Below are 56,645 nucleotides of genomic sequence, written 5' to 3' on the forward strand. Positions count from 1 at the left end.
GTTTTTCGGCCCGTGAATCACGCAACCAAACGGAAATCAATGGGTCCTGAGCCTAAGCTTGGGATGGGGCGTGTATTTGGAATCACCTGCCTTAGTCATTGGCCATATTGGCAAAACTGATTGCCTGAAGTACCCATTTGATTTGCATCGCATTTTGAAACCAAGGTCGGAGGACCTTGCATGGTGGCTTCGACCCAAATTGCAAAGTAACGGCACGAGGTTGGGACACCTCGATGGATCAATGGCTGATTGAGGGCACTATTAACTATTAGTTGCACACGTGACAGCCGCGACCCGATTGCTGAACGCAGCTCTGTCACTACGCCAACTCGCGATGTTATCGGGGTTGGTCGGCATGCTGCATAGCGCAAGTTATCGAGTGTTACATGCAGGCAGTTCCGAATGAAAACGACACGGTATTGCCTAAACCCAATCGAGCAAAATCGCGGCCTAAAGGCACAAAAACATAATCGCACCGCTAATTGTGGGCGCAAGAACGCGGCAAGGCGTCACGAAAGTGGTTGACTGATTTGGAGGCGAGTACCGGAATCGAACCGGTGTACACGGATTTGCAATCCGCTGCGTCACCACTCCGCCAACTCGCCTTTTCAAGTAAAATCAAATACTTGCCGTGGTGTGCGTGGGGTTTTAGCAGCTTTCCTCAGGGTCGTCCAGTGGATTGCGTGCAAATTTGGCGACAAGATTGAAATTCGCGGTACCTCATGACTGAATTCGACAACGATGAAGTTGGGTTGCGGCAACAGGGCCGTTGCTGGCCGGGTCAGGATGTGGCACAAGCCGGGCATCCTTGGGAATGAGACGAGATATCCAATGAAAGATTTCGCAGCCCGGCGCCGCACAATGGTTGATACACAGGTTCGACCCTCTGACGTCACCAAATTCCCGATCATTGACGCGATGCTGCACGTCCCTCGCGAAAACTTTGTGCCAAATTCTCAGCGTGAAGCGGCCTATGCCGATGCAGTGATCGATATGGGGAACGGGCGCGCGATGATTGAGCCGCGCACCCTGGCCAAGATACTGGATGCGCTGAACATTTCGAACGATGAGATGGTGCTCGATATCGCGCCTGCCATGGGATATTCCACGGCCGTGGCTGCGCGGATGGCGCAGTTGGTCGTAGGAGTGGAAAGCGACGAGGCGCTTGCCGCTGAGGCGCAGAGCCTTCTGGCCGAGGCGGATGTCGACAATGCCATTATCCATGTGGGGCCGCTTGAGCAGGGCGTTGCTGAACATGGACCGTATGACGTGATCATGGTTCAAGGCGGGGTTGAGCAGATCCCCGCAGAATTGCTGGACCAGCTCAAGGAACATGGTCGAATCGCTTGTTTGTTCGTCGAAGGCAACCTCGGCACTGTGCGGATCGGTCGGAAGTCGGGCGGTCAGGTCAGCTGGCGCGATGCGTTTAACGCCAGCGCACCTGTTCTTGAGGGTTTTTCGGCCGAGTGTGCATTTTCGCTATAGTCCGCCGATAGATTCTACTGCCGCCTTGATTAGTTGAAAACAAGGCCGCAAACTGCCTGCAGGGCAGTGTAATTTCGTTTTGAGAGGATTTCGGTATGCGTGGTACGGCGACAGGTAAGCTGGTCAGGGCGCTTGCAGTGACCGCAGGACTTGCCATCAGCGTGATGCCAGGGCGTGTAGCGTGGGCAGACAACATAACAGACGCCTTCATTGGCGCGTATAACACAAGTGGTTTGCTGGAACAGAACAGGGCGCTGTTGCGGGCTGCGGATGAAGATGTAGCTATTGCATTGTCGGCGTTGCGGCCCATCATCAACTGGACCGTGCAGGTCAGCCAGGACTATACCCGTTCACGGACTAACAATGTGGTTACGACCAACGAACCTTCTCGGTTCTTTACGGGTCTGACCCTGGGTCAGCTTTTGTATGATGGCGGCGCGTCGATTCTGGGCAAACAGTCTGCGCAGGAAACGGTGTTGTCGACCCGACAAAGCCTGATCGATATTGAGCAGCAGATTTTGATCCGCGCGGCAAACGCTTACTTGGGCGTGCTGCTGCAGGAAGAAACCGTTCAAATCCGCCAGAACAACGTCGAGGTTTCAGCTGAAGAACTCAGGGCGTCGAATGACCGATTTGAAGTTGGCGAAGTGACCCGGACAGACGTTGCCCTGTCCGAAGCGCAATTGGCGAGCTCGCAGGCGGATCTGGCGGTCGCCCGTGGTGAGTTGAGCATCGCGCAGGCCGAATATGTGAATGCGGTTGGTAAAGCGCCGGGGCGCACAGCGGGTCAGCCGAGCCTGCCCAACCTGCCGCGATCCGAGGCTGAGGCCATCAGCCTGGCCCAACGCAACCATCCGGCGATCCTGTCGGCGCAACATCAGGTTCGCGCTTTTGACCTGATCGTGGAGCAACAACGGGCCAATCTTGGTCCGAATGTCAGCCTGAACGCAGACGCAGGGGTGACAGAAAGCTACGACAACAATGATTACATCAACGATGCGACCATCTCGCTGAATTTCAATCAACCCATCTATGCGGGTGGCCGGTTAGCGGCGAATATTCGTCGGGCAATGGCGACACGGGATGCGTCGCGTGCAAACTTGCTGAATGTGCAGAAAAACATCACTCAAGGTGTCACCGATCGCTACGCGGCGTTTCAGGCCGCCAGTGCCAGCCTTAGAGCGTCAACGGAACGAGTTCGCGCCTCGCAAGTGGCTTTCGACGGCATTCGCGAAGAAGCGACATTGGGTGCTCGGACGACCTTGGATGTTTTGAACGCACAGCAAGACCTGCTGGACGCGCAGCTGGCCGAAGTGGCATCGCGCACCGAGCGGTCCCGCGCGGCCTATCAGTTGTTGCAAGCGCAAGGTTTGTTGACGGCCGAGCGCCTGGGTCTGGCGGTTCAGATCTATGATCCGACCTTGTACTATAACTTGGTGAAAAATGCACCAGCACGGGTCAGCAAACAAAGCAAGGATCTGGATCGTGTCCTCAAAGCGTTGCGTCGGGACTGATCGACTATACTATTTGTTGTGAGTTTGGGATTGTTTAGCTACACTCGATCCAAGGATAGAGCGGTAGAGAACAATGACTGATAATGTCGTAAAAGCAGGGATCGAAGACGTTCTGTCTTCGGTCAAACGTTTGGTAAGCGAAGACACCCGCAATAAATCCGTCTCGGATCAACAGCCTGCAACAAAAAAGCCAGGACGGCTGGTTTTGACGGATGCTTTGCGTGTCAGCTCATCCAATCAGGCCAATGGGGTTTCTGCTCAGGCCGACTCGGATTCTGAGGTTTCCGACTCGGCCAAACCTATGTTGCTTCGGTCCTGTGATATTGTGCAGGCGGGCAAGCAGCCGGCCAATGCTGCACAGGACGAGCCCGACGCGCCAAAGCCTGCGCGATCGGCGGATGCTGCATCCAGCCTGAGCGCCAAGATCGAAGCCCTGGAAGCTGCGATCGCGCAGACAGAAGATCAATGGGAACCGGATGGTGACAGCGAAGACGCCTATTCCGGAACGCGGTCGCAATCTTTGCCTTGGAATGTGGAAGAAGAATTTGCTGCAGCCGAGTCCATAGGTTCGAATGACGTCAACCTAACTGGCGGTATCGAGGAAGAGGGCGACGCACACGTAAAGGCAGAGTTCATCCGCGCGCCGCGGGAAGAATCCGAGGTGGTTGCAGAGGCTGCCGACAAAGATCGAACGATCGATATGGATGAAGAAGATTTGCGCGCTTTGATCGCTGAAGTTGTCCGGCAGGAATTGCAGGGCACGATGGGCGAGCGGATAACGCGAAATGTTCGCAAGATGGTCCGACGCGAGATTGCGCGCGCCTTGGCCGCAAAAGAACTGGATTGAACCTCAACCGCGCTGAGGCGGCTGGGCAAGGCTTAGCAGCAGATCAAGGTCCATGTGGCGTTCAAGATGATCTGCCAGATCGTCCAGCGCCTGTTCCACGCCGTCCTCATAAGTGACGTCAGAGGTCACGCCCAACTTTGAAAGATAACGTGCCCGGAACGCGTCGGACGAAAAGATGCCGTGCAGGTAACTGCCCTTGATCCGTCCATTGGCGCTGGCGGCACCTTCCGGTTTTCCATCGACCTCCAGCCACGCCCGGTCGCAATCAGAGCCGTTGGTGTGACCCATGTGGATTTCATACCCGCTGACCGGTTCCCGGTCAGGCAGGGCATGAGCCGAACGCAGAATGACTTGTTTCTGTCCGCCCATAACGGTGTGAACGTCCAGTAAACCCAACCCGTCGACCTTTCCGGGTCTGCCATCGACGCCATCTGGATCAGAGATGGTCTTGCCCAGCATCTGATACCCACCGCACAGTCCCAGAACATGCCCGCCACGCCGGACATGGCCGTAAAGATCGATATCCCACCCCTGCGCCCTGAAGTAAGTCAGATCCCCTATGGTGGACTTGCTGCCGGGCAGCAGAACCAGATCAGCGTCGCCGGGCAGGGGGCGTCCTGCGGGAATGATCTCAACGCTCACACCAGGCTCAGCTGACAGCGGGTCGAGGTCATCGAAATTGGCCATACGTTCGAGCTGAGGCACGACGACCTTGCACTTACCTCCGGTATGGGACCGAATGTCCATCATATCCTCGGCAGGCAATTTCCATGCGTCGTGAAACCATGGAACCACGCCCAAACACGGCCAGCCTGTGCGGACGGCAATGTCGTCGCGCCCTTCGTCGAACAAGGACACATCCCCTTTGAACCGGTTAACGGCAAAGCCCCGAATCTGGGCCAGATCGCCGTCGTCCAGCACGGCCTGCGTGCCGACGATCTGCGCGATCACGCCGCCGCGATGAATGTCACCGACCAGAACCACCGGAATACCTGCGGTACAGGCAAAGCCCATATTGGCGATATCACCCTTGCGCAGATTGGTTTCGGCTGGACTTCCCGCGCCTTCGATCAGGACCAGATCAGCATCTGCACAAAGCCGGTCGAAGCTTTCCAGCGCGGCCCCCAGCAGCTTGGACTTGTCCTTGCGGTAATCTCCGGCCTTCATAGTTCCCGCGCGCTGCCCTTGAACGATGATCTGCGCGCCGGTATCCGTTTCAGGTTTCAGCAGAATGGGGTTCATGTCGGTATGGGTCGCCCGCCGCGCTGCACGGGCCTGAAGCGCTTGCGCGCGGCCGATCTCGCCCCCGTTCTCGGTGACGGCTGCGTTGTTCGACATGTTTTGTGGTTTAAACGGAGCAACCCGCATGCCACGCCGGGTAAAGGCCCGCGCAAGCCCGGCCACAAGAACCGATTTTCCGACATTGCTGCCAGTGCCTTGAATCATGATGGCGCGAACCATGGTTTGTCTCCTATATGTCGGGGCGCAGATGACCTGATTTGAACCGGAAGGGAAAGCCCCGGATGAACACGCCAGCGCATCTTTTGATCGGTGCCGCCGCTTTTGCCCGGCCGCCGCAGGGGCGTATCCTGTTGGCCGCCTTGCTCGGGGCGGTGCTGCCGGATCTGTCTCTGTATCTCATGGCGGCGGTGTCGCTGTTTGTTCTGGGTATTCCGGAACAGGTGGTCTTTGGGCAACTGTACTATTCGCAGGCCTGGCAGACCGTCTTTGCCATCGACAACTCCTTTATCATCTGGGGGTGTGCACTGTTATTGGCAGTTTGGCGTCGCTGGCACTTTGTCGCTGTCGGGGCTGCGGCAGGTCTTTTGCATCTAGCGACAGACTTCTTCCTGCACGCCGGGGACGGACGACAGCAGTTCTGGCCGCTGAGCGATTGGGTGTTTCACAGCCCAGTCAGCTATTGGGACAGCAGCCATCACGCTTTGTGGGTGGCACCAGTTTCTGCGGCAGTGTGTTTGGCCGCTTATGTTGTGCTTTGGCAGCGTGGCCTGCCTGTTTGGGGCAGGGCCATGTTTGGTATCATGTTGGCGGCTGAAATTTGGGTGGCGCGCCAGTGGCTGTTGTTTTTTTAGGCGCAAAACCGCGAAACAAAGCAAAGAAAAACGCGCTCTGACGGGCAGAGCGCGTTTTTTCTGGTGCGAAATCGCCTGGGATCAGGCGGCTTCAGCCTGCTGAGCGGCATTGCGACGCTCGCTTTCTTCGCGTGACAATGCGACCGAGGTCCGCACGCCACGGCCAACGAACTCCATCAGTCCGCTGACAACCCGTTCGTTAGGGTCAATACCTGCGCAGGACAGCACCTCGCGCCCATCGCGCGAACGTGCCCAGCGGGCGATTTGTTCGGGGCCATTGCCGTATTTCTTGTCGTCGGCGATAGCATCGTCAAGTGCAGCCAACACAACGGCCGCGAAAAGTTTGCGCGCACGATTGCCTTGCTCGTTGTTAAAGGCAGTGCCGTCAACGAAATCTCTCATCTCGTCTTCCTTGTTGTTCTTGCTCTTGCATTTTCGGCGTGAGGGTCCTTATGACCTATTAGGTGCGATTCGGATACAGCTAAAATGCATAGTTGCGTTGCGTCACTTGCATGGCTTGCTGCAAGTGCAGCACTAGGTGTCGTTGTCTTGTCAGGTGTGGTCCCGCCAGATATAGGGACCGCAACTGATGCATCAACCGTTTGTGAAGGATTTATGTAATGCCCAAGATAAATGGGAACGAAATTCGCCCCGGCAATGTGCTTGAGCATAACGACGGCCTGTGGGCAGCGGTCAAGGTAGACCATGTAAAACCCGGCAAAGGCGGGGCATTTGCCCAAGTGGAACTGCGCAACCTGCGCAATGGCTCGAAATTGAACGAACGCTTCCGGTCAGCGGACAAGGTTGAACGCGTCCGCCTGGAACAGAAGGACCAGCAATTCCTGTACGAATCCGACGGGATGCTGGTGTTCATGGATACCGAGACCTACGAACAGATTGAATTGCCAGCAGATTTACTGGGCGAACGTCGTCCGTTCCTGCAAGATGGCATGACCATCGTCGTTGAATTCTACGAAAGCGAAGCGCTGAACGCGACGCTGCCGCAGAAAGTGACTTGCCAGATCGTCGAGACCGAGCCTGTCGTAAAGGGCCAGACGGCGGCAAATTCGTTTAAGCCTGCGGTACTGGACAACGGCGTGAAGGTCATGGTGCCGCCTTTCATCGGACAGGACGAAATGATCGTCGTGAATACCGAAACGATGGAGTATTCCGAACGCGCGTGACGTTTCGTCACTTTTTACAAGAGACCGCGCAGGCATTCGCCGCGCGGTCTTTTTTTATGCGTTAGGGCGATGACGATACCGTGTTGGGTCGGGTCCAAACAGTTCCAGCATCAGTTCATACTTGATGCGATTGGCGCTGACCTGGCGATAGAAAGCGATCAGAAATGCAGTCGGCCCCTGTATACGGCTAAGGCCACTGGCGGCGGCCACAACGGTGCCCACATCCGTTTTCCCCTGTAACACCAGATAACCGCCCAACATCAGAATGCCGACGGTTCCCGCTCCGTTGATCACGCTTAGCAGGAATTTGGCCGACAGTTTCCACAGGAACATACGTCGCCGCGTGTCATAAATGTCGTCAAACATAATGTTGATGTCCCGCTCAACCGCTTCCATATCCTCGGTCGTCAGCCGGTCTGTGGCGCCGCGCAGGATATGGACACGCTCTGCCACGAAAGTGTTCACTTTGCGTTGCGAAACCAGAACGATGATGATCTGCGGCACGATCATCGAGAAGGCGATCAGCCCAAGTCCCGGTTGCGTGGATGAAATATAGCCGATTACGCTTATCAGCGTACCGATCTGAACCACCGGATCCGAGAATGCGCCGCCCGCAAATTTCCCCAGTTCTTCGGCTTCGGCGGAAATGGCCGTGGTCATGGTGCCTTTGCGCAGGTCCGCGCCCGTTTCCTTCAGATCGGTTGAACGCCATAGCAGGCGCTGCCGGATCAGTCGGATCATGTCTTCACCTAAGGTACCCGCGCGGTACCCTAAAACCCATTTCAGCCCCAGGCTCAGCAGGATAACGGCCATCATACCAATACCCAATTGGATCAGCTTTTCAGTGCCGACATCATCCGCCGTCAGATGGTTGACGATATCGCGTTGAAACTCCAGCGGAACGGCGGCAAGCGCCGCAATGGCGATGGACAGTACGATAAGGATGATCTGCCGTCCGGCACTGGCGCGCCAGATCGCGGAATATAGTCGAAACATGGGTGTATCCGGTTTGACCTGTTTCCCTCAGTTTGGCAGGGCTGGGGAACAGGTTCAAACTTGGGGATGTGTGTCGACGAGGAGTTCGTGCTGATTAGGCAACAAGCGGTACTTAGTCGGTAAGTCGCACCGTCGCCTCGCCCGCCTGCATTTCGCCGCCTGCGCGGTCGAAACGCAAATAGGCGATGGCGTGGCCCCCAGATTGAGTGAACAGGGTGCCGGCCGATTTGCCGTTGGCTGTGATCTCGGTCCCCACGGGCGCGGTGCCGTCGACAACAACGCGACGCAGGCCCTTACGCAATTCGGTCTTGTGCTTCATGCGCGCGGTCACTTCCTGACCTACATAGCAGCCCTTTTTGAAATCCACGCCGTTCAGCGCTTCGAACCCAGATTCGAGGATATAGCTGTCCTGGGTCAGCTCAGTACCCGCTTCGGGAATGCAGTGCTGAACGCGCAGGGCATCGAAATCGGTGCCATCATCCTGTTCGGGTGCCGCAGAATACATACGCCAGCCCAAGGCAGGGTGCCGCGGGTCGGGCAACGCGTTCTCTGGCGCGCAACCTGACCCGCGGTGCAGGTTCAGGTCGGTGCTTTCGATCGCCACATCTGCACGCAGCTTGTACATGCTCAGACGTTTGATCAGATCATCGGCAAGGTGCTCGGCCACATCCAGCAGAACGCCATCGCCATCGCGCTTGAGGAAGAAGTCTGCCAGATACTTGCCTTGCGGCGTCAACAGCGCGGCATAAACAAGCCCGTCATTTAAACCCTGAATGTCATTGGTGATCAGGTCCTGCAAAAAGCTTTCGGTGTCCGAGCCGGTCAGGCGCAGGATGCGGCGGGTGGGCATGGCTTGGTCCTCGTCATTTCCCTTGGCCTCGTGATATAGGAAGATCCGCCGCCAAGACCAGAGGGTATCAGACGTGCCAGCCCCGATCTCTGTTGTTATTCCGACCCTGAACGCTGCCGATGCCTTGCCCGAATGCCTTGGGGCATTGATGGAAGGGCTGCACGCCGGGCTAATCCGGGACCTAATCATAAGCGATGGCGGGTCTGCCGACCTAACACTGGAAATCGCGGAAGAGGCCGGAGCCCGGATTGTGACAGGTACGCCTTCGCGCGGCGGGCAGTTGCGACGGGGTTGCGCAGAGGCTGGTGGGGATTGGCTGCTGATCCTGCATGCTGACACCGTATTGGAAAGCGGCTGGAGCGAGGCGGTGAGCGCCCATCTATCCAGCACAGGACCTGCGGCTTTCCGGTTGGCTTTCCGAGCGCGGGGTATTGCGCCGGGATGGGTCTCGGGCTGGGCCAATCTGCGCAGCCGGGTTTTCAGGCTGCCGTATGGGGATCAGGGGCTTTTGGTGCCACGCGAAATCTATCACGCTGCAGGCGGCTATCCCGACCAACCTTTGATGGAGGACGTGGCGCTGGTACGTAGTTTACCCCGGATCACACTTCTGGATGCGCGGGCCTTTACGAGCGCGGAGCGGTATGAGCAGGCGGGCTGGATTCGGCGGGGTAGTCGGAATCTGTGGACTCTGCTGCGTTATTTTCTGGGGACGGATCCGCAGGTGTTGGCGCAGGCGTATCGGCGATAAGTGTCGTACGCAGCTCGACCAGCGATTTCCCCAACCGAAACGGGGCCGCAAAGCTGACAAGGCAAAGGGCCACGATTTGCAGAACCAGTATATGAGCATTGGCCTGCAAATATTCCCATTCGTCTTTCAATTTGCCGACCTGATCGATCAGATCATCATAGCTTTGGGCCAGGATCAGGTAGTCCCCGGCAATGGCTGGTACTTTCCGGCGCATGTTGTCGATAGCGGTCTGCGTTTCGTCGTCCAGCGAGGTGAAGACCAGAAACTGGTCGATATCGAAGGCGTCAGCCTGCGCGGCAGCGCTGCGCATTTCATCCATGTCATCCTTGGCTTGACGTCCGAACAGGAAATGCAGGCCTTGTAATGGGGCGACCTCATTGGTGACGGCAATGAACAACGGCAATTCTGAATTGCTGGCCGTTGAAGCCGACAGGAACTCGACCTTGTCGCACAAAACGGCCGTGTCCGGATCAAAGGCAGGATCACAAAAGCGCAGGCGAAACCGTGCCGCGTCGCGATCAAAAGCCAGAGTGGCCGCATAGGCCACGTCGATCTGACGATCCAACCGAGAGCTGTCCGAGGTGTACAGCCCGGCCAGAACAGCGACCAGCGCCCCAATGCCGCCCAGAACGACCCAAACCAGGTCGGCCAGCTTCCAAGCCCGATGCCCCGCCGGTTTGCGGAACAGAAATGCCGTTCCGATCGATCCCACTACAAAAAACAGAATCAGCAAAGGCAGTTGGTTGTCGGTCACAAAACTCATGAATTCGATCTTAGGACCTGACCTGCGTCCTGCAACAGGGATCACGGGCAGTTGTAACATCTTACCGGATGCTCATACTGACCGAAGAGCCACGGGAGATTTCGATGACAAAAGAAATTGTTCTGATTCATGGGGCATTTGCCGGACCCTGGTGTATGCAAGATTACGCGACCTTCTTTCGGGATCGCGGATGGACTGTACACACCCCCGCCTTGCGCCATCATGGCGGTGATCCGAAAGCAGACCCTGACCCCGGGCTGACTGAAACCAGCGTGTTGGATTATACCAATGACATAACGGAATTTGTACAGGGTCTGGACAGCAAGCCGGTTCTGCTGGGTCACGCCATCGCGGGTGTTGTTGCGCAGCAGGTGGCCTCACGCGGTTTGGCCAGCGCTATTGTTTTGATTAACCCTAATGCGCCCTGGGGCACGTTGCCTGAAACCGACGACGAACGCGCCGTGCCGCGGGCGTTGATGGAAGGCGGGGCCTTCTGGAAACAGCCCATGCGGGTTGAGTTCGACCTGATGGCGCCCTTTGCCCTAAATAAAATGGACGTGGCCCAGCAACACGCCGTGTTCGATCAATTGGGGGCTGAAAGCGGGCGCGTGATGTTCGAAATGTTCTTTTGGATGTTTGATGACGATCACGCGATAAAGGTCGATTTCGAAAAGGTCGACTGCCCGGTTCTAGTCGTTTCCGGTGCAGAAGACCGGGCGGTAAACCCCGACACCTGCCGCGCATTGGCAGAGCGGTACGGGAAACGCGGAACCTTTTTGCTGATTCCGGACCACGCACATTTTCTGTTTTTGGAGCCGGGCTGGCAGGGGCCTGCTGAGCAAATCGAAAGCTGGCTTGGTCAACAGCCCATGTGAAACCGGGTTGACAAAAATCGGCGTTTTGGCCGAGATCGCGCCAAGTGAATAGGGCCAGAGACCCTTTTTGCGCATAGTATCTGCGGGAAAGGTCCGGGCATGACCCTGTTTGTCATCCTTATCATTCTGTCTGCGGCACTGCTGCATGCGGTCTGGAACGCCATCGTCAAGACAGCGGCGGATCGCACGACGATGTTGGGCCTTGTTGCTTTGGGCCACGTGTTGCCGGCAGCCGTGATGGTGATGGTCCTGCCATTGCCCAGTGCTGAAAGCTTTATCTACATCTTGCTCTCAACCGTTGTGCATTTCGGGTATTACTTCATGCTTGGCAAAGCCTATCAGCATGGCGATCTGAGTGTGGTCTACCCAATTGCGCGGGGCATCGTTCCGGCGCTGGTTTCACTGTGGGCGATGGTTCTGGTGGGCGAGGTGCTGCCATTGCAGGCATGGGTTGGCATTGCCCTGATTGCATTTGGCATTCAGCTAAGCAGTTGGAAGGCGCTGCGCTCGGGCGTGGGTCGCAGCGCGTTGGGCTTTGCGCTGGGCACCGGGTTCTGTATTTCGATCTACTCGGTTGTGGATGGGATCGGCGTTCGGCTGTCAGGCAATACGCTCAGCTATTGGGCCTGGGGGGCTTTCCTGCATCTTTTCATTGCAGGCTTTGTCGGGATTAAGAAGCGCGCAACCTTGAGATACCTGCCGACCAAGGTCTGGATAACAGGTATTCTGGGCGGGCTGGTTTCGATGACCGCCTATGGGCTGGTGCTGTATGCCAAGAACTTTGCGCCGCTCGGCGCGGTCTCGGCGCTGCGGGAAACCTCGGTCATCTTTGCTGCGCTGATCGGGTTCATCTTCCTCAAGGAAGGCAATTGGATACGACGGCTGGGCGCTGCCGTACTTATGGCCATGGGAGTCGCACTGATCGGTCTTGCTGTCTGATCAGGAGCGCAGCGCTTAGTTGTTGGTCGAGAACGTGCTCTGCGGTCTCCATTTCAGGGTCCCGTCGCTTTCACGGTGACAACGCAGCAAGCGTTCCTGAACTGTGCTGACCGTAGAGGTCACGGTGTTGTCGCCGACCATAAGAACAAAGGCGTCTTCGGAATAGGCTAAGCCTTCGTAATAGCAAAACCGGGTCTCGGCCCCGTCGGGGATCGGTGAAGCCAGACTCAACGTCTGCTGCGCCACAGCTTGCGAGGCCAAGACTGCAAAAGCCAGTCCAAAGGTCAGTGTTTTCATATCATCCTCCCGTCCTGCAAATCTTTGTCGGCTTAGATATACCGGACGCCCGGACCTCAAGTCAGTGTCGTTATGATAAGGTAAGTTTAACGGGATCAAAGGCTTAGGAAAAGACAAATTGCCAGCGGCACTTTTTGCCGTCGGGCCAAAGCCCATGTGCGGACCTTGGCAACCCGGTTTTATTCGGCAAGCGTAAGTTCGAGTTACTGTGACGCGGCTTCGGACTGCAGCTCTCGGAAATAGCTGATTGTCGCTTCCAACCCTTCTTTCAACTGCACCTTGGGTTCCCAGTTCAGCAAGGTCCGGGCCAGAGTGATGTCGGGCTGGCGTTGCTTGGGGTCATCCTGCGGAAGGTCCTTGAAACTGATCGGTGTGTCGGTGCCCACAAGCGCCTGAACCTCACTGGCCAGCTCGTTCATCGAGAATTCATTGGGATTGCCCAGATTGACCGGGCCGGTGACGTCTTTGTCGGTCTCCATCAACCGGATGAACCCTTCGATCAGATCATCCACATAACAGAAAGACCGGGTTTGTGTACCGTCGCCAAAGATCGTGATCGGCTCACCCGTCAGGGCCTGCATGATGAAGTTCGACACGACGCGCCCATCGGCGGGGTGCATTCTGGGGCCATAGGTGTTGAAGATGCGGGCCACCTTGATCTCTAACCCCATCTGACGGTGATAGTCGAAGAACAACGTCTCGGCGCAGCGTTTGCCCTCGTCATAGCACGAGCGTGGACCAACCGGGTTGACGTTGCCCCAATAGTCTTCGGTCTGCGGATGGATGGTCGGGTCGCCATAAACCTCAGAAGTTGAGGCCTGAAAGATCTTGCATTTCAGACGTTTCGCCAGCCCCAGCATGTTGATCGCGCCATGCACGCTGGTCTTGGTCGTCTGCACCGGGTCGTGCTGGTAATGCACGGGCGAGGCCGGGCAGGCGAGGTTATAGATCTCGTCCACTTCCACAAACAGCGGGAAGGTCACATCGTGGCGCATGAACTCGAACCGCGGGTTGTTGTGCAGATGGTCAATGTTGCGCTTGGTGCCGGTGAACAGGTTGTCGACGCACAAAACCTCATGCCCCTGATCCAGAAGCCGGTCGCACAGATGCGAGCCCAGAAACCCGGCCCCACCGGTTACGAGAACACGTTTTCGACTGTCATAAAGGCGGGCCATTGCAAATCCTTAATCGTTAAATCCAAGCCAGCTTGTCACAGGGAAGCCGGGTCTTGGTTTGATTAGTAAACCGAAGATGTTTGAATTGCAGTAGATTTTGGTTTTTTGAGGGCGCGTGTGGTGTTGGTGTGTCTTCTGTCTAGCAAACATTTAACTTGGGCGTGTTCAGTGCATTTTCCAAGTTTCGAAATACCAGTTTTAATTTGATGCAATTCGGGTAAACAAAAGTTGGTTTTCGTACGCAATCTCAACTTCTTTGAAAATGTCAAATACTGCCTCAGCATTGAGTAAACCAACTCTAAAAGGTGGGCAAACTGTAGCGGGATTTGTGCTTTCAATTCCAAGTTGTTTTTGCCGCTCGCGCGCGTCGTTAGCAAGCCGTAAGTTGTTCTGCGAGAATACTTGATCAAACGCTCCGCTTGCTTTCTCGCGCAAAATGCAAATGCTCTCCAAGCAAGCCTTTGCTAGACTTTCGACGTGTTTTTGAGCTTTTTCAGGTGGTGGCAAGTACCCATCGTGTGCGCATTTGTTACGAGTCTTCCTAACTTTATCTATAAACTTCAAGTCAATCGGCAAATGGCTAGCGTTTTGAGTAGCCCATAATTCGGACGCGAGAAGATAGGCACCAATGTTCCGTTCGGCTGTATTGGTTGATTTGTCTATCCGTTCTAAGCTTTCGAACGTTGTTTCTTTCGTTGCGGCCATAACCTTGGTAGCAAAGTTCAAGAATAGCTCGATTGCTGTAACCGATAAAATTACCGCTTCCGAGTAAGCTTCGTTGTGCAAAGCTAAAAGCGATTTCTCAAAAAAGACTTCGAACTTTTCACCTTGCAAGATGAGAAAGGTTTTTTCAGAACTGGATGGGCAGGTCGTTTCATAAAACCCGGGCGCTGTAACAGAGGCCAACTCCCTGTGCCCACATGGTATTCCTGTTGCTGCTTGGCATGCCATGCAACTAATCAGGATTTTCATCTTAGGCCTCTAAACATCCAACTCCTCCACAAACCGCGCGTTCTCCTGAATATATTGGAACCGCAGTTCGGGCTTCTTACCCATCAGGCGCTCGACCAGATCGCCGGTCTCGCCGGGTTCGTCCTCGTCGATGGTGACCCGGATCAGTTTGCGGGATTTGGGGTCCATCGTGGTCTCTTTCAGGTCCTTGGCATCCATCTCGCCCAGACCTTTGAAACGCGATACGTCGATCTTGCCCTTGCCGCCGAGACCTTTCTCAAGCCACTCGTCGCGCTCGGCCTCATCCAGACAATAAACGCGTTTGGCGCCTTGGGTCAGGCGGTACAGAGGCGGGCAGGCGAGGTACAGGTGGCCCGCGTCGATCATCGGGCGCATCTGGGTAAAGAAGAACGTCATCAGCAGCGAGGCGATATGCGCCCCGTCCACATCCGCGTCGGTCATGATGATGACCTTGTCATAGCGCAGGTCGTCGACGTTGAATTTGGTGCCAAGACCCACACCCAGCGCTTGGGTCAGATCGTTGATCTCGGCGTTGGTGCCCAGTTTCGAACTGGCCGCGCCCAGCACGTTCAGAATCTTACCGCGCAGGGGCAGTAGGGCCTGCGTTTTTCGGTCCCGACCCATTTTTGCCGAACCGCCCGCAGAATCGCCCTCGACGATGAATAATTCCGTGCCGTCCCGTGTTGAACTACTACAGTCCACCAACTTGCCGGGAAGACGAAGTTTCTTAGTGGCGGACTTGCGTTGTGTTTCCTTCTCGGCCCGTCGGCGCAGGCGTTCCTCAGCTCGCAGGATGAGGAAATCCAGGATCGCGCCGGCGGATTTCGTGTCGGCGGCCAACCAGTTGTCGAAATGGTCTCGGACCGAGTTTTCGACCAGCCGCTGGGCCTCGACCGTGGCCAGACGGTCTTTGGTCTGGCCTACGAATTCCGGTTCGCGGATAAAGCAAGATACCAGCGCGCAGCCGCCGGTGATCAAGTCATCGCGAGTGATCTGACCGGCCTTCTTGTTGTTGATCAGTTCTCCGTAAGCCTTGATCCCCTTTAGGATCGCGGCCCAGAACCCCGCCACATGGGTGCCGCCTTCGGGCGTGGGGACGGTGTTACAGTAGGACTGGATGAACCCGTCGCGCGAGGGCGTCCAGTTGATCGCCCACTCGACCTTGCCGGGCGTGCCGAATTTTTCGTTGAAATCCACGGTACCTGCAAAGGGCTGCTCGGCATAGGTGGACGAGCCGTTCATCGTCTCTTTCAGATAATCCGAAAGGCCGCCGGGGAAGTGAAAGGTCGCCTCGGTCGGTGTTTCACCGTCGTCGATGGCGGATTTCCAGCGGATTTCGACGCCCGAGAACAGGTAGGCCTTGGAGCGGATGGATTTGAACAGGCGTGCGGGTTTGAACTTGTGGTGGCCGAAAATGTCAGGATCGGCGTGGAAGGTCACCATGGTGCCGCGCCGGTTGGGGGCCGCGCCGACCTTTTCCACGGGGCCCAGCGGCACACCGCGCGAGAACCGCTGTTCGAACAGCGTCTTGTCGCGCGCCACCTGCACGACCATTGAATCCGACAGCGCGTTCACCACCGAGGCACCCACACCGTGCAGGCCGCCCGAGGTCTGATACGCCTTGCCCGAGAACTTACCACCCGCGTGCAGGGTGCACAGGATGACCTCAAGCGCGGATTTGTCAGGGAACTTGGGGTGCGGATCGATCGGAATGCCGCGCCCGTTGTCGCGCACGGTCAGCGCGTAATCCGCGTGCAGTTCGACCTCGATCCGGTTGGCATGGCCCGCCACAGCCTCGTCCATCGAATTGTCGAGGATTTCAGCCACCATATGATGCAGCGCGCGCTCATCGGTGCCGCCGATATACATGCCGGGGCGTTTGCGGACCGGTTCCAGCCCTTCAAGCACCTCGATCGAGGAGGCGTCATAGGTATTGGTCGCTTCGGGCGTCAACAGATCGTCGGGCATATGGGCTGCTCTTGTTTTTGAGTTTCTCCCATTATGGCAGGTGATGTGGTCCGGGGGAAGAGGGGCGCGAGGTGTTGTGGAAGCATTGGGTTGCGCTGGGCACCAAACGGACTCATTGCTGTGCTTGCGACGCCTGGCTTTGCTTTTGACAGCGCTGCAGGATTTGACGGCCGTTCGTCTAATCGCTCATACTTTTGAGAACGCGTTGATAGAACGCGCCTTGTGCATCCTCACCAATAGGTCCCTCGACCCATTCCCGGTCCAAATTCAGTGCTCTTGCGGGTACGATTTGCCGGGCTATTTCGGGCGGTGTGGTTTCGCCAGACGTTCCACCTTCCCAGTCGTGAAAGGCTGACGAATACCGCACGACGGCTCCACTCGTTGGTAAATCGAGCAAGCCGCCTTCGGCAAAGAACGTCAAACCGTCGCCCATTTCTTCCCCGATGAGTTTGAGTCGATGTCCCAAACGATGTTTCAGGATGGCTACAAACACGATCGCTGCGGAGAACGTGAATTTATCGACAAGCACCACAACCTGCTCAATTTCGCTTTGCGAAATCGCCTCGATCAAGGGCATCGCCATAAGAAAATTGCCGCCGGTGTTTCCGCGAACGTCAATTAAGAGCGTTTTGTTTGAGCAGGCTCTCACGCGGTCCGCTGCACCTGAGATGGCTTTAGGAAGTGCAGTTTCACTAGGATCAAAGAAACTTGGCAACTGAATCGAAAGCCCAAGCCCTTGCCAGTCCTTTATCGCTACGAAGGTTTCGGGTTCCCAGGCGGGATCAGTTTTGCCGTGCTCGTTTCTGGGGTAGAGCGACGAGGCAGGAACAGTATTTCTGTTCGCCATTTTCAGATTGGTTATCTGCCCATTTTTGTCCTGCACACGATACTCGGTCGTCGCGTCTTTTGCAGAAAAACCCAAACGGTCCAATGCGTATGGCCAAGCCAGAAGAAGCGGTCCGACGACCTGTTTTCTTTGGGACGTCCCCGCCAGAAATTTCTCTGCCGCGGCTTCGATTTGGCTCAAAGCCGCACCGTTGACTGCTATCAACTCTCCTCGCGGTGCAGTTACTCCTGGTGCCGTCCCACTGACTTGAACGGAACGCCCGACACAAACGAACCTCAGTGGTAGCACCGAGATCGCATCATTGGGGATCAGCCGTGTGTGACCATTGTTTGGAAGTGCCAACAGGCGCATCGCGGACAACAAAAAAGCGTCAATGGAGCCCGCCAAAGCGCATCGCCGGCAGTCATTGATGCAGCTGTCTATTACAGCCTCATTGACCCGCAGAAAGCTGGGATCGGTTGGCAGGACAGTTTCCAAAATTAGCTTCAAGTCTTGCGTCAGAGGCATGAATGACACTGCGCATGAACGCTCATCTATGTCCAGATTGGGCTCATCGTCGTGATTTGCCGAATTCGTCTCGCCACCAGCTCAAAGCGCTCATAGTCTCTGGCCATCAAACAAACACTTCAACAGGACCCCAAATGAGCTGGATCAAAACCATCCCCTTCGCTGAGGCCACGGGCAGGCTGCGCAAACTCTACGACCGTGTGACAGGCCCAGACAACAATGTGGACAACATCATGATGGCGCACAGCCTGCGGCCGCATTCGATGGAAGGCCATATGGCGATCTACAAAGCAGTGCTGCATCACTCGGGCAACAAGATCCCGAAATGGTTTCTTGAGGTCCTGGGCGTGTGGGTGAGCTCTCTGAACCGTTGCGGTTACTGCGTGGAACATCATTTTGCCGGCTTACAGCGGTTACTTGGCGATGAAGCGAAAGGCGAAGCGATCCGGGCGGCGATTGAGGCGCGCGATCCGGCTGCTGCTCCGCTGGATGCAGCGCAGCTGGCTGCCATGATCTATGCCCGTAAACTGACCGAAACGCCGGGGGATATGGTCGAGGCGGATGTGATCGCCCTGCGCGAGGCCGGATGGGACGACGGAGAGATCCTTGAGGTCAATCAGGTCTGTTCGTACTTCTCTTATGCAAACCGGACAGTTCTGGGGTTGGGATGTTCAACCGATGGCGACGAATTGGGTTTGTCGCCGAACAATTCTGACAACCCCGACGATTGGGGGCATCGTTAAGACACTAGAAAGGTCAGGCCGTTTGGACCCAATCCAGAATGGCCTGTGCAACGTCCTGCGGTTTTTGGTGATGTAGCCAGTGGTCAGTGCCAGGAAACGTGACACGGGTCAGGTCGGGCGCGAAGGTTTCCAAACCTTCGGTTGCCTCGGGTAAAAGGGCTTTGTCATCCGGTCCCCAAAGCAACAAATGCGGACATCGGACGTGCAGTCGATCAAAGGGTAGATCCGGCAGGTCTGTTGCGGGAAGCCCCGGCTGAGCGACAACCAGTGGAGAGGCGCGATACCAGTTCAGCATCGCCTCTAGCCGGTCTGGTCGCGCCCATTCGACTCGGTATTCGGCCATCCGGCTTTCGATCAGCCAATCCAGTCCCATGCCGTGGCGAAAGAACCTTTCAAGCAATGCAAAGTTGTTTTCGGACAATTTTTGCGCTGCATCGGGCGCCCGCAGTTGGTTGATGTATTGCGAGGCCTCTGATTGCGCACCGCCTGCGGCCATGGCGCGTTGAAACGGAACCGGATGCACGCCGTTGGCTATGATAAGTTGCCTCACGAGATCTGGCCGATACATTGCAAGGCCATAGGCCACCGACGCGCCCCAGTCATGACCTAGTATGGTAAACGGTGCACCGTGGCTCTGAATCAAAGCGGCCATGTCGGACACCAGTTGAGATAGGGCATAGCTCTGCACCCCTTCAGGGCACCAGCTTTGGCCATATCCACGTTGGTCCGGTGCAATGCAGTAGAAGCGATCCGCCAGATAAGGGGCGAGATCCGCCCACGCGCCGCCGAATTCCGGGAAACCATGCAGCATCAAAAGCGGTGGCGCTTCCGGTTTGCCCCAAGTTCGGACGTAAAATGGCTGGCCATTGAGGTTGGCAAAAGATGTGTGCATCGGAACCTCTGATCCGCTGAGGAATTTATGGGTTTTTGAGGCATCAATTTGACACCAATCAAAGCGGATATTCGGCGTTTCTGCTAGCCCTCATTCAGGACAGCAGAAAAAGGATAAGTTGTATGGAAGCCATTGCTCCGGTCGAAGCAAAATCCCCTCAGATCAAAGCCGTAGAGGTCGAGGCGGCAAACGCGGCAGAACCCAGCCCCGAAAAGATCCGGCAGGCGTTCGAAAGCGGAAAATACCCCTATGGCCGCAAGATGGCGCGGTCGACCTATGAGGCGCAGAAGGCAAAGCTGCAGGCGGAGCTTTTGAAGGTTCAGCTATGGGCGCAGGACACGGGGCAGCGTTTTGTTTTGTTGTTCGAAGGCCGCGATGCCGCTGGCAAGGGCGGTACGATCAAACGGTTTATGGAACACCTGAATCCGCGTCAGGCGCGTGTGGTCGCTTTGAACAAACCGACCTGGGAAGAAAAGGGGCAGTGGTACTATCAGCGCTACCTTCAGGAACTGCCGACGGTTGGGGAAATTGTGTTCTATGACCGGTCTTGGTACAACCGCGCGGGTGTTGAGCGGGTGATGGGATTCTGCTCGCCTAACGAGTATCTGGAATTCATGCGCCAGACGCCGGAACTGGAACGGATGCTGGTGCGCTCGGGTATTCAGCTGTACAAGTACTGGTTCTCGGTCACGCAGGAAGAGCAGCAGCGCCGTTTCAAAAGCCGCGAGACCGATCCTCTGAAGCAGTGGAAGTTGTCGCCGATCGACAAGGCCAGCCTCAGCAAATGGGACGACTATACCGAGGCGAAAGAGGCGATGTTCTTTTATACAGACACCGCAGACGCGCCATGGACGATCATCAAGTCGAATAACAAGAAACGCGCGCGCCTGAATTGTATGCGTCATTTCCTGTCGACGCTGGATTACCCAGGCAAGAACTTGAACGTAGTGGGGGAGCCTGATCCATTGATCGTTGGACAAGCCCACCACGTCATCCACCGGTCCGAGCATATTCTGGGCGCAACATTGCATCCGGATGCCCGCTAATCCTCAACGCGCCCGTTTTTAATCGTGAGGCGGGCGCTATAGTCTCATAGTGAAATTTTATTGATCCGCTCTTGTCCCGCACCAAGCCCGCGCATATGGCTGGTGCAATGACAAAAGTGATGACATACCCCGCCCATTTTCGGGCGATTGCCGTGCTTGGCTTACCGCTGGTCGGTGGCCATCTGGCGCAGTTTGCCATCGGTTTGACCGATGCCATCATGCTGGGTTGGTACGGCGTCGAGGCTCTGGCTGCGGTCACGTTGGCCAGCAGCTATTACTTTGTGCTGTTTTTGTTTGGGGCCGGGTTCGGCTGGGCGGTCATGCCAATGGTTGCCACTGCTGCGGCGGAAGGGGACGAAACCAGTATTCGACGCTCGACCCGCATGGGGCTTTGGCTGTCGTTGCTGTACGCGGTAGTGGTCATGCCGTTGCTGTGGTGGTCATATCCAATCCTGATCGCCATGAAGCAGGAGCCGCAGGTTGCTGAAACAGCATCCGAGTATTTGCGCGTAGCTGGTTGGGGGTTGTTTCCGGCCCTTATCGTGATGGTGCTCAAATCCTACCTTGCGGCCTTGGAGCGCACGCAAATTGTGTTGTGGATCACAGTCGTGGCGGCATTTGTGAACGCGGTGACCAACTATGCGCTGATCTTCGGCAATTGGGGCGCACCGGAATTGGGTGTGATGGGTGCAGCAATCGCCTCAATCGCGACGCAGGTCGTTTCGCTAATCGCTGTTGTCATCTACGTTGTTCGAACACTGCCGGAACACAGCCTTTTTCAGCGTTTCTGGCGACCGGATTGGGAGATGTTCGCCAGTGTATGGAAGCTTGGGGTCCCGATTGGCCTGACCACGTTGGCCGAGGTGTCGCTGTTTGCAACATCGGCTGTGATGATGGGTTGGTTGGGGCAGGTTCCGCTGGCGGCGCATGGAATCGCGCTGAACCTCGCGTCGGCCACTTTCATGGTGCATCTGGGGTTGTCAAATGCGGCCACCATCCGGGCCGGAAATGCGCTTGGACGTCGGGATCGGGCGCATCTGGAGAAAGGCGCAATTGCGGTGACGGGCATGTCGCTGGTTATGTCTGTTTTCACAGTCATCCTGTTTCTGACCTGTGCTGAACCATTGATTTCCCTGTTCATGGAGGCGGATGATCCCCAGCGTGGACAAATCCTGGCCATTGGAACCGGGTTGTTGGCGATGGCAGCTTTGTTTCAACTGGTCGATGGGGCGCAGGTCATTGCGCTGGGCCTGCTGCGCGGGTTGCAGGATGCCAAGATTCCCATGGTCATGGCAGCGCTCAGCTATTGGGTCGTTGGAATCCCGGCGTCGTACTATTTTGGTTTTGTCCGTCAGATGGACGGCATCGGTGTCTGGCTTGGGCTGGTGCTCGGTCTGGCCTTCGCAGCCGTATTGTTGATGGCCCGGTTCTGGATGCACTCGGTTCGTCAAATGCCCGCAGCGGCTGAGCCTGCTTAATCCTTGCTCAGCCGGTCTGCCTTTTTACGAACCAGGACGGTGCGCAGGTCATGCATTGCCATAAGCAACCTGTCAGTCACGTCTTCCAATTGCGCGTCAGTTGCCTTGGACTGAGCCCATTGTGTGGTCAGGTTCAGGTAGTCCACGGCGCGGTGTATGTCGTCGATATCGCGCTGGGCCAACAAGGCCCGGCGCTCTTGCATCCACCGGTCGATTTCAGCGTGATCCTGGTCTGAAAGTGTTCGCTGTCCTTGCGGTTTGACGTCGCCATTTCGGATATTGATGACCGCAATCTGGTCCATCTCAATTCGACGTTGGCGATTTTCCGTATCGACCCGAAACACTGCAGCCCCGTTTTCACGGATGCGAAAGTAATATTCGGGAAGATCGGCAGACATGGTCACCTCAAGGAAGCACAGAAACGCTGAATGCGGCTGCAAGCCTCGGTCAGCGCCGCATCGGACGTAGCGTAGCTGACCCGGAAATTTGGCGAAAGACCAAAGGCAGCGCCGAAGACAATGGCAACATCTGCCTCTTCCAACAGGGCAGTAGCAAAAGCTTCGTCCGTGTCGATGACCGTTCCGGCAGGAGTTGTTTTACCAATCAGCCCGGCGATTGAGGGATAAACATAAAACGCACCCTCCGGCGTCGGGCAGGTGATGCCGTCGATCTCGTTCAGCATCCGCACGACAAGATCGCGGCGGCGTTTAAACATCTCGTTATTTGGGGCCAGAAATTCCTGCGTGCCGTTCAACGCCTCAACCGCTGCCCATTGGCTGACCGTACAGGGGTTCGACGTGGATTGAGACTGGATTTTGCGCATCGCCGCGATGATCTCGACCGGACCTGCGGCATAGCCGATGCGCCAACCCGTCATCGCATACGCTTTGGAAACCCCGTTGCAGGTGAGCGTCCGGTCATACAGGCGGGGCTCCACTTCGGCGGGGGTGCAGAATTCAAACCCGTCATAAGCAAGGTGCTCATACATATCGTCCGACATGATCCAGACATGGGGATGGCGCATCAAAACATCTGTCAGCTCTTTCAGCTCTTCACGGCTATAGCCCGCACCGGTGGGGTTCGATGGAGAGTTAAAGATAAACCATTTGGTTTTTGGCGTGATCGCTGCTTCAAGCTGATCGGCAGTCAGTTTGAAATTGGTTTGCAGCGACGTTTCCGCAATCACCGGCGTACCACCCGCCAGCAAGACCATATCTGGATAGCTGACCCAGTAAGGGGCGGGGATTACGACCTCATCACCCTCATTCATCGTGGCCATCAGAGCGTTGTACAGCGTCTGCTTGCCACCGGTGCCTACCGAGATTTGCGCAGGCGCATAGTCCAGCCCATGATCACGCTTCATCTTGGCGCAAGCTGCCTGTTTCAGCTCGGGGATACCGTCGGGTGCGGTGTACTTGGTCTTTCCTGCTGCGATGGCCGCAACGGCTGCGTCTTTTATGTTCTGTGGCGTGTCGAAATCTGGCTCACCCGCGCTGAGGCCGATAACGTCTCGCCCGGCGGCCTTCAATTCGGCTGCTTTTGCCGTCATGGCGATGGTGGGCGATGGTTTGACGCGTGACAGTGTCGCAGAAAGGAAACTCATAGTCGGCCTCGGTTTGTATGTTCAACCCGACTGTCATAGGGTGCGCCTGAAAGACGTTCAAGTTGTATAGAAACTCTGAATTGGAGACCCAAGTGACTGATGAAAACGACTGGTATGGTCCGGATTCTGCGACATTTGGGGATCGCCTGGCAGGGGCGCGCGAAGCTGCGGGCATGACACAGGTGCAATTGGCGCGTCGACTTGGGGTAAAAAAGGCAACTGTTTCCGATTGGGAAAACGATCTGTCCGAGCCTCGGGCGAACCGCTTGTCGATGATGGCCGGGATGGTCAACGTGTCGATCATGTGGCTTCTGACCGGTGAAGGCGAAGGCATGGATGCTCCGGTCGAAGAAGGTGAAGGCGGCATGGAGTTGTCTACCGCAGTCGCTGAGTTGCGCGCCATTCGCGGGGAAATGCGCGCCTGCGCCGAGCGTGCGGCGCGGCTTGAGAAGAAAATGCGCCTGATGTTGGAGCAGAAGCATTGAGCGAACCCCGGGAGGTGCGGATCAAACGTATGAAAATGCGCTCGATGCGGCGTGGAATCAAGGAAATGGATATTATCCTGTCGGCCTATGCAGATCGCAATCTCGCCGACATGGACGACGCTGGGTTGGATGTCTTTGACGCGCTGCTTCATGAAAACGATCAGGATCTTTATCAATGGGTGACAGGGCAGGTGCCGCCGCCTCAAAAGTTCGCAGATCTTGTGTCGAACATCGCGCAAACTTTTCAGAAGTAAGGGACATTCCAACTTAACTGAATTTTCGGACTTTCCATTCATCGTGTCCCAAACAGCACGACTGAATCGGAGGGTCGGATGAGTATGGAAATGCAGGTCTCCGGACCGGGAACCAAGGGCTTTATGACCAGCTATCTTGAGGCGCTGGCCCTTGTGGAACGGTTGCACAGGTTGCTGTTGGACGTCATCAAGGATGAGTTTGAGCGCGTCGGCGTGTTGGAAATCAACGCTGTACAGGCGCTGCTGCTGTTCAACATTGGTGATCATGAGGTCACGGCGGGTGAATTGAAAAGCCGCGACTACTATCAAGGCAGCAATGTCAGCTACAACCTCAAGAAACTGGTTGAGATGGGATACATGCACCACCAACGGTGTGAGATCGACCGCCGATCCGTGCGCGTGCGCCTGACGCCGCGTGGCAGGGAAATCCGCGATATCGTTTCCGATCTGTTTGCGCGCCAAGCCGAAGGTCTTCAGGGCAGGGGGGTGTTGGAACTGGAAGGGATTGAAGACATCACGACATCGCTACGCCGCGTCGAGCGGTACTGGACCGATCAAATCAGATATATCTACTGATGAGGGCGGGCTTCGGACAGAACGAGACTGTCTAGTTCTCGGATCAGTTTGCGGGTCATGGCCTCTGCGTAGGCCTCAAACCCCAGGGCGACTTCAACGAATGCGTTTGGACCGGATATAACCCACGCATTGTAATATGCCGAAAGTTCTCCAACTTGCACATAGCGCCTGTCTCCTGAACTTGGATCATCCGCACCAATAACTAGCCCGTTGATCGTAACACCGCTGTCGCGCAAGGCTGTTCGCACATCTCGCGGATGAGGTCCGAGGTTGTGTTTGCCGTCACCGGATAAATCCAGGGTGCGCCGCCAGCATGTTCTTTGCTGGTTCAGCAGGTCCACCCCAAACACCATAGCAGCGCCCACTGCCGTCCCTTGGGCCGTCGCCTTTCGCGAGGTTTGGAAAAGGCGCTGGCTGATTGCATTCAGATCGGCAGCGGTTTGAATTTCGGTCCAGTTCAGTAGCATCCTCTCATGCCCTGGTTCCGTCCATTCAAAAATCGCCAACCGCATGGATGTTGAACCGTTCGCCAGCATCAGTTGGCTTACTTCGGGATCGCGCAGAGCAGCAGCCAAACCTTCGACCTGCAACCTGTATTCACCGCTATCGACAGATGCCGAAACATCCAGACCCAAAGCCAAGGCATGCCGGCATTGTGCAAGGGCGGGCTCTGAAAACAGGCAAAACAGAATGACCAGCAGGCGCGCCGTCATTGGTCGTCGACCTGTACTGAACCAATTTGCAGCCCGCTCAGTTCCCGCTCCAGTTTTTTACGCATCGCGCGTTCGAAGTCTTCAAAGCCTTGTGCGACTTCCAGAAAGGCGCCCGGGCCATGCAGGACGTTGTTTTCGAAAAAAGGGATGAGAAAAAGTTCCCCTTCGAAATCAGCGGCGTTTATCACCAGGCCATTGACGACGATGTCATGGTCAAAGAACCGTTGATACGCGATTTGGGGTCCATAGCCGTCATTGTTGGACCCGTCTCCTGACAGATCTATGGTGTGAAATAGACAGGGAGGCGCGCTTTGGAATAGTTCTGCCCCGAACCGCAAAGCGTGCCCCATGGCCGTTGCCAAGCCTTCATTGGACCGGATCGACTGACTTATCCGGGTCGCCGCAGCCGCAAGATCTCTGTGATTTTCGATCAAGTGCCAGTCGAGGATAACGTGCTGGGTACTTTGCCCGCTCCATTCATAGACGGCCAATGCAACAGGTAGAGGAGATGAGAAGAAAGCTTCTTGCACTTCAGGTGCCAGAAGTGCCGCAGCCAGTCCCTGTCGCTGCAAAATGTCTTCAGCGTCGTCTACCGAAACTGAAATGTCCATCGCCAGGGCCAGTGCCAAACGGCACTGCTCGGCCTGGATTGGGCTGGTCACAAGGGCCAGCCCCAGTGTTATGACCCACCTGATCACCAGTGGCCAGTGCTCTCCATGCTGGCCCAGGGCTCGGCCGGCTCAAGCGCGTCGCCATTTTGCAGCAACTCAACCGAGATGTTGTCAGGTGAACGGACAAACGCCATGCGCCCATCGCGAGGAGGGCGATTGATGGTCACGCCATTGTTCTGCAAATGCTGGCACACTTCGTAGATGTTATCGACACCATAAGCCAAGTGTCCAAAATGACGGCTGTCGCTGGGCAGGTCATCATCGCCATCCCAGTTGTACGTCAGCTCAATCGGAGCGTCTTCCTGGCCGGGAGGGGCCATGAAAATCAATGAGAACCGCCCCGCTTCGCTGTCATACCGACGCGTTTCCTTGAGACCCAAAAGCTCATAAAACGCTATGGATTTTTCCAGATCCTTCACCCGGACCATAGTGTGCAGATATGTCAGCGCCATTGCGGCCATCCTTTTTCGATTAGTTTTGCCAGCAACTTAGCGCACTGGTTTGATGTGTCGAGAGCGCCCTGCGACCGAAATCAAAAATTGCGCAGGTTGCGGCATATATCGCGGTTCCGATGCTGCGATTAGCGAGATATAGTAGAAGGCGACTCATTGCCAGAAAGGAAGATTTCATGCCGCTGTCCGCCGACCACCAGGCCGAGATCGAAGCGCAACGCGCCCAATCGCATCCAACACGTCGCGTCGTTTCAGCGGGAATGGAAGACCATTTGTACACCGCTCATCAGGTTCTGGACCACGGCTTTGTCCGCGTGATCGACTATATGGGCGATGACGCAGCGATCTGTCAGGCAGCCCGTGTTTCTTACGGCAAAGGCACCAAATCGGTTCAGAACGACGAAGGACTGATCCGGTATTTGATGCGGCACTGGCATTCGACCCCGTTCGAAATGTGCGAGGTCAAACTGCATGTAAAACTGCCCGTTTTCGTGGCGCGTCAGTGGATTCGGCATCGTACGGCCAATGTGAACGAATACTCAGCGCGTTATTCGATTCTGGATCGCGAGTTTTATATCCCCGCACCCGAACATGTGGCAGCACAGTCTGAGGTGAACAATCAGGGTCGCGGATCAGCGTTGGAAGGCGAAGAAGCCGCCCGTGTCCTGGAAATCCTGAAAGCTGACAGCACCCGCTGCTACGACAATTACGAGGCCATGATCAGCCAGGATGGGCAACAGGGTCTGGCGCGTGAACTGGCCCGGATGAACCTTCCTGCGAATATCTACACACAGTGGTATTGGAAGGTCGACTTGCACAATCTGTTCCATTTCCTGCGTCTGCGTGCGGACCCTCATGCGCAATACGAAATCCGCGTATATGCGGATGCGATGTGCAAGATCGTCGCCGACTGGGTGCCGTTTGCTTACAAAGCGTTCGAGGATTACCGGTTGGGCGCAGTCAACCTTTCCGCGCAGATGGTGGAGAGCCTTCGGAACATGTTGGCTGGCGAGACGGTCACGCAAGAAAACTCTGGCATGACTGCCCGTGAATGGCGCGAGTTCGAAGCGATCATTCGTAAGTAATGCGCATTAACGCATAGCACTTGTCTATACATTGTGTCATGGAATCGTTACGTTGGTTCCATGACCCATGTTTTTAAAACTGCTTTTTGTTTGGTCTTTGGCCTAGCTTTGCCAGCGCAGTCTCAGTCTCCTATCGCTGAAATTCTCTGTGAGCCGACGCCCCGGTTGCACCAGAAATTAAAAGGCCAATTTGCGTCCAAGCGCGTGGCCACTGGCGTTCGTGGACCTGAACAAATCATGGAAGTTTGGTCAAACCAGCGCGGCGATTGGACGATGGTAGTGACCTATGCGACCGGCACGTCCTGCATCGTTGCCATGGGCGACAACTGGTTTTCTCACGACAGGTCAAAGCCCGCGCGAGGGTAATGGAACAATTCCGGTGGGGGGCGGGTGACGGCCGGAAATTGGCCGTCATCCTGAAATTTTTCACTCCGCGCGAGGCGGGTGGCGTTACAACGGCTTCAAATCAGCTGCCATTTGGCGGCCGTCGCGTCCGTCCTGCAACTCGTATGAGACTTTTTGATTGTCTGCGAGTCCGGTGAGGCCGGACCGTTCTACGGCCGAGATATGAACAAACACATCCTTGCCCCCCTCATCAGGGGCAATAAACCCATAGCCTTTCGTGGTATTGAACCATTTCACGGTGCCGGTTGGCATGTCCCGTGTCTCCTTCTACTTACGCATTGTCCCACAAATTGGTGGGGGCTGTGGTTGGCGTCATCGTAAACCCAACTGTTTCGCGTTTGCAGAACAGTCCAATTTACATGTTTCACCTTTTTCAACATTGCACGGTGAAGTAAAAAATCAAGAATAACTGCCAAAAACGGGCGTGATTGCCTAAAATCGAAGCACGAGCGGGAGTATCAAAAAGATGAAGCTTTATGGGTTAAAGACTTGCGACACGTGTCGTAAGGCTCTGAAATCGTTGCCAGATGCAGAGCTTGTTGATGTCCGGCAGGATGGTGTTCCGGGCTCTGTGCTGTCGCAAGCTTTTGTCGAGTTCGGCAATGCTCTGCTCAATACCAGGTCAACCACTTGGCGCGGTTTGGACCAGAGCCAGCGCGAAAAAGCACCGATGGAGCTGCTAAAAGAACACCCGACGTTGATGAAGCGCCCGTTGATCGAGAAGGACGGTAAGCTTCTGTTGGGCTGGACCGCTGAAACCCGCACCCAGCTTGGCATTTCCTAAATGGGTGCTTATTTGCCCAAGATCAGAAGTGAGGATTTTCAATGCGCAATGCCGCAATGATTTTGGGCGTTATTGCCGGGCTGATCGGTATGATCGTCGGTTTTTTCGGGTATGCCAAAGTGGTTGTCGTCGACCATGTTGGCGAGATTGATGGGGTTTTAAGCCAGGTCGATAACCCTGGACTGATCCAGGCCCTTTCGATTATCGCGCCCTTGCTGGCGATTGCCGGAGGGGCAATGGCGCCTGCGCGAGCTCTGATTGGTGGGGTTTTGCTGCTGATTTCAGCCGGTGCTATGTACTATGCGTTTGGGTTTGGTGTCTTCACCATGTTCCCGATCGCATTCGCCAGCGTTGCGGGCTTCCTTGGGCTGGCGGCAGGAAAACCGGACCAGCCCAAAGCACATTTCTAGATCATTTCAGGCGCAGGAGGCGGTCCAGCGAAAGCGGTCCTGCGCCGTTGATCACAATGACCAGCATCAGGAAGGTCCACAGTGTGCGCTGATCCATGATAGAGGGAGCCGCGTCGAACAGGCTGCCCAGTTTCACGCCGTGGCCGGTGACGTCAACCAGGGTTTGCACCCATATGAATCCAATCATTCCCAACGCGGCAAGGCGTGTGAAAAGCCCAACCAGCAGCAGGGCAGGCAGAACAAATTCAGCGACTGTTCCGAAGAAAATGACGATACGCTGGAAGAATGTCATCTGCGAAACATCCCACAGCACCGCTTCCGCAGCCTTGGGGAAAATCTGGCCGAAGGCTCCGCTGGATGGCGAAAAGATCGAACCGTCGATCTTCAGCATGGCTGAGTTCCAGTAGTAAACCAACAGAACTGCAATGAAGACCAGCCGCGCAAGTGTCGGAGTCAGCCAGTTGGACGCATTGTCCACCTTCTCAAGAGCAGAGTTGTGAAGTGAGATCAGGGCAGTCATGTCTTCGGCCTTTCGATAGTCACGGAAGTTACAGCACCGCCCTGCAAAAGCAGTGCCAGAGTGGTTCCCAGGTCAAACTCGGGTGCCTCGGCAGCGGCTTTTTCGAACGCTGCACCGATTGTGTCCCCGTTTTGCATATGGCCAATCCAGTCGGCCCCGCCTGACGGCAGCAAATGAGGCTCAGGATCGTATTCAGGGCGCGTGATCAGTACGTCCTCGGCGCGCGCCTGAGGTTTTGGCGCGTCGGCTTCGGAGTTGAAACGCCAGATCGAATGAATCGGCCAGTCCGATCGGATCACGTGCATGGCTGGGGCAAATTGCAATCGCGCCTGCATCACCTGTTCAGGATCAACTGCCAATGCATCTGCGGGTGCAGGTTGACTGTCTGCCGCGTGGTAGGACCGGCGCAAGGCCAATTCCAACCGGGCAATGTCGGGCAAGTATCCAAGATGGGCAAGCTGCTGCATTCCGGCCAGAAAACCAGGAAATGCCTCGCCATAGAACATCATGAGCGGAGATGACGGGGGATGTTGGCGCAGGAATATCCCGGCCAATCCGTCCATGTTCTGCGGGCCCAACAGCTTGGTGATAACGGGGAAGGCCTGATGCATTGCTTCGGTCAGGGAAACCGCGACGTTGTTGCGGTACACACTAAACCTGCGGCCCGCCGGTTGCGCCTCAGCGTCTAACAACCCATCTGGAACCGGCGCGGACGCATCCATCATGGCGGCGCGAAACTCGGACTGGGACACGCTCATGCCGGTACCTTGTCCAGTGCGGCCTGAGCGCGAACCGCTTCCTCGCGCAAAACCGGCCAGTCGGGAACATCGGTGTCCCATTCGACCAGCAGCGGCTTGGGACCGGATTGTTCAAGGACGTAGTCTAGCAAGGCCCAGACCGGATCAACGACCTCGCGCCCATGACTGTCGATCAAAAGCGGATGGCCGTGGTCGTCTTCGTCTTCGTCATGGCCGCCCAGATGGATTTCGCCCACTTTCTCAAGCGGATAGGCGTCGATGTAACCTTGCGGCGAGAAGTCCAGATTAGTGGCAGCGACAAAGACGTTGTTCACGTCCAGCAACAGGCCGCAACCAGTGCGTTGGGCAATCTCGCGCAGGAAATCGGGCTCGGACCAAGTGCTTTCTTCAAAAGCCAGATAGCTGGATGGGTTTTCAAGCAGCATCTGTTGACCAACGGTGTCCTGCACCTGATCGATGTGCTCGCAGACCCGTGTCAGCGTCTCGTCCGTGTAGGGAAGCGGCAAGAGGTCGTTGTAAAAGTGGCTGTCATGGGTGGACCAGGCCAGATGTTCGGAAAAACTGGCCGGCTTCAGCCAGCCGACCAGATGTTTCAGGCGGGCCAGATGTTCGGGGTCCAATGGGCCTTCGCCACCGATGGACAGGCCAACGCCATGGACCGAGATCGGAAAGTGTTCTGAAAGGTAGCGCAGTTGCGCCAAGGGGCGTCCGCCATCGCCCATGTAGTTTTCGGCATGGACTTCCAGCCACGAAACGGGCTGTGCATGGTCAAGTATCTGAGCGAAGTGTTGCGGCTTGTACCCCACGCCCGGTGCAGCGGGCAGGCGGTTCGAGCGGAGCGCATCATCCAACATGGGTCAGTTCCTTGATCACGAAAGGGAAGGGCGGGCGAACTGGCCCGCCCCCTTGATCCGTTTGGTCGACCTTATGCCGGCAAGTCGCGGTCCTGGGCTTCCAGTGAACCTTTGCGCGGTGTGCCGTCTGCCTGTGCCGGAAGTTCGATATCCGCGCAGGTACCAGCGTCAACCAGCGTCCATGCGTTGCCTTGATAGTCAACGGTCGAGGTGCCCGCACATGTGGTGCCGGGGCCTGCTGCGCAGTCGTTCTGACCGGCCAAAGACACGCCATAGCACTTTTCTTTGGCTTGTGCGGTTGCTGTGGTTGCAGCACCCGATACGGCGGCTGCGACTGCGGTTGCGATAACCAGGGATTTAGCTGTGTTCGACATCTCGGTGATCCTCTTGATGACTGGGTATGTCTGCTTGTGACACTGATAAAACTAGTGGCTTGTCGGCCAGAGTTAAATTCACGAGCCCGTGTCTCACAAGCGCGTCAGGGGGCGGCATGCCCTCTTGAAGCCTAATGCATTGTTTTTGATGAAGAAAGGGTGAAATGTTACAATCCGGCCCCGTTTTAAGGGCCGGATTGCCAGAGATATACCGCTGAATGTTACAGCTGATCCGGGGGGGTAGATGCCTGCGACAGCTCATTTGTTACAACATCAAGCGGTTGAACCTGTGTCTGTTTTTCACCCAGACGCCGGACGCTGACAGTGCGTTCTTCAACCTCGCGGTGACCAACGGCCAGAATCACGGGCACTTTACCGACTGAGTGCTCGCGGACCTTATAGTTGATCTTTTCGTTGCGAATATCGGCCTCGGCACGCACACCTGCAGCGCGCAGGGTTTCAACAACTTCGGCAACATAGGCGTCGGCCTCGGAAGTGATCGAGGCGACCACGACCTGACGCGGCGCCAGCCAGAAGGGCAGCTTGCCGGCGTGTTCTTCGATCAGAATGCCGATGAAGCGTTCGAATGAACCCAATGTTGCCCGGTGCAGCATCACAGGGCGATGTTTGCCGCCGTCCGCTCCGATATAGGTGGCGTCCAGACGTTCGGGCAGAACAAAGTCCACCTGATGCGTCCCGCATTGCCAATCCCGGCCGATTGCGTCGGTCAGAACAAATTCGAGCTTCGGACCGTAAAACGCCCCTTCTCCGGGGTTGAGTTCAGGTTCGATCCCTGCGGCACGTGTTGCGCTGAGCAAAGCAGCTTCGGCCTTGTCCCACACCTCATCCGACCCAGAGCGTTTTTCCGGTCGATCCGAGAATTTGACCGAGAAGTTTTCGAATCCGAGGTCTTTATAAATCCCGGACAAGAAACGAATGAACTCGGCAGTTTCGGATTCAATCTGATCTTCGGTGCAGAAGATGTGACCATCATCCTGCGTAAAGCCGCGCACGCGCATGATACCGTGCAAGGCGCCCGAGGGCTCATAACGGTTGCATGATCCGAATTCTGCCATCCGCAGAGGCAGGTCACGATAGGATTTCAAACCCTGATTGAAAATCTGCACGTGGCACGGACAGTTCATCGGTTTCAGGGCATTTATCGCCTTTTCCCGCGCATGTTCTTCGTCCACTTCGACGATGAACATGTTTTCCTGATATTTGTCCCAGTGACCCGAGGCTTCCCATAGTTTGCGGTCAACGACCTGAGGGGTGTTGACCTCGACATAGCCGCCCTTGCGTTGCTGGCGGCGCATGTAGTCCTGCAATTGCGTGTAGATGGTCCAACCGTTGGGATGCCAGAAGATCTGCCCGGGGGCCTCTTCCTGCATGTGGAACAGGTCCATTTCACGACCAAGCTTGCGGTGGTCGCGTTTGGCAGCCTCTTCCAACATGTGCAGGTGGGCTTTTAGCTTTTCCTTGCCGGTGAAGGCCACGCCATAGATGCGTTGCAACATCGCGCGGTCACTGTCACCACGCCAATAGGCACCAGCGATGGACATCAGCTTGAAGGCGTCGCCCGGCACCTGACCGGTGTGCTGCAGGTGTGGACCTCGGCAGAGATCCTGCCAGTGACCATGCCAGTACATGCGCAGCGGTTCGTCGCCCGGGATGGATTCGATCAATTCGACCTTATAGGGTTCGTTGTTGGCCTTATAGAATTCGATCGCGCGGTCACGGTCCCAAACCTCGGTGGTCACGGGGTCGCGCTTGTTGATGATCTCTTTCATCTTTTTCTCGATCAGGCCGAGATCTTCGGGCGTGAACGGTTCGGCCCGGTCAAAGTCATAATACCAGCCGTTTTCGATGACTGGGCCGATGGTGACCTTGGTGGCAGGCCAGATTTCCTGAACGGCGCGCGCCATGATATGGGCCAGATCGTGGCGGATCAGCTCATTGGCCTGATCTTCATCCTTCATGGTGTGGATTGCGATCTGCGCGTCGGCTTCGATGGGCCATTGCAGGTCCCAGTGGTGGCCGTCAACGGTGGCCGAGATAGCCTTTTTGGCCAGCGAGGTCGAGATATCGGCTGCCACCTGCGCGGGCGTAATGCCTGCGTCATAAGATCGTGCATTGCCATCGGGGAAGGTGAGTGAGACGGATTTTGAATCCAAGGCCATGGTTCGGCTCTCCTCGTCGGTTTGGCGCCCACTGAACGCCCGGTTGCGGGTATCGCCATTTAAGATTTTGAAAACAGTAATTTTTTATGACGTCTCGGTGTCACTCGTCACTGTTTTGTGGCTTTTGGCGACGATAAAGTCACGAGGCGTCTCATATAGCGATTGTCAGAGCGGTGCAATCACTGTCCTGCACCGTATGGCCCGCCATCCTGTAAGTCGCCGAACACCCCCCACGCCTTGTGGCATGCGCCCTCGAACGCCACATCGTCCTCGGGAATGCTGTCCTTGAAATTGGGGTAGGCCATTCGGTCGCCCAAGTTCATCAGCACGGTCACGAGGTGGTTGCGTGGAATGAACGCCCGGAAACGATAGTCGCCGCTCGGTGTTTCGATCACCTCGCCGTCCATACCATAATCGCGCAGAAGTTCGGCGTCCTGAGCGCGGCGGAACCGCAGACAGACGCGAGAACCGATGTTCGGCCCGCTGGTTTTGCCGTACTCATCCTTTGCAACGGCAGAGAAAAAGCCCGAACCCTCGGGCGTCGAGAATGCTACCCACATCTGCAGGTCCTCCTAATTTTTTGGAAAAGGGCGGCTTTTCTATCAAATACGACATAGGGTCGTCAACTCGAGGCGGCTTACGTGCGCGGGCGCATGGCCTGTAGGCACAAACCCAAACCTCTAAACCCGGCAGTAGCTACGTGATGGTTGGAGACTATTCGTCGTCATCCAGTCTTGACTCAATCACCTTCTGTTGAGCCAATCTCTCTGGAAGGCGGTCGCTGATGTCTTTGAGCCGCTGTGTTGGATTGACGCTCATGCCTACAGTTCCGCTGTGGGTGTGTGTGATGCTTACGCCATCAGCGCGTCCGAAGGCTCGGTCCTGAGCTAAGGCCAACAAAGCGATTTGTTCTTTGCCAGAGAGTTTTCCCGATACAAATTCGCCGTTCCCATCTATGCGATTGAAGAGCTCATCCATCGACAAAAGATCGTTCATGCGTTTCACAGCGATCTCGCCGTTCGACTGGATCAACTTTCTTGTCTCGGGGTCCAGCTTGGGTCGCCCGCCGGGATTGCCAGAATGACCGGGCTTAAAAAGAGGTGTTGGCACAGTGGACTCCTCTGTTCTCAGAAAGTGAAGGCGCCAAGTGATAAGTGTCTATTTTACATAGCATAATGGATGCCAAATTACGATCATTTGCGCATTCGATAGACGCGCCAGGCAAGGTCGTACAGGTGCCCGCATTTATGTCTCTCTCTCAAATGTCCTAGGGATACTGTACAAATGCATTCAGGATTAGCGAAGCCGTAGCTTCCGCCATCGTGGGCTGAACTGTTGTTCGCCACTTATTTTTCGTAGACGCTAAGGTAAGTGAGGCAGATTAATGTGTAACCTCTATTCGAATACGACACCGGCAGATGCGATGCGCCAGCTATTCGACGTCGCTGTAGAAAAAGACAGGCTCGGAAACGCGGAACCGCTTCCAGCAATCTACCCAAAGCACATGGCGCCCATTGTCAGGAAGGACCAAGACGGGGCGCGTGAACTCGTGTCTCTGTCCTGGGGGTTTCGAACGACCAAGAAATCAAAAAAGACTGGCGCCATCTTGCAACCTCATGCCTGGAACAATGCGCGTGACGACAAGGTCCTGAAGAGCGGGCTGTGGAAGAACAGTTTCGTAGAGCGCCGTTGTCTCGTACCTGCAAGCTCGTTTTGCGAGGCGCAAGGGCGCAATCCAGCGACATACCACTGGTTCGCGCTCAAAGGATCCGGGGCTCGCCCACCATTTGCGTTTGCCGGGATGTGGCAAGTATCGCGATACGAAGGCAAAGAAGGGCGAGAAGAGGTTCCAGCGTATACTGTGATAACCACCTCAGCGAATGACATTGTGCGTCCGATACATCCGCAGAGAATGCCAGTCATACTCTGTCCTAGTGATTATGAGGCCTGGTTAAGTGGCAGCGCCGCGGAGGCCTTTGAACTGCTAAAGCCCTATGCCTCAGATGAGATGGATATCGTCAGATCGGGCGAAGGAGAAAAGTCTGACACTAGTCTTTGAACGGTACGGTGTTTGAGAGAGTTCCGATCAATGAATGTCCGCTTACGATCTCAACTCGGACATCCGACGATTATTGTCAGATGTCTGCATCAAGCCCAAAGCGGTCAATTGGCAGAACAGTATCCTATCCGAAAATCGACTCTAAGCTTCTGGGTCGCTCGAAGTTTTTTCGAGTTCAGCGAGTTCCTCCCAAACGCCTTCAGGGATGGACCACTCTGCCCATTCCATTGCCTGTTGAACATGCTGAGGCCATGTCACTCCGCAAACGGTCGAAATGATGTCGTCATTTTTCAAAGAGTGTTGCAACGCGACCGCCCCGACTGGGACATCGTAGTGCCCGCATACCTCTTCAACGGCACGAATTGGCGCAAGTACTTCATCACCTGCAGGACGATAGACATAAAAGCGATGGATCGCGCTTCCTCGGGCAAGTGCACCTCCGGAATAAGGTGCTGCGTTCAATATCGAAACGCCTCGTGATTTCGCGAGTTCTATCAGAGGTGCCGCGTTATCGTTCACTAGCGTATGTCTGTTGTGTGTCAGGACCACGTCAAAATCCCAACCCTCCAAAATTGGCATCATTAAGTCGATACGTCCCGCCGCGATTCCGACCGCCTTTGCAAGACCTTCCTCCTTGATACGGAACAACTCTTCAATCGCGCCGCCCCGTCCTTTAACCTCAGATAGGTCATTTGCATATTCGACATCATGGACGTGGAGTATATCAACGCTGTCGACGCTTAGGGCCGTAAGACTTTCCTCGAATGATCTACGTGCCTGAGAAGCATCAAAAGCACCGGTTTCCATGTGCCGGTCGATTTTGGTGGAAAGCACTCGCCCGTCCGGCCAACCACCAAGCTCACGAATGACTTTTCCTATGCGCTCTTCACTTCGTCCCATGGCGTAGCAACGGGATGTGTCCAGGAACGCATTTGGCTGCGAAAGAATTGCCCGAATTGTATCAATCGCGCGGTCTTCCTCAACTTCATACCCATAGATTTCCGGGATACTTCCCAACCCCGTCGATCCAAACCCGATGCGAGGGACCCGTATACCTGTCTTACCAATTTCGCTTAGCTCCGCCATGCCAACCTCCCAATTGGTTCCGGACATTCGCAGATGTTGCGCGAGTAATTTATTTAAAACAAGTCAGGCTTGTCGCTGGAGTTACTCTCCGGCCTCAACGCAATCGTTCAAGCCGAAAATTCACAAAGCTTTTTCGCGAATGGCAGAAATGTCCGCAGAGCTGTCATTCCGCGCAACTCTCTCCAATGTCTGCTTCTCTCAGAAACCGGGCATTGCAAAGTCTAGTAGACCGCCCAGAGCGGCCACTCGGCGCTGCTCCGCGCGTTGAGCGCTTGCGAGTCCTGAACGCAGCTGCGCTGGTTCATTTTGGTGACGACAACTATTGCAGTTTGAAAATGGGATTGCGCATTTCTTTGAGGATGTCGTGTTCATCGGTCCAAGGCAGCAAGAATTCGAGCATCTCGTTCGTATGGATCCTCACGGAAATGAACGGCCCCATCTTCGACCCAAGCAGTCCAATAGGTCAAAAGGACCGGCATGGGCTCGGGTAGGTTAACTCGCGTTGTCTTCCCGCTATCCAAAATTGATTGCATCTTTTGCCGGCTCCAGTCGGGCTCTCCCTCCATCAAAAGGCTGGCAAATTCGAACGGATACTCAAGACGAACGCAGCCGGAACTTAGGTTCCGCTCATTTCGGTCGAAAAGACTGCGGTCGTTGGTATCATGCAAGTACACAGCGTATTTATTAGGAAACATGAACTTGACTAAACCTAACGCATTGTCTGGGCCCGGCTGCTGAACCAAAGTGACGGCGGGGTTCTTTGCTCCCCAGTTCACAGCGTTGGCAGGAATTGTCTGCCCGTCTTTGTTACGAACTACGTAATTGTTGCGCGCCAGATAGGCTGGATCCTTGCGGATCCGCGAAAGCTTGTCTTTCCGAAAAATCGAGGCGGGAACGGTCCAAGTCGGATTGAATTCCATGTATTCAATTTCATCTCGGAACACTGGGGTTTTGCGGTAGGCTGATCCTGTGATTGACCGGGTGGTCCAAAGCGTCCCGCCAGATGTGACCAAGTAAGTACGAGCGCCTGCAATATTTACCAGCACGAACTCCTCGTCGATTTCCCGCATGAGCCAACGGCCCCGTTCCAGGCTGAGGCGCAACTTATTTATGCGGTCTTCGACAGGTTTGTTGAGAGAGGCGAAGGTCTTACCACCAACGACGCCATCTGCCTCCAGGCCGTGACGATTTTGAAAGGTTTTTACAAGTTGCACCAAGTAATCGTCATAAACCCAAGCTGGATTTATGCCGTTTTGGCTGATTTCTTGAAATTCATTTGTTCCCTCGTAGCCTTCTGCCGCTAGCCTTTTACGCAGTTCGGCGACGGCAGAATCCACCATTTCCGGCTTCAGAACCGTTTCTTCGGGAACTTTGTTCCAGCCTCCCTTTGATGCAATAGCTCTGTATTTGCGCAATGCATCAACGAGCATCGTATATTGCGCATTTTCGATATCGATACGTTCAATCAAAGCGCTGAAGCCTTCACCTTGAAGAAATTGGCTCAATACAATGGAAGGGTCTTGTTGAATTACTGGTTTTGAGAAGTTCCAATCGTTATCCAATGCATTTGGATCGACTTTTCCAAAAACCAAATGATGCACGAGTTTTACTGCTGCGTCGGTCGCCAAAATATCGAACAGCGCTTTATTTGAGGCATCGCCACCCTGTGAGTCTTTGAAAGCGGTTCGAAGCCCTTCTAGCTTGAAGTCACTCGGCGTAAAGCCCTGATCAATTGCTCCATCCAACTCCTGAAATAGTTCGTCGACCAATTCAAAACTTGTCCAAGCTGGCGCAAATTCTCTGTCTGAATAGAAACGAGGTACAAGGATTTCTGCGTCCAAACTCTTATTGTTAGAAAGTGTGCTACTCGCATTCGTATTTGACCGTAGCAGCGCTTTTATCTGCTCCGAGACTTGGTCTGCTGCGCCTAAATTGGGGCATGTCATCAGCGTTGCAGTCAGTACAGTTGCAACTGCTGATTTGAGACCTTTTACCATCCGCTCCGTCACCTTCAATCTATATGTCGTTTCTTCGTCGGAGGATACTTCAACATTATGTATAATCAAATTGGAATTTATTGGTCTCGGATCATGCTCGCGCCGCATCGACGACAATTTTTTGCGAATGGCTGCGTTGCCCGTAGAACAGACGGCGGGTGAAAACTTGAGAACGTCCGCTTTGGGCTGAAACAGTTGTTGCCGATTGAAGCAATGAGCGATTGCTTAGAACCTTTCGAGAACAGTGCGCCAAAATTGGATCTACCTTTGGCACGTTTTGTCTGCGGTAGTTTGCGAGCTTTGGCATTTGGAACAACTCTACGGCTTAACACCAGCTTTCTTCAGGCCTTCGACCAAAAGCGCGTTGTGTTCGTGTAGACGGAAGAGGATCAAAGCGCCGGAGACAATGCTGTCTAGGAACGCTGGGGCGAAATCCGCTAGCGCCTGCTCATGTGGCAGGCCTGCTTCGGCACGCCCGAGGTGGGCGGCACTGGCGATCATAAGAGCCCGGCGGATCGGCGCACGCGGCGTCATCTGAATCGCGCGCTCACCCCAATGCATTGCGTCTTCAAAATCAGCGTCGGCGAAGGCAGCTTGGGCGAGCGCCAGATAGGCGTCTCCTACCCAGAGATCAGTGTCGCGTGGGGAAAGCTGGAGGGCAAGGTGGGCATGTTCGCGCGCCTCTGTGGTTCGGCCGACCAAAGACTCATGCCAGGCCATGAAGAAGATGTTCCGGGCAAAGTTCGGGTTCAGTGTGAAGCCCAAACTGAAGTCGGCGTTGGCCCCGTCAAAATCCCCACGGAAATGACGAACCACACCGCGAACGCATAAGGCGCGAGGGTCGAGTTGACCACCAAGAAACAGAGGTTCAACGCTTTTCTCAGCTAGGCCCAGGTTTTCGGTGGGGTCCTCATCGAACTGGTATAGATAACGCATCAAGTAGGCAAACGCTTTGATCCAATGCGCCTGGACATTGCGTGGGTCGAGATCAATGGCGCGATCAGAGGCCGATATGACCTCATCGAACTTTTCCTGAGAGTAGAAGCCTCCTGCATAGAAGATCGCCATTGCACGTAGCGAGAGGTCGTAGGAGTTGAAGTCGATATCTCGAGCCACAGACGCGCGATCTATTTCGGCAATGGATATCTGGGGGGCGATGGCGCCGACCACGCTGCGTGTAATCTCATCCTGTAACGCGAAGATGTCGTCTAGCGTGCGGTCGTAGCGCTCAGCCCAAACATGAGCTCCATTTGTGCAGTCGATGAGTTGGGCAGTAATGCGCACGCGGTTTTGGGCTCGACGGAGGCTGCCCTCTAGCATGTAGCGAACACCGAGTTCACGAGCGACATCTATATGGGTGACGGGGCGACCCCTGAACGAAAACGAGGAGTTGCGGGCGATGACGAAAAGCTCGGGAAAGCGCGAGAGCTCTGTGATGATGTCTTCGGAAACGCCGTCACAGAAGTATTCCTGTTCTGGATCATTGGACATGTTCTGGAAGGGCAAGACAGCGATTGAGGGTTTGTCAGTGGGTTGCGATTGGTATTGCGTGGAACCAGATTCGTCCTCCATCGCCAATTTGTAGGCGCGAACTGGCTTGGAGATGTTTTTGAGCGCTACTTCGCCAAGGTCTATGATGTCGTGTTCAATTTTGCCTCGAACCTGCCGGCATGCGTCGTCAGACAGAATGACACCGCCTGGGTCAGCGACGCCTTCGAGTCTGGCGGCAAGATTAACACCCTCGCCATAAATGTCGCCCTCGTCCAAGATTACGTCTCCAATGTGCAAGCCTATTCGGAAGCTGATCCGGCTTTCGGTGGGGCTCTCGGCTTCGGCGGCGTGCAGCGCCTTCTGGAGCGTCGCTGCGGCCTCAACGGCAGAAACGACCGAGCTAAAAAGTGCAAACAGGCCATCACCGGTAAGCTTTATAATCTCACCTCCGGTACTTTCGATACCTGGATTGATGATGTCCCGGCGTAGGTCTTTGAGACGAGCAAGTGTTCCCGCCTCGTTAGCCGCCATAAGCCGTGAGTAGCCGACCATATCGGCGGCAAGTATGGCGGCAAGTCGGCGTGTCATGCGCATTTCCCAATAGCAACCTTTTTTCGAATCTATCAAGTTCGGTAGTAGTGTGCCAACTTTCGAAAATGTCCGGTTTGGGCTATCTACGGTCCTTCGGTGAAAGCGGGCCAATGGCGGCGAAGTCCGCTGAGCAGTCGTTCAGATCTACTGCAGCGAAGGTCCGCATCGAGCTCAAAGCGGACAAGCACCAAATCTCATAATTTTCTCGCACCGGCGATAGCTTCAAACGTCGGTTAATTTTACCATAGTAGCAGGCTTGTTTTTTGCGCCTCGAAACCTTTTGGCGTCGGAAAAAGCGAGCGCATCCTGGCAACAAGTTCGATCTCACCATCCAGCATCTTTCGGACGGTGTTTAACCAGTTATTGAAAGTTTCAGATTCCCAATGATCCTGGACCGCGGCTTCGTTCCTGAACACTTCGTAGAAATAGAAACGATTTGGGTTTGTTTCATCCACCATAATATGAAACTGAAAGACTTCAGGTTCTTCACTGACAACATTTTGCGCTTGGAAGATGCTGGCGTCCAAAAAGGGCTGCCGATACTCAGGTTTTACGTTGATCACGAAGAACCCACCAAACATTGCATCTTCCATATTTGTCTCCTTCATTGATCTAAAAGCGGCGAATGTCGCAAATCACACCTGTCCTGCTGGATGGTGTTAATCTACAGCACTGCGATACCCATGAACCTAAGCGGGTATCCTTTCTTTATCTGCTTCACCCCATCCTAGCGCGCGAGCAAGTTCGTGTGACATTGTGATAAGTGTATGGCCAATCTTTTCTCGCTCGGAAGGTGTAAACACCCGAAGAGACGCCGTAGCGCCGATTGAAAGCGTCGCACCAACACCTGTCTTGGTCAGCGTTGTAGCGACAGAACTGATTCCGCGCTCGAGCTCTTCAACACATTCGGCATACCCTTTGGCTCGAATGACATCGAGTTCCGCGGCCAGATCCTTGGGGTCTGCAATCGTGCGATCTGTGTACTGCTTAAGCTGCCCATCCAATCGGTCTTGAGACAGCAGTTCAGGCGAAACGGCGGCGATTGCCTTGGCGCAAGAGCACGCGTGCATTGGTCGTTTGCCCATACCTGGATGAAGAAAAGACACGCCCGTCTGCGGTGTCTCCACATGAATAATCTCGACCCAATGGCCCCGTAGCCGAGACAAGAAAAACGCAGCGCCATAGTCATTCGCGGCGCTAGATAGGACAGGCGCAATCACTTGCAAAAGAGCGGGATCAGAGTGATCGCTCAACGTGATACGCTTTAGCCTATTCCCAATCGCGAACTCTCCGCGGGTTGGTGATTCAAGGAGGCCGGACGAAACAAGGTCTTGAACCAGCCTGTAGGCCGTCGGTTTAGGTATATCGGACTGAGCACAGATATCCGCTACGGACGCACGTCCTTTTTGACCCACGATTTCCAAAACCAGCGCTAATCGTTCGAGATGCATTTTTCTCACTTTATGATAACTAAGTTTTCGATATACGATACAATTTGGGGAATCAAGGGAGGAGCATACGATGGATGGACAATGCTGTGGACCGGGCTTCAAGAGTCCGCAAGAAGCCATCAAAGCCCCCCGCGAAAAGCTACTCTACACGATCGCCATCTACACCGGGACAGGGATCCAGAAACCTGATTACCTTGCTACAGTGGATGTCGACCCTGACGGCCCGACCTATTCTCAGGTAATCCATAGGCTGGAAATGCCGGGGATTGGGGACGAGCTTCACCACATGGGGTGGAACGCCTGTTCGTCCTGTCACGACGACGGCTCGATGTCCCGCAAATACCTGATCCTGCCGGGTGTACGCTCTAACAACCTTCACATCGTTGATACAGCCACTGACCCGCGTGCGCCGCGGTTGCATAAGGTCATCGACGGGGCCGAAATCAAGGCCAAGGCAGATTTATCGGGCCCGCATACGGTGCATTGTTTGGGCTCGGAAATCATCATTTCCTTCCTTGGAAATGCCAAGGGTGAGGCTCCTGGAGGCTATCTGCATCTCGACAAAGAGTTCAACATCGTCGGTCGCTGGGAAACCTCGATGGGCGAAATCAAATTCGGCTATGACTTCTGGTACCAACCACGCCACAACGTGATGGTCAGTTCCGAATGGGCTGCGCCCAATACCTTCATGCCAGGCTTCGATCTGGAAGAAGTGGGCCATCTGAAATATGGGCGGGAGCTGCATTTTTGGGATTTTGAAAAGCGCGAACCGGTCGAAAGCTTCTATTTGGGTGAAGACGGGCTGTTGCCACTGGAAGTCAAGTTCCACCATGACCCCGACAGCACGCATGGGTTCTGTGGCGCAGCTCTTTCGACCAATGTGATCCATTGGTGGCAAGACGATGCTAAAAAGTGGCGGTGGGAAAAGATCATCGACGTGGAAAACGAGATGCACCCCGAATGGCCGATCCCGTTGCCGGGGGTTATGTCGGCGATCCTGGTCTCGATGGACGACAAATACTTGTACCTGAACAATTGGCTGCATGGAGATATGCGCCAGTATGACATCACCGACCCGCATAATCCCAAGCTGACAGGCCAAGTGTTTATGGGGGGCCTTTTGGGTAAAGCTCCGATCGTTAACGGGGTCGAGGTCGCGGGTGGCCCGCAAATGTTCCAGCTCTCTCTCGACGGACGAAGGCTTTATGTCACGACCTCGCTGTTCTCGACTTGGGATAACCAGTTCTATCCCGATATCCGCGAAAAAGGCGGGGTTATGGTGATGATCGATTGCGACCCTGAAAACGGTGGTATGAAGATCAACGAGGATTTCATTGTGGACTTTGGCAAAGAACCGAATGGTCCATCGCGCTGTCACGAGAGCCGGTATCCGGGCGGTGATTGCACAAGCGACATCTGGCTATGACTATGTATACCGTGACGATCGCGAACAGAGATGGCGCGCAATACTGTGTGGATGCGCGGCGGCCACTTCTGGAAACGCTGAGAGAACAGGGCGTCGACTTGCCTTTTGGGTGCAAGTATGGCGGCTGCATTACCTGCGCGGCAAAACTACAGACTGGCGCGATCGATCAACGCCGACAGGTTGCGCTGAATAATCGGCAAATCGCGAACGGCTATGTGATCCTTTGCGTGGCACGTCCGACATCCGACATCACGCTTGAGATCGGGGTCGAGAGCCATGACAAGCTGTACCGCAATCCGTTTCTCGACCCTCTCAAACCCCACGAACTCAAGGCTGACATTGCGACGCCGAAGGAAGGTTAACCGATGCCCGAAGCAGATATCGACCGCATCTACGATTACGACCCCAAATACCTCGCCGACATCCTGCAGTCGGTTAAAACCATTGCAATGGTGGGGGCTAGCGCGGACAAAACGAAATTCAGCTATGGCGTTCTGCGACAGCTGAGTGAAATCGGCTATGATATTCTACCGGTGAATCCTAACCCGAATGTTTCGGAAATTAGAGGGCTCAAGGTCTACCACTCGCTGGAAGAGATCGACAAACATGTTGATATGGTAGACGTTTTTCGCCCGAAGGAAGAGTTTTATGCCTTTGCCGAGAAGGCTATCGCAATCGGGGCAAAAGTTCTTTGGGGTCAAATCGGTGTGTACGACGACAAAGCAGCGCAACTCGCTGAAGCGGCGGGCCTTAAAGTCGTGATGAACCGATGCCCCAAGATTGAACTCTTCCGCCCGTTTTGGAAGCCGCGCCTGGACCTAAAGATATGATGGAAATTCGATTGGTAGCTGCCTCCTCAACATCCAATAAGGGTGCCAATTGAGATATTGTGCTTACGGAAGAGAAGACAAATAATCCTGCCCGCTTTACGAAATCCGCATACTCTAAACCCAAGAATGGCCGTTTTGTATATAGAACCAACGGCCACCTTGTCCACGAACCAGATATTCAGGTTACATCCCAGCGCCGCGCAGCGGCGAACGGCAGCTTTGTGCGCTCTTCGGACCTCCGTCCCTCTTCCAGCCTCACTCGTGCAACGAGTATCTCCTTTGACGGGCCGCACCGCGGCGACAGAGGTCAAGGTCAAACGGCCGCTTTTGGTCGTCCTCGAAGGGCAGGGCGCCTTGTGATCACACATGCTGCACGGGCTCCCGTGTCTGTTGGAAGCCCAAAGCGATCGCGCTTTCTTGATGGGACCACTTTGCTCTAAATACCGGGCTGACAGTGCTCTCTCTGCAGGCTAGCTTCCAACAAGCGGGGAGAGAAACATGGAAAAGAGGCTTGCGGCTGTGCTGGCGGCTGATGTCGCTGGATACTCGGCGTTGATGGATCAGGATAGGGACAGAACACTCAAAGCGCTTAAGGCTTTCCGTGAGGATCATCTAATGCCCGCTTTGGCTATTCATGAAGGGCGATTGATCAAAAGCATGGGTGACGGCTGGATTGCTGAGTTTCGCTCCGCATCGGCTGCGACAGAATGCGCGATTGCTGTTCAGACGGCTGACCGACCACAGGAGATTCAAGTCCGCATCGGCATACATACAGGGGAAGTAGTTTCGGAAGGCGATGACATATTCGGTGACGGTATCAACATAGCTGCACGTCTCGAGGCATTAGCGGAACCGGGGCAGATATTGCTTTCAGACACAGCACACAACAGCCTAGACCGGAAAGCCGCCGCCTCGTTCTCTGGCGGTCGGAAGACTGAGTTGAAGAACATTGCACGCCCAGTTGGCGTGTGGCGGTGGCCTGTCGGTTCGACGGCTACAAGTGCAACTGTCAAATCTGAGAAACCCGGTATTGCTGTGCTGCCGTTTGACAATATGTCAGGCGACCCGGAACAAGAGTTTTTCGCTGATGGAATTACCGAGGACATCATAACAGAGTTGTCTCGTTTTCGTTGGTTGATGGTCGTAGCGCGAAACTCATCTTTTACTTTTAAAGGTAAGAGCACCGACATTCGCGAAGTTGGGCAGGCGCTCGGCGTGAGGTATGTGCTTGAGGGTTCGGTAAGGCGCGCAGGCCAGCGTCTTCGGATAACAGGACAGCTAATTGATGCAGAGAATGGCAGTCATCTTTGGGCCGATCGTTTCGATGGGATGCTGGACGATGTTTTTGACCTTCAAGATCAGGTCACGCAGGAAGTTGTTACGGCGATCGAACCGTCCGTTCGCCGTGCCGAGACAGTTCGCGCTCGGGCGAAACCGACAGAAAATCTCGACGCTTATGAACTTTATCTTCGGGCCCAGTCACATTTTCACCTGCTGACGGACGAAGACAACCGTGAGGCCATTCGCCTTACGCGTCTGGCGTTGGAGCGCGATCCTGATTATTCGTCGGCAGCTGGATTACTTGCGTGGTTGCATATCCAAAGGATGGTGCAAGGACTGAAACCGATTGACGAAGGGCCGAAGGCAGCTGTTGCTGCAGCAGAACGTGTATTGTTGAGCGATCGCGCAGATGGAATTGCGTTGGCCTACGCCGCACACTCGATCTCTATGCTTGCACAAGACTTGCCGCGAGCTCGCGCAGTTTTCAAACAAGCATTGGCCGAAAATCCAAACGCTGCGACCGTTCACATGCTCGCTAGCATCAATCTGAGTTTTCTCGACAGACCCGAAGAAGCCCTGGAACACGCGACACACTCAATCAATCTCAGTCCGAAAGATCCGATGCGGCACGCAGCCTATGTCGGGCAGGCCTCCGCATTTTTCCAACTTGGCCGCTATGCTGAAGCCGTTGAGGCCAATCGAAACGCCTTGGCCATTAGGGCGAAATTCGTGATTACGCATCTCATGCTCATCGCATCCTTGGCTCAAAACGGAGACCTAGAGTCAGCGAGGGCTGCGGTATCTGAACTGAAGGAGCTTCGTCCGGATCTAGACATTAAAGAACAAACGAGACTCCCCATTTTCAGCGTTCCCGAATGCTCGGAGCAATGGAGGGATGGATGGCTAAGAGCAGGCCTTCCAATCTGAGAAAACAAAATCAAGCAGGCTATGCAGTCCGGCGGCTTCGTCCGCAGAGCGGTCATTGCTGTACCGCACGGCGAACGACTGCTTCGAGCCCAAAGCGGAAGTTCAAAAGAGCTTCTTAATGACCCTCAGTAGTCGGTGGACGCAGATGCTGGTATTTAGAGAATTGGATAGTTCTATGAGGTCATAGATGCAGCGATCATTTGCCTTAGTCTCAACACTTCTTTTTTCAATTTCCACGACGGCAGCTAGTGCAACGGAAGACATCCGCCTCGTTGTGCAAATCACAATTGATGGACTGCGCGGAGACTTGATTTCTCGTTATGAGGCCGCCTTCGGCGAAGCCGGCTTCAAAAGGCTTATGGAAAGCGGCGTCTGGTACACTGACGCTCATCATCGTCACGCCAACACCGAAACCATCGTTGGTCACGCGACCCTCGCTACTGGCGCCCATCCTTCCGAACATGGAATGATTGGTAATGCCTGGTTCAACAGGGCTGAAGAGCGATTGGGTTACAATATTGAAGATCCGGACTACCCGATGTTGCCAGTCCCTGGCTTCGGTGGAAACGTTGAACAAGTCGACCCGACGCAAGCCGCCGCTGCGACGTCGGGACGTTCTCCCGTTAACTTGTTGGCGACGACTTTCGGAGATGAACTGGTAAAAGCCAATGTTGGGCGATCAAAAGTTTTTTCCGTATCTGGTAAAGACCGTTCAGCGGTTGCAATGGCGGGACACTCTGGAAAGGCTTTTTGGTTGTCGACGGCCACAGGAGCGTTTGAAACAAGTGAATTTTACTACGACGCGTATCCTGATTGGGTTCTCGATTGGAACTCTAAGCGCCCCGCAGATGCGAAGATCGAAAGTGAGTGGTGGCCGGAGTGTTCAGACGCACCTTACATAATGGAAAGAATTGAACGCTCCTTCGTAACGAACCTTGGCACGTTCGGTCGCACTTTCCCGCATTTCTATGGGAAGCCGGACGACGGTCTCTACTACACACAGGTCTTGTTGTCGCCACATGGGGACCGGATCACGGCCAATTTCGCGAAAACTGTGGTCAAAGAGGAAGGGCTCGGTAATGACGAATGGCCCGACTACCTAAGCGTCAGTTTTTCAGGTGTAGACGCAACCAACCATTTCTTCGGACCATCCAGCCTAGAAAATGAAGAAATGGTGCGTTGTTTGGATGAGACACTGGCAGATTTCTTTGAGTTCATGGATCAAGAGGTTGGGCGTGCGAATGTGCTGTACGTGCTTTCCGCCGACCATGGCATGCCGGAAGCGCCAGAGGAGATGGCCGAGGCCGGGCTTTCGACATTCCGAAACTCCACCGAAGCATTGATGATAGATTTGAATTCGGTCATCGCCGATGAGTTCGGAGTGGAATCCGCAATACAGTTCTTTTTTCGTCCTTACGTATATCTGGACAATGCCGCGATTGAAGCGTCAGGCGCCGACAGGCGTGTTATCGAGCGACGCATCGTCGAAAACTTGATGGCTGCACCGGGCATTGAGCTTGCGATGCCAACTGAACCGTTTGCTGAACAACGAGGGCATACCCTTGAGGAGCACATTCGGCGAAACTATCACCCAACACGTTCTGGCGACATTTATGTTGTTCAGACACCTTATTCATTTCTCTTCGAGGAAGGTCCAATTGCCGTAATGCACGGTTCGCCTTGGCGCTACGACACGCATGTTCCAATCATTTTCGCGGGTCCAGGTATCAAACCAACTCGCGTCAGCCGTCCCGTTTCCACGGTGGACGTGGCCGTCACTCTGAGCACTATTTTAGGTATCAGCCAGCCAAGCAGTGCTGCGGGTGAAGCATTGAGCGAGATTGGCGTTACAGATCCATAAGCGGTCTTGTCTATTAGTCGAGCGACCAACGTTGATGCATCTTCGTGGAGAAAACAGTGATCTTTGGCCCAATCTCCCGAGTTTGGCTAAATCTTGAGAGTGACCTCAACGAACGGCAGGTTTGTCCGCAAAGCGGAACTTGCGCAAGTATTCCGGAGCGACCGCTTTCGGCATAAGCAGACATTCAAGTCCACGAAATCGGTCCTTCTGTGTACGATGTCTGCTTTCAACAGGACCGGACGTTCGGCAAAATTGGGTCAACTTCCGGTATGCGGGACAGTCCGGACACTTGATTACGCGATCTCAACTTGGCTCCAATCTAAACTTTGGAGGCCCATTCGGACACGACGGCCCACCCCAAAGCATTGGTCCCGCAACAGCTAACTGCAGAGATTTGCCCCGCCGCAGATGTCGTGCACGACTGAGATACGGGTGAAGCGCAACACGAGCATCCGGCAAGCATGCCTTTCTGGGCAATGCCCGATACATCAGCAAGTGCATACAGCGGCTTTGCTGGCGGATTTATTGTATCCCGGTTTGGCGACAATGACGCGCGGTCGAGATCGAAGTCGTCTGACACTGGAAAAATGTCACCCTCAAGTACGGTCCCCCAGATACCTATGTCTTTAATCTTGTCGGCTTCCACCTCGAATGGGTCCTCTTCAAGGATGGTGAAGTTCGCCAACTTGCCGGGAGCGATAGAGCCAACCTCATCCTCCAATCGCAAGGATTGGGCCGCATCGATAGTCACAGCCCGCAAAGCGTCTTCGACCGACAGGCGGTGTTCTGGACCTGCGACACGGCCGGAGAAGGTCGTTCGGTTTACGCCAGCCCATACTAGGAATAACGGTTCACCGGGAGCCATTGGTACGTCGGAATGGAAGGAGATCGGAATGCCGTTGGCCTTAATTGGCCCAAGGGGCACAATGTCATCTGCACGTTCTGGACCAAGTCCAAGCTCGCTTTATCGATCTGACAGCGCGGTTACGTAGTATGGATTGCCGCTGACGATGCAGCCCAGCTCAGCGATCCGCATTGTTTGATCTTCTCTCGCATAACCAAAGTGAACCAATGTCGTACGGTGATCAGCTCGCGGCATCCGGCGCATGTTTCGCTCGACGGCGTCCAAAATCAAATCGACAGCAAGGTCGCCGGTCTGATGAACATGTATTTGGTAACCCGCGTCCCAATATGCATCGAATACGGGATTGAACTCGTCGGGTTGCATGATCCACTCGCCGTGGAAATCACCGCCCACATAAGGCTCCGAGACCTGCATGGCCAAACTGTAGACAGCGCCATCCGCGAAGAGTTTCACCTGCTTCGGCATGAACGCCGTCTTGCCTTCGCCCCAATCCAGCAGCTTTTCCGTCTCCTCAATCATCGAGCCATTTTGAAAGTGCAAGGCGGCCAGAGATTTCCCGTCAGGTATGAAATAAGTCCTGAGCTGGGTATCGGGTCCTGAAAAAACCGCGTTGGTTGCATCCTGCAGAGGTCGAGACAGCACACCTCCCGGTTCAGCGGCAACAGTGACGCCGGCACGGTGCATGTATTCGCGGGCCAGTCTAAGGCCCGCGCCCAAGCGTTCAGGAGTTGCCAAAACGGGTGAGACCGCCGGAAGAACGGAGAACATGCCTGCCTCGAAGAAATAACCGTCTTTGAAACTCGACTGCTCACGGGCGAGGCCTTCAAATCCATCGACGTACTCTTGTGTGATATCCAGCATTTCCAACGCGGGCGTGTTCAAGATAAACTCATGCGCCGACCGGTGAACAATAATGATTGGACGCGTGCTGCTGATCTCGTCGAGTTGCGCACGCCTGATTTCTCCATGAAAGAAATGGTGGTACCCCCATGTCAGCAGCAAGGCGTCAGGATCATCCATAGCCGCTTCAGCAGCTTCTAACCGCGATCGATAGTCCTCCGCGTCCTTTGCCGCCTCCGAAAAGCCAGTCGGAATGTTCCAATCCTCGATCGATATGATCTCGGAGGTCAGGGTCAATCCGGCGAGGAAAGGATGCACGTGCTGATCGATCAAACCAGCAATGATGACTTTCTCGGAGAACCGATCGTCCAAACGAAAGGGCTGCGAGCCGATGCGATCAACGATTGCGTCGCGCGAACCGGCGGCCAGAATACGGTCTCCGACCACAGCAACAGCGTTTATTGCCGGGTCGTTGTCCTCCATGGTGATGACGCGCTGCGCTGTGTAGACAGTGATCTCGGGCAGTGTTTGGAGCTGGCTTCCAAAATCCTGCAATGACGAGGCCGCTTGAGCAGACGTGGCATGAGAAATCGCGATCATTGACGCGCTTCCAAGGATGGTCAATGCAGTGCGGCGGGTGACATTCAGTTTGGTCATAATTTTTCAGTGCTCAGTAAGACGAAATTTGTCTGAGCCTAGCATCGAGATGATCTAAGGTAGAAAGGAAAATTAATGCCGATCTTGAATTGCGGGCCAAGTTTCACAATCAAAATGATGTGGGGATATGGCGACTACGCCCGACCGCTTTGGGCTCAAAGCAGTCATCTGAGTCTTTTGGTCAGGTGACAGCTTAGGAGCGGATAGCGGACGTCCAAATTTACAAACTCCTAATTTCGACCATGTAAGAATTTGGCTATCTACGCGGTCTAGTGCCTTCATGGCCTATTGTTAGACCCGCCCTACGGCCATCTTGAATCGGCGAGAGTCGATTGTTCAATCGATAGAAGCCAAATCTCGGAAACAACGGCGCTGGTGGGAATATTGGTGGGAATGAAAAACTCGACAAGTAACTTAGTAAATTAAAAACATGTACTTAATGGATAAAGGTGGCTGTGCAGGCAGTTTTTGGCTATCCGGTCTCACGGATTTTCCCTGTTAACAGGGAAAATACAGGGAATTTATTTGGATTTTGGGCTTTTTGACAGTCTTAACCCGAAATTTTCGCATAATTTCAATAGCGTAAGACTTATTTCCCTAAAAGAAAAACAGGGAAATTTTTTATGGCTAACAGGGTAATTTTTTCAAGGAAGCAAGGAAATACTGTTCGTGCAAATCAATGAACTGTTCCCGTTCACGTTCCAGAACGGCAAGTGCGCTTCCGACCTGCACGGCAGATCAATTACCAGGTCCAATTTGAGCTTCGGCACCAATCCGGCGAACCGCATCAAGCAGTTCCGAAATTGCCTCCTCCGCCACAACTAGCTTGACTGCCACCATCAGATCCTCGCGACCCGCCATCGCCAGGAAGGTGCCTAGCACTTCATCGCAGTGCCTCGCCAAGGCGACTAAATGGATTCCGCTCGGGCCGTAGGTCCCCGAGAACCAGTTCTTCACAGTCTTCTCGTTGGCACCCGTCCAAACCGCCACGGTCTTCACACCAGCCCGGCTGTCACCAAGCGACCGCTTCAGTGCCGAGGCGACTTCATCGGCAAAGCAGCCACTGGTCTGTTGCCTCCCAACTTCATTATATTCACTTTCCTTTGGAAAGAACTTGCCCTTTTTCGGAAACGACATTCCACACTCCTTCGCTTTACATGAATGCGAAGAATTCAGCCGTTGATTCTGACGGTAGCGATAGACTTGACCGAATAGTAAGGAGATTGGTTTGTGAAAGGTCGATGGGCGCCGCATTCTGACAATAGTGATGAGCTGCCCGAAACGGATGTGCCGGCTGTCGCCTACGTCCGGATGTCGACCGACCACCAGAAATATTCCACAGAAAACCAGCTGGACATCATACGGAACTACGCGACAGCGCGGGGCCTGCAGATCTTACGCGTTTTTGAGGACTCCGGTCGATCCGGGTTGCGGTTGGACGGTCGCGAGGCGTTGCAGAACCTGATGGCAGAGGTTCGAACCGGTCACGCGGATTTCAAAGCTATTCTGGTCTATGACGTAAGCCGCTGGGGTCGGTTTCAGGATGCTGATGAAGGGGCGTATCACGAGCATGTTTGCTCCCGCGCCGGGATCCGCGTTCACTATTGCGGCGAGCAGTTTGAAAACGACGGCAGTATCGGCTCAAACCTGCTGAAAACTGTCAAGCGGGTGATGGCGGGCGAGTACAGCCGCGAGCTTTCCGTGAAAGTGTTCGCCGGGCAGTGCAGGCTGGTCGAGCTTGGCTATCGCCAGGGCGGTGCGGCCGGATACGGCCTGCGTCGGTTGCTCATCGACGAAAAGGGCAATCCGAAGGCTGAATTGTCCCGCGGCGAACAGAAGAGCCTTCAGACCGACCGTGTTACTCTTGTGCCGGGCCCTCGTCACGAACAGGACCTCGTGCGACGCATGTACCGGATGTTCGTCGAGGATGGCCACTCGGAGCGTGAAATTGCGGAAACCCTGAATGCCGAAGGGCATCGGACCGATCTTGAGCGACCATGGTCCCGGGCATCTGTGCACCAGATCCTGACCAACGAAAAGTACATAGGCAACAACGTCTACAATAAGGTGTCCTTCAAGTTGAAGCAGCGCCGCGTTGTGAACCCGCGGGAGATGTGGATCCGCGCCGAGGGTGTCTATCCAGCTATTGTGGATGAAGTGCTGTTCTTGCGTGCACGCGAAATCGTTGACGCGCGCAGCCAGCATTTCACGGATGAAGAATTACTGGAAGCTCTGCGCGGTGTCCTGCAAAAGAAAGGCGTTTTGTCCGGACTGATCATCGATGAACAGGACAACCTGCCGTCGTCCAGCGCATTCCGTATCCGGTTTGGCAGTCTGCTGCGCGCCTACCAGATGATCGGTTACGAGCCGGAGCGTGATTATCGTTACATCGAGATCAACCGAGCCCTGCGGCAGGCTCATCCCGGCGTTGTAGAGCAGATTGTAGACGGTGTCGCAAACCGTGGCGGCGTGGCCGTGCAGGATCCGAACACAAACCTGATCCGCATCAACGACGAATTCACGGCATCGGTGGTGCTTTCCCGGTGCTTTGAAACGCAGGGCGGGTCCCTGCGATGGCGAATTCGTCTTGATACTGGCCTCGTTCCCGACATTACGATTGCCGTGAGGATGGATGAATTGAACGAAATACCGCGGGATTACTACCTGTTGCCGAGCATCGACATGACCATGGCCAGACTTAGGTTGGCCGAACAAAACGGACTATCGCTCGATGCTTATCGCTTTGACACGTTGGATTATTTCTACGCGCTCGCTGGCCGGGCCCGGATCACGGAGGCCGCCTGATGACCGACGACGCTCAAGTTATTGCCCAAAAGCACGTCACGCTTATCCCCACTGACCGAATTCGCATTCTCAATCCCCGTGTACGCAACCGACGCACCTTTGAAGAAATGGTGGAGAACATAGCAAAGATTGGTCTGAAACGACCTATTACCGTGGCGCAACGGGCCGGAGCAGAACCTGCGGAATATGATCTCGTCTGTGGACAGGGTCGGCTTGAGGCGTTCATGGAGCTTAAACAGGATGTTATCCCTGCCATCATCATCGAAGCCGATGAGAGCGACTGTCTTGTCATGAGCCTCGTGGAGAACTGTGCGCGCCGCCAGCACAACCCGATCGACCTGATGCGCGAGATCGGCAATCTTCGGAAACGCGGCTACAACGACCGCCAGATAGCAAACAAGATAGGTGTCACCTCGGATTACGTCGGCATGATCGCGGGGCTTCTGGAACGTGGAGAAGAACGGTTGGTCTCTGCTGTGGAAACTGGACTTCTGCCGCTGAATCTCGCCATCGACATTTCGAAGACAGATGCCGAGGGCGGTCAACGGGCTCTAATGGACGCCTACACCCAGAAGAAACTGCGCGGAAAGAAGCTGGCCGCTGTGCGCCGTCTCATCCAGCAACGTGATGCACGGGGCCCGCACCTTCATAGAAACCGCTATGGCCGAAGCGACGGCGCCAAATGGCCTCTGACAAGCGACGCACTCGTTCGTGCTTATCAACAGGAAGCGGAGCGCCAGAAGATTCTTATTAAAAAGGCCGAGCTGACGCAGGGCCGCCTGATGTTCGTCGTGGAGGCGTTTCGCGCGTTGTGCGATGATGATCACTTCGTGACGCTTCTGCGCGCGGAAGGGTTGGATACCCTGCCCACATATCTCGGTCAATTGCTGGACGCAGGAGCGGCCGAATGAGCCGAGGTAAGCGCAAAACCCCCGGCGCGGTTGCGCTCGGCTTCGAGAGTGATTGCGTTACTTTACCGGTAGAGGCTGTCTTGCCCGTTAAGGCGTTAAGCGCATCGGTCAAATCCAGCCGCAAGTACCGCCAGATCACCGCGTCGATCAAAGAGGTTGGCTTGGTCGAACCGCCGGTGGTCACGCGATCTATGGGTGAGCATGACACCTACATGCTGCTCGATGGACACATCCGGATCGAGGTGCTGAAAGATCTCGGCATAGAACTGGTCGAATGCCTGATTTCCACGGACGACGAGGCTTTCACCTACAATAAGCGGATCAGCCGACTTGCACCGATCCAGGAGCATAAGATGATCCGCAAGGCTATCGAGCGCGGGGTCTCAGAGGAAAAGATCGCCCTTGCGCTGGATCTCAATCCTCGCAGCATTGTGCGCAAGGCAAGGTTGCTGGACGGTATCTGCGAAGAGGCAGTGGGCCTTCTGAAGGACAAACACTGCGCGACGGCTGTGTTCGAGACACTGCGCAAGATGAAAGCAGTGCGCCAGATCGAGGCGGCCGAGCTGATGATCAACGCGAACAACTACACTCCGGCATACATCTCGGCAATCCTTGTGGGAACGCCTCAGGCACAGTTGGTGGACACGAAAAAACCTAAGAAGAAGGGAATTACTCCCGAGGCTATGGAGCGCATGGAAGAGGAACTGGCCCGCCTGCAGGAAGGTATCACCTCGATTCAGGACTCTTATGGGAAGGATCATCTGCAACTGACTGTCGTAAAAGGGTATTTGGGAAATCTGCTCCAGAACGCCCGTATCGTCCGGTACCTCATGCAACACCGACCGGAATTTCTTGCGGAATTCCAAGCTATCACCGAGATGGCTCCCACCCCGCCACCCGAGACGCAATAGGCGAAGTAATCAGAACTGAAGGGGACCCGGACCCGATAAGCGCGGGGACCGCAGGAGACGCCGGACGGCGGGTCGGATCGAGCGCGGCGGTGGGGATGGCGGCGAACCCGTTCGGAGCCCACCAGGTCGGCCGAGTTTTCGCCGACTGCGCAACCGATCATGTGGTTGCGTCATTTGCAGGCGTGCTGAGAGGTCGCAGGGCTCAGCACGCCTGTTCGAGAGCCAGGGCGGCGGCCTGTCCTATGTATTAGGCGCCATTATGTTAAATTTTTAGTTTGGCGAAACTTAATTCTTCAAAAGTGGTGGCGTCATC

General features: G+C 55.0%; 55 protein-coding genes, 1 tRNA gene and 1 pseudogene. 26 read left to right on the forward strand and 31 right to left on the reverse strand.

The genetic code is table 11. The features are described from left to right. Positions 1 to 531 precede the first annotated feature (531 nt). A tRNA-Cys gene (locus GOV89_RS00005) sits at positions 532 to 605 on the reverse strand. 226 nt (positions 606 to 831) lie between these two features. Between GOV89_RS00005 and GOV89_RS00010 the strand changes: the two genes are divergently transcribed. From GOV89_RS00010 to GOV89_RS00020, 3 genes are all read left to right on the forward strand, one after another. Continuing rightward, positions 832 to 1,485 (forward strand): protein-L-isoaspartate O-methyltransferase, encoded by a 654-nt coding sequence (locus GOV89_RS00010; protein ID WP_171177471.1) that lies wholly within the window; start codon positions 832 to 834, stop codon positions 1,483 to 1,485. 95 nt (positions 1,486 to 1,580) lie between these two features. Further along, positions 1,581 to 2,999: a TolC family outer membrane protein gene (locus GOV89_RS00015; protein WP_171177469.1), complete on the forward strand. Its 1,419-nt coding sequence runs from the start codon at positions 1,581 to 1,583 to the stop codon at positions 2,997 to 2,999. A 73-nt stretch (positions 3,000 to 3,072) separates the two neighbouring features. Then, the gene (locus tag GOV89_RS00020) at positions 3,073 to 3,846 is read left to right on the forward strand and encodes a hypothetical protein (protein ID WP_171236522.1); all 774 of its coding nucleotides are present in this window, start codon (positions 3,073 to 3,075) and stop codon (positions 3,844 to 3,846) included. 3 nt (positions 3,847 to 3,849) lie between these two features. Here the strand turns inward: GOV89_RS00020 and GOV89_RS00025 are convergent, their stop codons facing one another. Beyond that, positions 3,850 to 5,307, reverse strand: coding sequence for a cobyric acid synthase (locus GOV89_RS00025; protein WP_171237147.1), 1,458 nt, complete (start codon positions 5,305 to 5,307; stop codon positions 3,850 to 3,852). Between the two features lie 62 nt (positions 5,308 to 5,369). On the opposite strand from GOV89_RS00025, the gene GOV89_RS00030 reads away from it, so the two are divergent. Beyond that, positions 5,370 to 5,939, forward strand: coding sequence for a cobalamin biosynthesis protein CobQ (locus GOV89_RS00030; protein ID WP_171237148.1), 570 nt, complete (start codon positions 5,370 to 5,372; stop codon positions 5,937 to 5,939). An 81-nt stretch (positions 5,940 to 6,020) separates the two neighbouring features. On the opposite strand, the gene GOV89_RS00035 is transcribed toward GOV89_RS00030, so the two are convergent. Continuing rightward, complete coding sequence (locus GOV89_RS00035) at positions 6,021 to 6,341, reverse strand: DUF6280 family protein (RefSeq protein ID WP_037310273.1); 321 nt, start codon at positions 6,339 to 6,341, stop codon at positions 6,021 to 6,023. Between the two features lie 218 nt (positions 6,342 to 6,559). Between GOV89_RS00035 and efp the strand changes: the two genes are divergently transcribed. Next, positions 6,560 to 7,123, forward strand: coding sequence for an elongation factor P (gene efp / locus GOV89_RS00040; RefSeq protein WP_171177461.1), 564 nt, complete (start codon positions 6,560 to 6,562; stop codon positions 7,121 to 7,123). Between the two features lie 54 nt (positions 7,124 to 7,177). On the opposite strand, the gene GOV89_RS00045 is transcribed toward efp, so the two are convergent. Next, complete coding sequence (locus tag GOV89_RS00045; protein WP_171177459.1) at positions 7,178 to 8,119, reverse strand: ABC transporter transmembrane domain-containing protein; 942 nt, start codon at positions 8,117 to 8,119, stop codon at positions 7,178 to 7,180. A 112-nt stretch (positions 8,120 to 8,231) separates the two neighbouring features. Beyond that, the gene (locus tag GOV89_RS00050) at positions 8,232 to 8,969 is read right to left on the reverse strand and encodes a folate-binding protein YgfZ (protein WP_171177457.1); all 738 of its coding nucleotides are present in this window, start codon (positions 8,967 to 8,969) and stop codon (positions 8,232 to 8,234) included. Between the two features lie 73 nt (positions 8,970 to 9,042). On the opposite strand from GOV89_RS00050, the gene GOV89_RS00055 reads away from it, so the two are divergent. From GOV89_RS00055 to GOV89_RS00070, 3 genes are all read left to right on the forward strand, one after another. Next, entirely contained in the window at positions 9,043 to 9,717 is a 675-nt protein-coding gene (locus GOV89_RS00055; protein WP_171237149.1) for a TIGR04283 family arsenosugar biosynthesis glycosyltransferase, read from the forward strand. An 867-nt stretch (positions 9,718 to 10,584) separates the two neighbouring features. Next, positions 10,585 to 11,355 (forward strand): alpha/beta hydrolase, encoded by a 771-nt coding sequence (locus GOV89_RS00065; protein ID WP_171237150.1) that lies wholly within the window; start codon positions 10,585 to 10,587, stop codon positions 11,353 to 11,355. A 99-nt stretch (positions 11,356 to 11,454) separates the two neighbouring features. After that, the gene (locus GOV89_RS00070) at positions 11,455 to 12,294 is read left to right on the forward strand and encodes a DMT family transporter (protein ID WP_171237151.1); all 840 of its coding nucleotides are present in this window, start codon (positions 11,455 to 11,457) and stop codon (positions 12,292 to 12,294) included. 15 nt (positions 12,295 to 12,309) lie between these two features. Here the strand turns inward: GOV89_RS00070 and GOV89_RS00075 are convergent, their stop codons facing one another. From GOV89_RS00075 to GOV89_RS00095, 5 genes are all read right to left on the reverse strand, one after another. Then, entirely contained in the window at positions 12,310 to 12,591 is a 282-nt protein-coding gene (locus GOV89_RS00075) for a hypothetical protein (protein WP_171237152.1), read from the reverse strand. A gap of 203 nt (positions 12,592 to 12,794) precedes the next feature. Further along, a complete protein-coding gene (locus GOV89_RS00080) occupies positions 12,795 to 13,766 on the reverse strand; it encodes a UDP-glucuronic acid decarboxylase family protein (protein ID WP_171237153.1) in 972 nt (323 codons plus the stop codon). Positions 13,767 to 13,964: 198 nt separating this feature from the next. Next, entirely contained in the window at positions 13,965 to 14,738 is a 774-nt protein-coding gene (locus GOV89_RS00085; RefSeq protein WP_171237154.1) for a hypothetical protein, read from the reverse strand. 9 nt (positions 14,739 to 14,747) lie between these two features. Then, entirely contained in the window at positions 14,748 to 16,706 is a 1,959-nt protein-coding gene (parE, locus tag GOV89_RS00090) for a DNA topoisomerase IV subunit B (protein WP_171237155.1), read from the reverse strand. A gap of 178 nt (positions 16,707 to 16,884) precedes the next feature. Next, positions 16,885 to 17,733: a peptidase S41 gene (locus tag GOV89_RS00095; RefSeq protein WP_254451480.1), complete on the reverse strand. Its 849-nt coding sequence runs from the start codon at positions 17,731 to 17,733 to the stop codon at positions 16,885 to 16,887. Between the two features lie 461 nt (positions 17,734 to 18,194). On the opposite strand from GOV89_RS00095, the gene GOV89_RS00100 reads away from it, so the two are divergent. Beyond that, positions 18,195 to 18,803: a carboxymuconolactone decarboxylase family protein gene (locus GOV89_RS00100; protein ID WP_171237157.1), complete on the forward strand. Its 609-nt coding sequence runs from the start codon at positions 18,195 to 18,197 to the stop codon at positions 18,801 to 18,803. Between the two features lie 13 nt (positions 18,804 to 18,816). On the opposite strand, the gene GOV89_RS00105 is transcribed toward GOV89_RS00100, so the two are convergent. Beyond that, entirely contained in the window at positions 18,817 to 19,695 is an 879-nt protein-coding gene (locus GOV89_RS00105; protein ID WP_171237158.1) for an alpha/beta fold hydrolase, read from the reverse strand. Positions 19,696 to 19,817: 122 nt separating this feature from the next. Here GOV89_RS00105 and ppk2 point away from each other — a divergent pair, with 122 nt between their 5' ends. Further along, positions 19,818 to 20,741 carry a polyphosphate kinase 2 gene (gene ppk2, locus GOV89_RS00110; RefSeq protein WP_171237159.1) on the forward strand — a complete coding sequence of 308 codons (924 nt, stop codon included), beginning with the start codon at positions 19,818 to 19,820 and terminating at the stop codon, positions 20,739 to 20,741. Positions 20,742 to 20,848: 107 nt separating this feature from the next. After that, on the forward strand, positions 20,849 to 22,219 hold the full coding sequence (locus GOV89_RS00115) for an MATE family efflux transporter (RefSeq protein ID WP_171237160.1): 1,371 nt from the start codon (positions 20,849 to 20,851) through the stop codon (positions 22,217 to 22,219). Here the strand turns inward: GOV89_RS00115 and GOV89_RS00120 are convergent. Together GOV89_RS00120 and GOV89_RS00125 are read right to left on the reverse strand one after the other, a co-directional pair. Further along, entirely contained in the window at positions 22,216 to 22,617 is a 402-nt protein-coding gene (locus tag GOV89_RS00120) for a hypothetical protein (RefSeq protein WP_171177431.1), read from the reverse strand. The genes GOV89_RS00115 and GOV89_RS00120 overlap by 4 nt on opposite strands. 2 nt (positions 22,618 to 22,619) lie before the next feature. After that, a complete protein-coding gene (locus GOV89_RS00125; protein ID WP_171177429.1) occupies positions 22,620 to 23,822 on the reverse strand; it encodes a pyridoxal phosphate-dependent aminotransferase in 1,203 nt (400 codons plus the stop codon). Positions 23,823 to 23,914: 92 nt separating this feature from the next. Here GOV89_RS00125 and GOV89_RS00130 point away from each other — a divergent pair, with 92 nt between their 5' ends. The 3 genes from GOV89_RS00130 to GOV89_RS00140 all read left to right on the forward strand — a co-directional run bounded on the left by GOV89_RS00130 (position 23,915) and on the right by GOV89_RS00140 (position 25,137). Continuing rightward, positions 23,915 to 24,307 (forward strand): helix-turn-helix transcriptional regulator, encoded by a 393-nt coding sequence (locus tag GOV89_RS00130; RefSeq protein ID WP_171177427.1) that lies wholly within the window; start codon positions 23,915 to 23,917, stop codon positions 24,305 to 24,307. Further along, positions 24,304 to 24,561: a succinate dehydrogenase assembly factor 2 gene (locus tag GOV89_RS00135; RefSeq protein ID WP_171236801.1), complete on the forward strand. Its 258-nt coding sequence runs from the start codon at positions 24,304 to 24,306 to the stop codon at positions 24,559 to 24,561. Before GOV89_RS00130 ends, GOV89_RS00135 begins: the two co-directional genes overlap by 4 nt. A gap of 78 nt (positions 24,562 to 24,639) precedes the next feature. Then, a complete protein-coding gene (locus GOV89_RS00140) occupies positions 24,640 to 25,137 on the forward strand; it encodes a MarR family winged helix-turn-helix transcriptional regulator (RefSeq protein WP_171237161.1) in 498 nt (165 codons plus the stop codon). Here GOV89_RS00140 and GOV89_RS00145 read toward each other — a convergent pair. From GOV89_RS00145 to GOV89_RS00155, 3 genes are read right to left on the reverse strand one after another with little or no spacing between them, the layout of a single operon-like run. Next, entirely contained in the window at positions 25,131 to 25,850 is a 720-nt protein-coding gene (locus tag GOV89_RS00145; RefSeq protein WP_171237162.1) for a DUF1194 domain-containing protein, read from the reverse strand. The genes GOV89_RS00140 and GOV89_RS00145 overlap by 7 nt on opposite strands. Continuing rightward, positions 25,847 to 26,548, reverse strand: coding sequence for a DUF1194 domain-containing protein (locus GOV89_RS00150; RefSeq protein WP_171237163.1), 702 nt, complete (start codon positions 26,546 to 26,548; stop codon positions 25,847 to 25,849). Before GOV89_RS00150 ends, GOV89_RS00145 begins: the two co-directional genes overlap by 4 nt. After that, a complete protein-coding gene (locus tag GOV89_RS00155) occupies positions 26,545 to 26,973 on the reverse strand; it encodes a VOC family protein (RefSeq protein WP_171177416.1) in 429 nt (142 codons plus the stop codon). Before GOV89_RS00155 ends, GOV89_RS00150 begins: the two co-directional genes overlap by 4 nt. Positions 26,974 to 27,149: 176 nt before the next feature. Between GOV89_RS00155 and thyX the strand changes: the two genes are divergently transcribed. After that, a complete protein-coding gene (thyX, locus tag GOV89_RS00160; RefSeq protein ID WP_171177413.1) occupies positions 27,150 to 28,058 on the forward strand; it encodes an FAD-dependent thymidylate synthase in 909 nt (302 codons plus the stop codon). Between the two features lie 450 nt (positions 28,059 to 28,508). Here thyX and GOV89_RS00165 read toward each other — a convergent pair whose 3' ends face one another. Continuing rightward, complete coding sequence (locus GOV89_RS00165) at positions 28,509 to 28,715, reverse strand: cold-shock protein (RefSeq protein ID WP_008758035.1); 207 nt, start codon at positions 28,713 to 28,715, stop codon at positions 28,509 to 28,511. A 214-nt stretch (positions 28,716 to 28,929) separates the two neighbouring features. Here GOV89_RS00165 and GOV89_RS00170 point away from each other — a divergent pair, with 214 nt between their 5' ends. Beyond that, a complete protein-coding gene (locus GOV89_RS00170) occupies positions 28,930 to 29,247 on the forward strand; it encodes an ArsC/Spx/MgsR family protein (protein ID WP_171177409.1) in 318 nt (105 codons plus the stop codon). A 41-nt stretch (positions 29,248 to 29,288) separates the two neighbouring features. Continuing rightward, a complete protein-coding gene (locus tag GOV89_RS00175) occupies positions 29,289 to 29,657 on the forward strand; it encodes a hypothetical protein (protein ID WP_171237164.1) in 369 nt (122 codons plus the stop codon). Between the two features lies 1 nt (position 29,658). Here the strand turns inward: GOV89_RS00175 and GOV89_RS00180 are convergent, their stop codons facing one another. From GOV89_RS00180 to GOV89_RS00210, 7 genes are all read right to left on the reverse strand, one after another. Next, complete coding sequence (locus GOV89_RS00180) at positions 29,659 to 30,177, reverse strand: DoxX family protein (RefSeq protein WP_171177405.1); 519 nt, start codon at positions 30,175 to 30,177, stop codon at positions 29,659 to 29,661. Continuing rightward, positions 30,174 to 30,935: a DNA-binding domain-containing protein gene (locus tag GOV89_RS00185; RefSeq protein ID WP_171237165.1), complete on the reverse strand. Its 762-nt coding sequence runs from the start codon at positions 30,933 to 30,935 to the stop codon at positions 30,174 to 30,176. Before GOV89_RS00185 ends, GOV89_RS00180 begins: the two co-directional genes overlap by 4 nt. Then, positions 30,932 to 31,789 carry a DUF692 family multinuclear iron-containing protein gene (locus GOV89_RS00190; RefSeq protein WP_171237166.1) on the reverse strand — a complete coding sequence of 286 codons (858 nt, stop codon included), beginning with the start codon at positions 31,787 to 31,789 and terminating at the stop codon, positions 30,932 to 30,934. Before GOV89_RS00190 ends, GOV89_RS00185 begins: the two co-directional genes overlap by 4 nt. A 71-nt stretch (positions 31,790 to 31,860) precedes the next feature. After that, positions 31,861 to 32,163: a DUF2282 domain-containing protein gene (locus GOV89_RS00195; RefSeq protein ID WP_171177392.1), complete on the reverse strand. Its 303-nt coding sequence runs from the start codon at positions 32,161 to 32,163 to the stop codon at positions 31,861 to 31,863. 221 nt (positions 32,164 to 32,384) lie between these two features. After that, positions 32,385 to 34,343 carry a threonine--tRNA ligase gene (thrS, locus tag GOV89_RS00200; protein ID WP_171237167.1) on the reverse strand — a complete coding sequence of 653 codons (1,959 nt, stop codon included), beginning with the start codon at positions 34,341 to 34,343 and terminating at the stop codon, positions 32,385 to 32,387. A 179-nt stretch (positions 34,344 to 34,522) separates the two neighbouring features. Further along, positions 34,523 to 34,903: a hypothetical protein gene (locus GOV89_RS00205; protein WP_171177388.1), complete on the reverse strand. Its 381-nt coding sequence runs from the start codon at positions 34,901 to 34,903 to the stop codon at positions 34,523 to 34,525. 154 nt (positions 34,904 to 35,057) lie between these two features. Next, positions 35,058 to 35,453, reverse strand: coding sequence for a hypothetical protein (locus GOV89_RS00210; RefSeq protein WP_171237168.1), 396 nt, complete (start codon positions 35,451 to 35,453; stop codon positions 35,058 to 35,060). A gap of 274 nt (positions 35,454 to 35,727) precedes the next feature. Between GOV89_RS00210 and GOV89_RS00215 the strand changes: the two genes are divergently transcribed. Further along, positions 35,728 to 36,402 (forward strand): SOS response-associated peptidase, encoded by a 675-nt coding sequence (locus GOV89_RS00215; RefSeq protein ID WP_171177383.1) that lies wholly within the window; start codon positions 35,728 to 35,730, stop codon positions 36,400 to 36,402. Between the two features lie 141 nt (positions 36,403 to 36,543). On the opposite strand, the gene GOV89_RS00220 is transcribed toward GOV89_RS00215, so the two are convergent. From GOV89_RS00220 to GOV89_RS00240, 5 genes are all read right to left on the reverse strand, one after another. Beyond that, entirely contained in the window at positions 36,544 to 37,488 is a 945-nt protein-coding gene (locus GOV89_RS00220; protein WP_171237169.1) for an aldo/keto reductase, read from the reverse strand. 368 nt (positions 37,489 to 37,856) lie between these two features. Further along, a complete protein-coding gene (locus tag GOV89_RS00225) occupies positions 37,857 to 39,485 on the reverse strand; it encodes a murein L,D-transpeptidase (RefSeq protein ID WP_245223251.1) in 1,629 nt (542 codons plus the stop codon). 318 nt (positions 39,486 to 39,803) lie between these two features. Then, positions 39,804 to 41,564, reverse strand: coding sequence for an adenylate/guanylate cyclase domain-containing protein (locus tag GOV89_RS00230; protein ID WP_171181692.1), 1,761 nt, complete (start codon positions 41,562 to 41,564; stop codon positions 39,804 to 39,806). Between the two features lie 242 nt (positions 41,565 to 41,806). Beyond that, positions 41,807 to 42,160, reverse strand: a complete 354-nt coding sequence (locus tag GOV89_RS00235; protein WP_170789612.1) for a putative quinol monooxygenase — start codon at positions 42,158 to 42,160, stop codon at positions 41,807 to 41,809. A 96-nt stretch (positions 42,161 to 42,256) separates the two neighbouring features. Then, the gene (locus GOV89_RS00240) at positions 42,257 to 43,018 is read right to left on the reverse strand and encodes an IclR family transcriptional regulator (RefSeq protein WP_171181690.1); all 762 of its coding nucleotides are present in this window, start codon (positions 43,016 to 43,018) and stop codon (positions 42,257 to 42,259) included. Positions 43,019 to 43,088: 70 nt separating this feature from the next. Here GOV89_RS00240 and GOV89_RS00245 point away from each other — a divergent pair, with 70 nt between their 5' ends. The 5 genes from GOV89_RS00245 (at position 43,089) to GOV89_RS00265 (ending at position 49,343) form a co-directional block, all read left to right on the forward strand. Then, positions 43,089 to 44,444, forward strand: coding sequence for a selenium-binding family protein (locus GOV89_RS00245; protein ID WP_171237170.1), 1,356 nt, complete (start codon positions 43,089 to 43,091; stop codon positions 44,442 to 44,444). Beyond that, positions 44,441 to 44,806 carry a 2Fe-2S iron-sulfur cluster-binding protein gene (locus GOV89_RS00250; protein ID WP_010437915.1) on the forward strand — a complete coding sequence of 122 codons (366 nt, stop codon included), beginning with the start codon at positions 44,441 to 44,443 and terminating at the stop codon, positions 44,804 to 44,806. The genes GOV89_RS00245 and GOV89_RS00250 overlap by 4 nt, the downstream gene beginning before the upstream one ends. 3 nt (positions 44,807 to 44,809) lie before the next feature. Continuing rightward, on the forward strand, positions 44,810 to 45,274 hold the full coding sequence (locus GOV89_RS00255; RefSeq protein ID WP_170754812.1) for a CoA-binding protein: 465 nt from the start codon (positions 44,810 to 44,812) through the stop codon (positions 45,272 to 45,274). Positions 45,275 to 45,772: 498 nt separating this feature from the next. After that, positions 45,773 to 47,482 carry an adenylate/guanylate cyclase domain-containing protein gene (locus tag GOV89_RS00260; RefSeq protein WP_170756999.1) on the forward strand — a complete coding sequence of 570 codons (1,710 nt, stop codon included), beginning with the start codon at positions 45,773 to 45,775 and terminating at the stop codon, positions 47,480 to 47,482. A 187-nt stretch (positions 47,483 to 47,669) separates the two neighbouring features. After that, on the forward strand, positions 47,670 to 49,343 hold the full coding sequence (locus GOV89_RS00265) for an alkaline phosphatase family protein (RefSeq protein ID WP_171237171.1): 1,674 nt from the start codon (positions 47,670 to 47,672) through the stop codon (positions 49,341 to 49,343). 319 nt (positions 49,344 to 49,662) lie between these two features. Here GOV89_RS00265 and GOV89_RS22740 read toward each other — a convergent pair. Continuing rightward, positions 49,663 to 51,705: pseudogene (locus GOV89_RS22740) on the reverse strand (amidohydrolase). A gap of 738 nt (positions 51,706 to 52,443) precedes the next feature. After that, positions 52,444 to 52,842 (reverse strand): hypothetical protein, encoded by a 399-nt coding sequence (locus tag GOV89_RS00280; protein WP_171237174.1) that lies wholly within the window; start codon positions 52,840 to 52,842, stop codon positions 52,444 to 52,446. A 93-nt stretch (positions 52,843 to 52,935) separates the two neighbouring features. Here GOV89_RS00280 and GOV89_RS00285 point away from each other — a divergent pair, with 93 nt between their 5' ends. Genes GOV89_RS00285 through GOV89_RS00295 form a run of 3 tightly spaced genes read left to right on the forward strand, consistent with a single transcriptional unit; the run spans position 52,936 to position 56,332 of the window. Further along, positions 52,936 to 54,510 carry a recombinase family protein gene (locus GOV89_RS00285; RefSeq protein WP_371810590.1) on the forward strand — a complete coding sequence of 525 codons (1,575 nt, stop codon included), beginning with the start codon at positions 52,936 to 52,938 and terminating at the stop codon, positions 54,508 to 54,510. Continuing rightward, the gene (locus tag GOV89_RS00290; protein ID WP_171237175.1) at positions 54,510 to 55,421 is read left to right on the forward strand and encodes a plasmid partitioning protein RepB C-terminal domain-containing protein; all 912 of its coding nucleotides are present in this window, start codon (positions 54,510 to 54,512) and stop codon (positions 55,419 to 55,421) included. The genes GOV89_RS00285 and GOV89_RS00290 overlap by 1 nt, the downstream gene beginning before the upstream one ends. After that, positions 55,418 to 56,332 (forward strand): plasmid partitioning protein RepB C-terminal domain-containing protein, encoded by a 915-nt coding sequence (locus GOV89_RS00295; protein WP_170708837.1) that lies wholly within the window; start codon positions 55,418 to 55,420, stop codon positions 56,330 to 56,332. The genes GOV89_RS00290 and GOV89_RS00295 overlap by 4 nt, the downstream gene beginning before the upstream one ends. The last annotated feature ends 313 nt before the right edge of the window (positions 56,333 to 56,645 follow it).

The sequence above is a fragment of the Ruegeria sp. HKCCA5763 genome, assembly GCF_013034545.1.
In the GTDB taxonomy this organism is placed as follows: domain Bacteria; phylum Pseudomonadota; class Alphaproteobacteria; order Rhodobacterales; family Rhodobacteraceae; genus Ruegeria.

Coding starts and splice junctions, on each gene's coding strand:
- GOV89_RS00010 (WP_171177471.1), top strand. CDS start 832: ATGAAAGATTTCGCAGCCCGGCGCCGCACAATGGTTGATACACAGGTT.
- GOV89_RS00015 (WP_171177469.1), top strand. CDS start 1,581: ATGCGTGGTACGGCGACAGGTAAGCTGGTCAGGGCGCTTGCAGTGACC.
- GOV89_RS00020 (WP_171236522.1), top strand. CDS start 3,073: ATGACTGATAATGTCGTAAAAGCAGGGATCGAAGACGTTCTGTCTTCG.
- GOV89_RS00025 (WP_171237147.1), bottom strand. CDS start 5,307: ATGGTTCGCGCCATCATGATTCAAGGCACTGGCAGCAATGTCGGAAAA.
- GOV89_RS00030 (WP_171237148.1), top strand. CDS start 5,370: ATGAACACGCCAGCGCATCTTTTGATCGGTGCCGCCGCTTTTGCCCGG.
- GOV89_RS00035 (WP_037310273.1), bottom strand. CDS start 6,341: ATGAGAGATTTCGTTGACGGCACTGCCTTTAACAACGAGCAAGGCAAT.
- efp (WP_171177461.1), top strand. CDS start 6,560: ATGCCCAAGATAAATGGGAACGAAATTCGCCCCGGCAATGTGCTTGAG.
- GOV89_RS00045 (WP_171177459.1), bottom strand. CDS start 8,119: ATGTTTCGACTATATTCCGCGATCTGGCGCGCCAGTGCCGGACGGCAG.
- GOV89_RS00050 (WP_171177457.1), bottom strand. CDS start 8,969: ATGCCCACCCGCCGCATCCTGCGCCTGACCGGCTCGGACACCGAAAGC.
- GOV89_RS00065 (WP_171237150.1), top strand. CDS start 10,585: ATGACAAAAGAAATTGTTCTGATTCATGGGGCATTTGCCGGACCCTGG.
- GOV89_RS00070 (WP_171237151.1), top strand. CDS start 11,455: ATGACCCTGTTTGTCATCCTTATCATTCTGTCTGCGGCACTGCTGCAT.
- GOV89_RS00075 (WP_171237152.1), bottom strand. CDS start 12,591: ATGAAAACACTGACCTTTGGACTGGCTTTTGCAGTCTTGGCCTCGCAA.
- GOV89_RS00080 (WP_171237153.1), bottom strand. CDS start 13,766: ATGGCCCGCCTTTATGACAGTCGAAAACGTGTTCTCGTAACCGGTGGG.
- GOV89_RS00085 (WP_171237154.1), bottom strand. CDS start 14,738: ATGAAAATCCTGATTAGTTGCATGGCATGCCAAGCAGCAACAGGAATA.
- parE (WP_171237155.1), bottom strand. CDS start 16,706: ATGCCCGACGATCTGTTGACGCCCGAAGCGACCAATACCTATGACGCC.
- GOV89_RS00100 (WP_171237157.1), top strand. CDS start 18,195: ATGAGCTGGATCAAAACCATCCCCTTCGCTGAGGCCACGGGCAGGCTG.
- GOV89_RS00105 (WP_171237158.1), bottom strand. CDS start 19,695: ATGCACACATCTTTTGCCAACCTCAATGGCCAGCCATTTTACGTCCGA.
- ppk2 (WP_171237159.1), top strand. CDS start 19,818: ATGGAAGCCATTGCTCCGGTCGAAGCAAAATCCCCTCAGATCAAAGCC.
- GOV89_RS00115 (WP_171237160.1), top strand. CDS start 20,849: ATGACAAAAGTGATGACATACCCCGCCCATTTTCGGGCGATTGCCGTG.
- GOV89_RS00120 (WP_171177431.1), bottom strand. CDS start 22,617: ATGTCTGCCGATCTTCCCGAATATTACTTTCGCATCCGTGAAAACGGG.
- GOV89_RS00125 (WP_171177429.1), bottom strand. CDS start 23,822: ATGAGTTTCCTTTCTGCGACACTGTCACGCGTCAAACCATCGCCCACC.
- GOV89_RS00140 (WP_171237161.1), top strand. CDS start 24,640: ATGAGTATGGAAATGCAGGTCTCCGGACCGGGAACCAAGGGCTTTATG.
- GOV89_RS00145 (WP_171237162.1), bottom strand. CDS start 25,850: ATGACGGCGCGCCTGCTGGTCATTCTGTTTTGCCTGTTTTCAGAGCCC.
- GOV89_RS00155 (WP_171177416.1), bottom strand. CDS start 26,973: ATGGCGCTGACATATCTGCACACTATGGTCCGGGTGAAGGATCTGGAA.
- thyX (WP_171177413.1), top strand. CDS start 27,150: ATGCCGCTGTCCGCCGACCACCAGGCCGAGATCGAAGCGCAACGCGCC.
- GOV89_RS00165 (WP_008758035.1), bottom strand. CDS start 28,715: ATGCCAACCGGCACCGTGAAATGGTTCAATACCACGAAAGGCTATGGG.
- GOV89_RS00170 (WP_171177409.1), top strand. CDS start 28,930: ATGAAGCTTTATGGGTTAAAGACTTGCGACACGTGTCGTAAGGCTCTG.
- GOV89_RS00175 (WP_171237164.1), top strand. CDS start 29,289: ATGCGCAATGCCGCAATGATTTTGGGCGTTATTGCCGGGCTGATCGGT.
- GOV89_RS00180 (WP_171177405.1), bottom strand. CDS start 30,177: ATGACTGCCCTGATCTCACTTCACAACTCTGCTCTTGAGAAGGTGGAC.
- GOV89_RS00185 (WP_171237165.1), bottom strand. CDS start 30,935: ATGAGCGTGTCCCAGTCCGAGTTTCGCGCCGCCATGATGGATGCGTCC.
- GOV89_RS00190 (WP_171237166.1), bottom strand. CDS start 31,789: ATGTTGGATGATGCGCTCCGCTCGAACCGCCTGCCCGCTGCACCGGGC.
- GOV89_RS00195 (WP_171177392.1), bottom strand. CDS start 32,163: ATGTCGAACACAGCTAAATCCCTGGTTATCGCAACCGCAGTCGCAGCC.
- thrS (WP_171237167.1), bottom strand. CDS start 34,343: ATGGCCTTGGATTCAAAATCCGTCTCACTCACCTTCCCCGATGGCAAT.
- GOV89_RS00205 (WP_171177388.1), bottom strand. CDS start 34,903: ATGTGGGTAGCATTCTCGACGCCCGAGGGTTCGGGCTTTTTCTCTGCC.
- GOV89_RS00215 (WP_171177383.1), top strand. CDS start 35,728: ATGTGTAACCTCTATTCGAATACGACACCGGCAGATGCGATGCGCCAG.
- GOV89_RS00220 (WP_171237169.1), bottom strand. CDS start 37,488: ATGGCGGAGCTAAGCGAAATTGGTAAGACAGGTATACGGGTCCCTCGC.
- GOV89_RS00225 (WP_245223251.1), bottom strand. CDS start 39,485: ATGGTAAAAGGTCTCAAATCAGCAGTTGCAACTGTACTGACTGCAACG.
- GOV89_RS00230 (WP_171181692.1), bottom strand. CDS start 41,564: ATGACACGCCGACTTGCCGCCATACTTGCCGCCGATATGGTCGGCTAC.
- GOV89_RS00235 (WP_170789612.1), bottom strand. CDS start 42,160: ATGGAAGATGCAATGTTTGGTGGGTTCTTCGTGATCAACGTAAAACCT.
- GOV89_RS00240 (WP_171181690.1), bottom strand. CDS start 43,018: ATGCATCTCGAACGATTAGCGCTGGTTTTGGAAATCGTGGGTCAAAAA.
- GOV89_RS00245 (WP_171237170.1), top strand. CDS start 43,089: ATGGATGGACAATGCTGTGGACCGGGCTTCAAGAGTCCGCAAGAAGCC.
- GOV89_RS00250 (WP_010437915.1), top strand. CDS start 44,441: ATGACTATGTATACCGTGACGATCGCGAACAGAGATGGCGCGCAATAC.
- GOV89_RS00255 (WP_170754812.1), top strand. CDS start 44,810: ATGCCCGAAGCAGATATCGACCGCATCTACGATTACGACCCCAAATAC.
- GOV89_RS00260 (WP_170756999.1), top strand. CDS start 45,773: ATGGAAAAGAGGCTTGCGGCTGTGCTGGCGGCTGATGTCGCTGGATAC.
- GOV89_RS00265 (WP_171237171.1), top strand. CDS start 47,670: ATGCAGCGATCATTTGCCTTAGTCTCAACACTTCTTTTTTCAATTTCC.
- GOV89_RS00280 (WP_171237174.1), bottom strand. CDS start 52,842: ATGTCGTTTCCGAAAAAGGGCAAGTTCTTTCCAAAGGAAAGTGAATAT.
- GOV89_RS00290 (WP_171237175.1), top strand. CDS start 54,510: ATGACCGACGACGCTCAAGTTATTGCCCAAAAGCACGTCACGCTTATC.
- GOV89_RS00295 (WP_170708837.1), top strand. CDS start 55,418: ATGAGCCGAGGTAAGCGCAAAACCCCCGGCGCGGTTGCGCTCGGCTTC.